A 56942-nucleotide genomic window follows, 5' to 3' on the forward strand; every position below is an offset into this window, starting at 1 on the left:
GCTGGACGTCCTGCTGCTGGCGCTCCTGCTGTGCACGCTGCTGATCGAACTGCCGCTGGCGATCCTGCGCCTGGCGCTGGACGTCCTGCTGCTGGCGCTCCTGCTGTGCACGCTGCTGATCGAACTGTTGGCGGCCCATGGCGTCGCGGCGCTGCTCGTCGAGCTGGCGTTGCTGGTCCTGCGTCATGCGCTGTTGCTCGAACTGCTGGCGACGCTGCGCGTCCTGCGATTGCCGCTGCTGGTCCTGCATCTGGCGCTGCTGATCCTGCGTCTGCCGCTGCAGCGCCTGCTGTTGCTGCCGCTGGTTATCCGTGGACAGCCGCTGCTGATCTTGCATTTGCCGTTGCTGGTCGTGCAACTGGCGCTGCTGATCACGCTGCTGCTCGAACTGCTGGCGCTGGGCATCGGACACCCCGCTGCGCAGCCCATCGGGCCGCTGCCCCGGCCCCCGGCCGGCCTGCGCCGCCTGGCTCATGCGTACGTCCGGCTGCCAGCCTTGACCGGGCTGCGGGCCGCGCCGCGCGTCGTCCCGGCCTGGCTGGCCCTGACGGCGGTTGTCCACGCCGGGCGTTGGCCCGTGCCAGGCCGGCCCGGCGCCACCGGTGCCGCCCTCGCGCGCAAAGCGGCGGGCCAGGTCGTCGACGCCGACGCGCCCGGGCTGATGGGCGGCGATAGCCTGGCGCTCGAATCCCTGTCGCGCCATCGGCGGTACGCCCTGCGGCCGCGCGCCGCCGATCAGGCTTGACTTCACCGGCGCCATGATCGGGCCGCCGCGCGCCTCGCCCACTGGCAGCTGGCGCCATTCCTCGCGATGGCTGCCACGCGGTACGGGGCGGCCTTCTACGAAATTGCGCGACGGCATGCCCGTGATCGCGCCCGGCACATTGCGGTTCACCCAGCGGTCACGGTCGCCGCCGCGCATCCACGTGTTGTTGACCGGGAAATTGTTGATGCGCGTGACATAGCGCGGACTAGCCCGGTACACGGGCCGGTAGACGTCGCGCGGTCCCAGCGGATACCAGGCCACGCCTGGGCCGCCCCCGATGCGGATACTGGTGCCGCCGACAAAGCCGACCACGGCCGGCGCATAGCACGGACGCACCGCCACCGGCCCCGGCACCCAGCCCCAGCGGCTGCCAAAGTAGGCCCAGCGCCCGTAGTGCGACGGCGCAAAGCCCCATGGCGCGTCGTCGATCCAGGTCCAGCCCCACGGCGCCACCCAGGCCCAGTGGCCTGTGCTGTACGGCGCCCAGCCCGACGTTACCTCGCGCGGGAACCACACAGCGCCATAGCCGGGGTCCTGCTGCCAGTCGCCGTAGTCGTCCAGCGCGGTGTAGCCGGTCATATCGGGCGGGACATAGCGCGCGGACGGCGAGGCATCCTCGCGCGCATCGCGGGCCGCGGTCCACTGGTCGAAGCCGTCGGGCGGCGGATAGTTGCCCGGACCTGCGTCGGCCAGGTCGGTGCCCGCGAACCGCATGCGCTGCCCGCGACCCAGTTCGATCGACCGGGTATCGCCATACAGCACGGCACTGCCATGGCGCATCGTCACCAGCGTGGAGGTGCCGTCGGGCGATACATCGATGCGGTAGTCGCCGGGCTCGCGCGGCACGAATGCCAGGTTCGGCGTATCGACTTCCACCTGCTGGTCGGCCGGCAGCGCGCGCACCCGGAGTTGCAGCGTGCCCTGGGTCAGCTTTACCTGGGTGGCGCGGTCGTCAAGGTTCAGGATCGTCGCGGCGGTGCCGCCGCCCAGCCGCACCGCCGTGGCGCCGGCGTGCAGTTCGGCGCGGCCGCCCGGGTCGACCCAGAGTCGGTCGCCGGTCGTGATCGGCCGGTTCAGCCCCACGGCCGCCCATTCGTCGGAGCCGGCTGGCGCGAAACTGAGGCCGCCGGCCATCTCGGTGACGGTGGCGATGCGCGACGACGGGTCCGCTGCCATCGCGGACGGATCGCCCAGCACGTTGGCATCGGCGGGATCCTGCTGGATATAGCCCGGAGGCATGCCTGGGGCGCCCGGGTTGTAGTCCTGTGCCCGGGCGTTCACCTGGACACAAAGGGCGGCGGCCAGACCGATGACGGCTGGCACGCGCGTGAAGCGATGACGGGATAGCATGATCGATTACCTGATTCCGGTGGGCCGTGCCGGCGACCTTGGCGGCATGCACCCGCTGCCACCGTATATCGGATAACGGCGGAGCGAACGGGCTGTGTACCGGACTTTGTAAGCACATATTTCCTGGCCCGCCTACGGGGGCATGCAGGACAAAGGCGGATACAAGTCTTGCAGATGAGGGGAATATGGGCGGCGATCAACGCGCCATGGCGGCATGTTGGCCGCCAATGCCGCAGTGCAGCATTGACAACGCGGCGCCGGGGTTCAGCGGCAGTTTTCGGCCAAAGGTTCCGCCCCGCCGCTCAGCGCGGCTGATTCCGCAGGAAGTCGGTCAGGCGGTCGGCCGGCATCGGCCTGCCGTACAGGTAGCCCTGGGCCTCGATGCACCCGTTGCCCAGCAGGAAGTCGCGCTGCTCAGGTGTCTCCACGCCCTCGGCCACCACGCCGATGCGCAGGCTCTGGCCAACGTTGATCACCGAGCGCACGATGGCGGCGTCCACACTGTCTTGTGTGACGTTGCGGATGAAGGACTGGTCGATCTTGAGCCGGTCCACCGGGAACGACTTCAGGAAGCTCAGCGATGCATAGCCGGTGCCGAAATCGTCGCAGGTCAGCGTCACGCCATCGCGGCGCAACGCCTGGAGCTGGTCTGACACCTCATCGCCCTGCTGCAGCGCGATTGTCTCGGTAATCTCGATCTCCAGCCGGTCCGGCGGCAGCTCCAGCGCGCGCAACACGTGGCGCACCTCGGTCAGCAGCCGGCTTTCGGCCAGTTGGGCGGCAAACAGGTTGATGGCCACGCGCGGCGCGTCGGGAAAGGTCAGCGACCACGCCCGCGCCTGCGCGCAGGCCGTGTGCAGCAGCCACATGCCCACGTCGGCGGCCACGCTGCTGGCGGCCAGGGCGTCGATGAACGCCGCCGGGGTCAGCAGGCCCAGCGTGGGATGGCGCCAGCGCATCAGCGCCTCGGCGCCCACCACGCGGCCGTCGCGCAAATCCACCTGCGGCTGGTAGAGCAATTCAAACTGGCGTTGGGCGTAGGCTTCGCGCAGGGCCTGGACGAGCGACAGGCGCGTCGTCACATCGGTGCGCATCTGCGGCTTGAAGAAGCGGATGGTGCGGCCGCCGTCGTGCTTGGCCCGGGCCAGCGCCAGACTGGCTGCCGCCAGCACGTCGGCCGTGGAGTCGCCACCCGCCGGCATCACGCAGGCGCCCAGGCTGGCCAGCACATGGTGGCGGTTGCCGTTCAGTTCATAGGGGGCCGACAGCATCGACAGGATGGCCGCGCTGACGTGGCGCACCAATGTGGGGTCGGAAATGGAGGTCAGCAGCACGCCGAACTCGTCGCCGCCCACCCGGCCGACCACGGCATCGCGCGGCGAGGCGTCGCGCAGGCGGCGGGCCACGTGCTGAAGGATCGCATCCCCCTCCATGTGGCCATGCATGTCGTTGAACGCGCGGAAATCGTCGACGCCCACCAGCAACAAGGCAAAGCGAGGCGTCGTCTCGCCAAGCAGACGCGCTTCGACCCGCTTCAAGAATGCCTGGCGGACGACCACGCCGGTCAGCGGATCGAGATCCGCCGGCGGCAAGGCGCCAGTCACCTGTGCCTCCGACTTGGCCACCATCCCTGCCCTATCAGTTGTGATGAACATTTTCCCCGCTCAAGCTATCTGGCAAGTGTGACGAAAACTTTGAAAAAAGCAAGGGCTACAAATTGGCGCCGCGGCCGCGCAACGGCGCTGGCTGGCGGGATACCGTCGACCGTTGAATTGGCCCGGACGTTACAGTACCCTACGCCGCAAACGCCTACCACCCGTTCGAGGGATACCCCCTATTCGAGTGTGGGCCCTGGCAGACGGTCCCCGCCAGTCCCGCCGACCGCGTCCGTCCGCCCAACGAGAGACTCTATCGACCGTGAACCACTGGACCATCCGCACGCGCATCCTGGCAAGCTTCACCTTCATCCTGCTGGTCATGACCCTGATGAGCGTGGCAGCCTACAACCGCCTGTCCGCCATCGAGCATGAAACCACGGTCATGCGCACCGATGCGCTGCCCGGCCTGAACTACAGCGCCGGCATGCGCGGTGTCTGGGGCGAGATCTACGTACTGGCCTGGCAGACCGTGACGGCATCCGACCCGGCCCAGCGTGCCAGGCTGCTAGCCCAGACCGAGGACGCCACGCACCGGCTGGACAAGCTGCAGAAACAGTATGCCGACTCGATCCAGCGCGAAGACGATCGCATCCGTTTCAAGGCGTTCCTCGATGTTCGCGCAAGATACGGGCAGGCTGCCCAGCCCTACCTTGACCCCACGCGCTGGCGCGATACCGCCACCGCCGAAGCCGCCCTGCGCAACAGCGCCCATGACCTCTGGGCCGACGGCCGCAAGGCGCTGCAGGATCTGGTGGACGACAACGCCGCCGTCAATGACCGCGCCGCCGCCGGCATCATCGATTCGGTAAGCGCCGCCAAGACCAGCATCGAGGTGGCGCTAGCCATTGCCGTGTTGGCCGCGCTGGTCTGCGGCTTCCTGCTGCTGCGTGCGATCAACGGCCCGATGCGCTCGATCGTGTCGCTGTTGGGTACCATGCGCGGCGGCGACCTGCGCCAGCGCATGACGCTGAACCGCCGCGACGAATTCCACGCCGTGGAGGCGGGCTTCAACCAGATGGCCGGCGAGCTGACCTCGCTGGTCGGACAGGCCCAACGCTCCGCCATCCAGGTCACGACCTCGGTCAACGAGATTGCCGCCACGGCCCGCCAGCAGCAGGCCACCGCCACCGAAACAGCCGCCACCACCACACAGATCGGCGCCACGTCGCGCGAGATCGCAGCCACCTCGCGCGACCTGGTCCGCACCATGAACGAGGTCTCGCACGCGGCCGAACAGACCGCCGGCCTAGCCGGCACTGGCCAGGGAGGACTTTCGCGCATGGAAGCCACGATGCACCATGTGATGGACGCCGCCGGGTCGGTCAACGCCCGGCTGGCCACGCTCAACGAGAAGGCCGGCAATATCAACCAGGTGGTGACCACCATCGCCCGGGTGGCCGACCAGACCAACCTGCTGTCGCTCAACGCCGCGATCGAGGCCGAGAAGGCCGGCGAATATGGCCGGGGCTTCTCGGTGGTGGCCACCGAAATCCGCCGCCTGGCGGACCAGACCGCCGTGGCCACCTACGACATCGAGCAGATCGTGCGCGAGATCCAGTCCGCCGTGTCGGCCGGCGTGATGGGCATGGACAAGTTCTCGGAGGAAGTGCGGCGCGGCATGTCCGAGGTGACGCAGGTGGGCGACCAGCTATCGCAGATCATTGGCCAGGTGCAGTCGCTGGCCCCGCGCGTGCAGATGGTCAACGAAGGCATGCAGGCCCAGGCCGGCGGCGCCGAACAGATTAACCAGGCGCTGATGCAGCTGTCCGAAGCCGCCCAGCAGACCGTGGAGTCGCTGCGCCAGTCGAGCCAGGCCATCGACGAACTGACGCTGGTGGCCAACGAGCTGCGCAGCGGCGTGTCGCGTTTCAAGGTCTGAGCGGCCCCGCCGCGCGTGCCCATGGCGCTCTTCCTGCTGTTTCGCATCGGCTCCGACTACTACGCGCTGGATAGCGCCGAGGTGGCCGAGGTCTTGCCGCTGACGGCCACCAAGCAGATTCCCGGCGCGCCCGCATGGGTCAGCGGACTGATGACGCGGCGCGGGCAGACCGTGCCCGTGATCGACGTCACCGCGCTGGCCACCGGCGTGCAAGCCGGGGGGCGCACCAGCACGCGCACCGTGCTGGTCCATTACCGGCGTCCCGGCGCGGGCGAGGCGGCCACGCACCTGCTGGGGCTGCGGCTGGAATATGCTACCGATATCCTGCGCTGCGCCCCGGAGTCGTTTGTCGACAGCGGCATCGATCCGGGCCCGGCGCGCTATCTGGGCCCCGTGCGCCAAGACGCCCGGGGGCTCGTGCAATGGGTCCACGTGGCCAATCTGCTGCCCGACGCGGTACACAACCTGCTATTTCCGGAGGCAAACCCCGCATGATGGATCTGCCTCATCCTCCTACTCAGATCGAAGCCCTTCTCAAGGAGCGCATCGGGCTGGACGCCGCCGCAATCGGGCCCGCCGTGATTGCGCGCGCGGTCGAGGAGCGCCGCCTGGCAGTGGGCGCCCGGGACCCGGCCGCCTACTGGAACCTGCTGCACGCGGTGCCCGATGAACTGCAGACGCTGATCGAAGCCGTGGTGGTACCCGAGACCTGGTTCTTCCGCCATCGAGAAGCGTTGCTGGCACTGGGACGCTTTGCCGCGCACCGCGCGTTCGGCGAGGGCGAGCGTCTGCTGCGCGTGCTCAGCCTGCCGTGCTCGACTGGCGAGGAACCGTATTCGATCGCCATGGCGCTGTTCGATGCGGGACTGCCGGCCAATCGTTTCCGCGTGGATGCGGTCGATGTCAGCGCCCGGGCACTGGAACGCGCCCGCGCCGGCCTGTACGGCGGCAACGCCTTCCGCGGCGTACCGCTCGATTTCCGCGACCGCTACTTCGCACAGGCCCCCACCGGCTACCAGTTGTCGGAAAAGGTCCGCGCGCAGGTGCGGCTGCTGCAGGGCAACCTGATGTCGCCCGGCCTGCTGGCCAGTGAGCCACCCTATGACTTCGTGTTCTGCCGCAACCTGCTGATCTATTTCGATCCGGCCACGCAGCAGCAGGTGGTGCAGACCCTGCGGCGCCTGACCGCCGGGAACGGGCTGATCTTCGTGGGGCCGGCCGAAGCCAGCCTGCTGACCCGCGAAGGGTTGAACGGTGCCGGGGTACCGCTGGCGTTCGCGTTTCATCCGGCGCAGGCCCGCGTACCGGCGACGACGGCGCCAATGGCGCCCGCATCGTCATCGCCGGCACCGGCATGGCGGCCCACTTCAAGCGCCCCAACCACCATGCACCCCACCCCCGCGCGCCGCACGGCAGCGTCGACCGCCATGCTGGCGCCACGCCCGCTGCGGCCATCGGCCGGCGCTGTGTCCGCCGCTGCGGCGAATACTGAGCTGGCAGCCATTTCGGCCATGGCCGACCGGGGCGAACTCGATGCCGCCACGGCCGCGTGCCAGCATTACCTGACCGGCCATGGATCGTCGCCCGACGGCTGGTGCCTGCTGGGCGTGCTGCACGATGCGGCCGGCCGCATCGCCGACGCCCACGCCGCCTACCGCAAGGCGGTGTACCTTGACCCGGGCCATGAGGAAGCGCTCTATCACCTGGCCGCCCTGCTCGACGGCGAAGGCGATACTTCCGGCGCCCACCGGCTGCGCGAGCGCGCCCAGCGTCATGCCCGACTGAGCCATGGCTGATTCCATCGTCCAACACGCCTCCACCACGTTGCCCGGCCTGACCGCCGGCACCGTCGACGACTGCTGGCGCCGCATCGGCACCGGCGGCGACCGTTCCTGCCCGAAGCTGAAGGATTGCCTGCGCTGCCGCAACTGCCCGGTCTATGCGCAGGCCGCCGTGACGGTGCTCGATTCGCTATCGACCGGCAGCCTGTGGGACAGCACCATCGACAACGCCGCCGGGGATGTGGGCCTTGATCGCGCCGCCGGCCAGTCGCTGCTGATCTTCCGCGTTGGCGACGAATGGCTGGCGCTGCCCACGGCCGCGCTTGGCGAGATCACCGCCCCGGTGCCGGTACATTCGCTGCCGCACCGGCGCCACGCGGCGCTGATCGGCGTGGCCGCGGTACGCGGCGTGCTGCTGACCTGCGTGTCTCTGGCGCTGCTGTTCGGCGCCCCGGAAGGCGCTGGCCAGCAGACCACGCGCTGCCTGATCCTGGGCCAGGGCCGCAATGCCATTGCCCTGCCGGTGGCCGAGGTGGCGGGGGTCGAGCACGTGCCGCACCATGCGCTGCTGCCGCTGCCCGCCACGTTAACGCGAGCGTCGTCCCGATATACACAAGCGCTGTTCGAACACGCCAGCCATAGTGTGGGGCTGCTCGATGCCGACCTGCTGCGTCAGGCACTGTCGCGGAGCCTGGCATGAATCCCGAACAATTGCGCGATGCGTCGATGCTGGAGCTGTTCGCGCTCGAAGCCGACGCGCAGGCCGAGGTACTGAATGCCGGCCTGCTGGCGCTGGAACGAGATCCCACGACCGCCTCCCAGCTTGAGGCCTGCATGCGTGCCGCCCACTCGCTCAAGGGCGCGGCACGAATCGTCGGGCTCGATGGCGGCGTGCGCGTGGCCCATGTCATGGAAGACTGCCTGGTCGCGGCCCAGCGCGGCGGCATCGTGCTGGCGCCCGTCCATATCGATGCCCTGCTGCAAGGCACCGACCTGCTCCAGCGCATCGGTCATCCGCCGGGCGGCAACCTCAACTGGCCCGAACTCGACGGCCGGGCAGAAATCGACGCCTGGATCGCCAGGATGAGTCGGTTGCTTGACGGCGACGATGCGCTGCCGCCCGCCGAGACCGCATTCGCGCCTGCCCCGTTGACGGAGGACCCCACAGTCGAGCGCGACGCCGAGCCGGTTACCGAGCCGAATCGTGCGACACCTCAAGAACCTGCACTCGAACCCGCTTTCGGCGGCGACGCACAGGAGCGCATGCTGCGTGTCAGCGCAGACCGCCTGGATCGCCTGCTGGCGATGGCCGGCGAGGCCATGGTCGAATCGCACTGGCTGCGGCCGTTCGGCGGTGCCATGCAGCAGGCGCGCCGCCAGCAGATGCGCGCGCTGCAGGCCATCGACGGTGTGCAAGCGTTGCTGAACACCCCCGAGGGCTCGGTGCCGCGCATGCGCGCCGCGCTAGCCGAGGTGCGCCAGTTGCTGGAGGACGGCCACGGCCAGTTGTCGCAGCGCGTTGACGAGTTCGACCAGTACGATCATCGCGCCAGCCGCCTGTCGCGCCGGATCTACGACACGGCGCTGTCGTGCCGCATGCGGCCGCTGTCGGATGGCATGACGGGCTTCTCGCGCATGGTGCGCGACCTGGGCCGCGCGCTGGGCAAGCACGTCCATCTGGTGCTGTCGGGCGAGCAGACGCAGGTCGACCGCGACATCCTGGAGCAGCTCGACGCGCCGCTGGCCCACCTGCTGCGCAATGCGGTGGATCACGGCATCGAGCCTCCCGATGTACGCCGCGCCGCCGGCAAGCCCGAGGAAGGCCGCATCACGCTCATGGCGCGGCATAACGCGGGCCGGCTGATGATCGAAATCTTCGACGATGGCGCGGGCGTGGACCTCGATGCATTGCGCGCGGCCATCGTGCGCCGTGGCCTGGCCCAGGCCGAGACCGCCGCGCGGCTGTCGCAAGCCGAGATGCTCGAATTCCTGCTCCTGCCCGGCTTTAGCCTACGCGAGACCGTGTCCGAAGTGTCGGGCCGGGGCGTCGGGCTGGACGCCGTGCAAGATATGGTTCGCGCCGTGCGCGGCAGCCTGAAGCTGTCGCAGCAACAAGGCAGCGGCCTGCACTTCCATCTGGAACTGCCGCTCACGCTCTCCGTTGTGCGTGGGCTGCTGGTGGAGATCTCTGGCGAGGCCTATGCTTTTCCGCTCGGGCTCGTGCATCGCGCCGTGGCCGTGCCCCGCGACGCCATCGAGCAGACGGAGCAGCACCAGCACTTCCGGCACGAGGGCCGCCCGGTGGGGCTGGTCAGCGCCGCCCAGATCCTGCAGCGCCCGGAACAGCCACGCGAAGGCGACACCACGCCCGTGGTGGTGATCGGCGAACAGGAGCGCGTCTACGGCATCGCCGTGGACCGCCTGCTGGGCGAGCGCATGCTGGTGGTGCAGCCGCTGGCGCAGGCGCTGGGCAAGATCAAGGACATCGCCGCCGGCAGCCTGACCGACGACGGCACGCCGGTGCTGATCTTCGATGTCGAGGACATGCTGCGTTCGGTGGAAAAGCTCGTCTCCGAAGGCCGCATCGAACGCGTGCGCCATGGGGGTGCCGAAGTTGCCGCCGTGCGCCGCAAGCGCGTGCTGGTGGTCGACGACTCACTGACCGTGCGGGAGCTGGAGCGCAAGCTGCTGGCCGGGCGCGGCTACGAGGTGAGTGTGGCCGTCGACGGGATGGACGGATGGAACGTACTGCGCGCCGAGGCGTTCGACCTCGTCATTACCGATGTCGACATGCCGCGCCTGGACGGCATCGAATTGGTGACGCGCATCCGCGGTGATGCGCGTCTGACGCAACTGCCGGTGATGATCGTGTCGTACAAGGACCGCGAGCAGGACCGCGAGCGCGGCATGCAGGCCGGCGCGGACTACTATCTGGCCAAGGGCAGTTTCCATGACACCGCACTGCTCGATGCCGTGCGGGACCTGATCGGCGAGGCACGCACATGAAGATCGGCATCGTCAACGACTCGGCACTGGCTGTCGCCGCACTGCGGCGCGCGCTGGCGCTCGACGACTCGCTCGACATCATCTGGGTCGCCGGCGACGGCGAACAGGGCGTACAGATGGCCGCAAGGCAGACGCCCGACCTGATCCTGATGGACCTGCTCATGCCGGTGGTGGACGGCGTGGAGGCCACGCGCCGCATCATGGCCGCCACGCCGTGCGCGATCGTGGTGGTCACGATGGACCTGGGCCGCAACGCCAACCAGGTGTTCGATGCTATGGGGCATGGCGCGATCGACGCCGTCGATACGCCGACGCTGACAGCCTCCGACGCCATGCTGGCTACCGGCCCGCTGCTGCGCAAGATCCGCAATGTCGGCCGGTTGCTGGCAGGCCGCGCACAAGCGCCGCACAAGCTGGCCGCCGCCTCATCGGCGCCTGCCGCGCCACGGCTGGTGGCGATTGGCGCATCGGCCGGCGGCCCCGCTGCGCTGGCCGCACTGCTGGGCGCATTGCCCGCCGATTTCGGCGCGGCAGTGGTGGCCGTGCAGCACGTGGACGAGGCCTTTGCACAGGGCATGGCCGAATGGCTCGACGCGCAAAGCCCGCTGCCGGTGCGCATCGCGTGCGCCGGAGAAACGCCAAAGGCAGGCACCGTGCTGCTGGCCGGCACCAACGATCATCTGCGGCTGCTTGCCGGCACGCGTATGGCCTACACGCCCGAACCGGGCGACTACCTGTACCGTCCATCGATCGACGTGTTCTTCGAAAGCGTGGTGGAGCACTGGCGTGGCGATGCCGTGGGCGTGCTGCTCACGGGCATGGGCCGCGACGGCGCCCAAGGCCTGAAGGCCATGCGCGAGCGTGGGTTCCTGACCATCGCGCAGGACCAGGCCACCAGCGCCGTCTATGGCATGCCAAAGGCCGCCGCCACGCTGGGCGCAGCCAGCGAGATCCTGCCGCTTCCACGTATCGCGCCCCGGCTGGTGCGAGCCTTCGGCGGTCAGGAGACAACAACAAGAAACAAGGGGTAAGTGAAGATGCCTAGACTTGGCAATCCGGCCGATCCGTCGGCCTCCGGGAACGAATACCTGGCGATGGTGCTGCTGGTCGACGACCAGGCCATCATCGGCGAAGCGATCCGCCGCGCGCTGGCTGGCGAGACCGATATCGACTTCCACTATTGCGCCAATCCCGAGGAAGCGGTGGCCGTGGCCGAGCGCACGCAGCCCACCGTGATCCTGCAGGACCTGGTCATGCCCGGCACCGATGGCCTGACCCTGGTGCGCCGCTATCGCGATAACGCCGGCACGCGCGACATTCCGATCATCGTGCTGTCCACCAAGGAAGAGCCCACGATGAAGAGCGCGGCGTTTGCCGCGGGCGCCAACGACTACCTGGTCAAACTGCCCGACACGATCGAGTTGGTGGCCCGCATCCGCTATCACTCGCGCTCGTACCTGAACCTGCTGCAGCGCGACGAGGCCTACCGGGCGCTGCGCCAAAGCCAGCAGCAGTTGCTGGAGACCAATCTGGAGCTGCAGCGCCTGACCAATTCCGACGGACTGACCAGCCTGTCCAACCGGCGCTATTTCGACGAATACCTCGGTGCCGAATGGAAGCGCGCGCAGCGCGAGCAGACGCAACTGGCACTGCTGATGATCGACGTCGATGCCTTCAAGGCCTACAACGACACTTACGGCCATGTGGCCGGCGACGAAGTGCTGCGGCGCGTGGCCACCGTGATCCGAGAGAACTGCGCGCGGCCGGCTGACCTGCCCGCGCGCTTCGGCGGCGAAGAGTTCTCGATGATCCTGCCGGCCACGTCGCCCGGCGGCGCGCGCCTGCTGGCCGAGAAAGTGCGCCGCGCGATCGAGATGCTGCGCATCCCGCACAGCGGATCGCCCACCAGCGGCTTCGTCACTGTCAGCATCGGTGGCGCGGTAATCGTGCCAGGCACCGACGGCAACTTCAGCCGGCTGGTCGAAGCGGCCGATACGGGCCTGTACCAGGCGAAGCGCAACGGCCGCAATCAGGTGGTGATGGTGTAGGCTCCCAGCCCGCCTGCGGGCATGGCACGCATTCTGCGGCACGAACGGCTCCATTTCCGTCATCGTGCGCAAGAGGAGGCCGTCGCCATGCCCAAGCAGTCCCCGCCAAAGTCAAACCCGTCCGCTTCCCATGTGGGCGGCAAGGGTGGACATGCCACCAGCCGGCATTCGGAAAACAACCCCAGCCAGGATCGTGTGTGAGCAGGCCATGGGCACGCTTGTTGCGCCACTGCGGACTCCGATTGCACACACACAGGAGACTGCAATGGCATCCCCCCTCTCATCCACCCAGGGCGCGGGCATCGTCGGCTCTGGCGTCGGCGACGGCCCCGGCCCCGAAGTCATGGCCGCATCGAGCCTCGACGACACGAAGGTCTACGCATCCGACGGCGAACGCGTTGGCGAGATCAAGGAGATCATGATCGACATGCAGAGCGGCCGCGTGGCCTACGCGGTGCTGACCACCGGCGGCTTTCTCGGCATGGGCGACACGCTGCACGCTATCCCATGGGGCGCGTTGGTCATGGACACCGACGCGAAATGCTTCCGCCTGGGCCTGACATCCGACCGCATCAAGAATGCGCCGGGTTTCAACAAGGAAAGCTGGCCGCGCATGGCCGACCCGCAGTGGGCTGCTGCCGTCCATCAGTACTACGGCCGCGATCCGTACTGGACCAACGTTGGCGGTACGACCTAGCTCGCGTGCAACCGCGCAGGGCGTGCCGATTTACCGATACCGGCACGCCTTACAAGCCGGTGATTCAAACCGCAGGTCTGGCAACGTGCGCGCTGGCGGGCACCCCGGATTGCTCGGTCATTAGCCTGTGGGGCAAGTCCACGGGCTTGCTCTCGGGCGTCTGCTTCTGCGATGGCGTCCCGGGTCGCCTTCGCAGCGTATCGCGCACCCGGTCTTCCAACGTTGTCGTCGGTACGGGCTGGACGTCATCATCACCGCCCTCACTGCGCTCCGTTCCGCCTGCAGGAACGCCTGCCTGTGTTACGCGGGCGGCGGCATCGTCCTTGCCTGGCGCGCGGGCCTGCATTTCCACGGGCGGTTCTGCTAGGTCCTTTGGCCACTGCCCCATGAGATAGAAATCGAGAAGCTTCCTCACTATGGGCGCCGCAGCCTCTCCACCCCAACCGCCATTCTCAACGATCAGCGCCAGCGCGATCGTGGGATGATCGGCAGGCGCGAACGCCGTATATAGCGCATGGTCCCGCTTCGCCTCGGCCACGGCATGGCTTACGTACTTCTGGTTGCGTTGTAGCGAAAACGTCTGCGCCGTACCGGTCTTGCCGCCAGATTCGTATTGCGCGCCTGCGAAGACCTTCGCTGCTGTACCGCTATGCGTCACGGCAACCATGGCCCGCTTGACCACATCGATATCGGCCTGGCGCAGCGGGATGCGATAGCTCTGGCCCGATACGACAGCCGTGCGCCGATTCGTGACAGGGTCCTCCATGGCCTTCACCAGATGCGGCTGCATCGCCACGCCATCGTTCGCCAGAATGGCCTCGGCGTTCGCCAGCTGGAGGATCGTGAAGCTGTTGTACCCCTGACCGATACCCAGGGAGATGGTTTCCCCGTCGTACCACTTCTGCAGCGACGCCTTCCGGTATGCGCTGCGCTTCCATGCGGTGGACGGCAGGATTCCCCGGCTTTCGCCGTTGATGTCGATGCCCGTCAACTGGCCAAATCCGAACGGCTTCATGAAATCGTGGATGGCATCGACACCGAGGTCATTGGCCAGCATGTAGTAGTACGTGTCACACGAATGCACGATCGACGCCTGCATGTCGATCCAGCCATGCCCGTTGGGATTGTCGTCACGGAAGGTGTGATTGCCGAGCGTGAAGTGACCCGGGTCCTGGAATCCCCACGACGGCGTACGCTTGTGCAACGCAAGGGCAGCCAGTGCCATGAAAGGCTTGTAGGTCGATCCGGGCGGATAGGTGCCATGCAAGGGACGGTCGAGTAGCGGTTTGTCGGGGGAGTTGTTCAACTCGTCCCACGCAGTCGGGTCGATGCCCTCGACAAAGAGGTTCGGATCGAAGCCTGGTGCTGACACGAACGCGAGAACGTCTCAGTCGACGGTTCGATGGCGACCAGGGCGCCACGATGCCCGGCAAACAGCGCCTCGGCGAGTTCCTGCAGCTGGATATCGAGCGACATGACCAGGTTCTCTCCGCGACTGGCCGGCTTGGTGGCCAGCGTCCGGACCGGCCGTCCGGACGCCGAGACCTCCACCTCCTCGTAGCCGGTCAGGCCGTGCAACGCTGTCTCGTAGCTCTGCTCGACGCCCGTCTTGCCGATGAAATCCGTGCCCTTGTAGTTCGATGCGTCCTTGCGCGGATCATATGGCGAGCTGCCATCACCGTTCTCCGCCGAGATCGCTTCGAGCCTGTCCTCGTCCCGCTTCGACACGCGCCCGATGTATCCGATGGCGTGTGCGGCTACTGCCCCCAACGGATATTTCCGATAGGACCGCGCATGAATCTCCACGCCCGGGAAGCGGTACTGCTGCGCCGAGAAGCGTGCAATTTCCTCGTCCGTCAGGTGGGCACGGATCGGCACGCTTTCGAAACTGCGAGAGTCCTCGAGCAAGTGCGCGAACCGCCTGCGGTCCCGTGGCTCGATATCAACCAGCGCGGAAACGGCTGCAATGGTGTGGTCGAGCGAATCCGTCAGCTTTGAGGGCGTGATTTCGAGCGAGAACGCCGAATAATTTCTGGCGAGAACGACTCCGTTCCGATCGGTGATGACACCGCGCTCGGGAGCGATCGGGACCAGCGAGACGCGATTGTCCTCCGCCTTGGCGAAATACCGGTCGTGGTCATGCCACTGGAGCCACGTAAACCGGGCGAACAGCAATCCAAAACAAAGGCAGACGAATGCGGCGGCGCCGCGGATGCGGGTGTGATATCGGGCAACTTCCTGCTCGACATTGCGAACTTCAGTCATGGGGGACGACGAGGAGGGCAACGCACTCTCGCGTCGCAGCCCCCTCAAACTGCCGGCGTGCAGAGTTGGAACGGGGCTATTGGACCTGCCTCCCGCGCGTTCGTTCAGAAGAATCGCGGCGACATTGGGTCATTTTTACAGGATCGTCTGCAGCGCGGAGGCCGCCGCATTCACTCCGCGCTGCAGGCATCCAGCACCGCCCCCCGTGCTGCGTGGATTGCACGAATTACATGTCTGAAACGTACGCGCACATGGCAGCTTTGCAACGAAATTGTGAGATTTCTCCGACAGTGATTTCAGCGCCCTGCGTCTGCCTGCCCCATTCCCCGATGCCTATCGTTGCAGCAAGGCAAGCGCGAATGACACAAGGCAACAAGGCTGCCAGCCACAAACCGCATCAACGATTGCCGCACGCGGCTGACCCGCCGCGCCCTGATCTTCCAACGACAAGAGGTGAAACATGACGCAATTCAGGAAAAGAATCATTCTGGGACTCGCGCTGGCAACCACTGCGGTGCTCGCGGCCTGCGGCGGCGGCGACGACGGCATCGATGACCGCATCGGCATCAGCAAGCCGTCGGTGCGCGTGATCCATGCGGTCACGGCCGGCCCCAATGTCGACGTACTGCAGAACGGCGCACTGACATCGCTGACGAACATCCCGTACAAGACCGTCTCCGGCTACTTCGACGTATCCACCGGCAACAATCTCTTTGCGTTCAATCTCACGGGCACATCAACGCAGATCGGCTCCACAACGGTGGATGCCCATACCGGCCACAAGTACACCGTGATTGCGTTGCCCGGCACCACCGCTGCGAACGTGGCGCAGATCGATGATCCGTATGGCAAGGGTCTGCTGGATACCTCGGCCCGCGTGCGGACCTTCAATGCGTCCATCAATGCGCAGAGCATTGACGTGTACCTGACCACTCCGGCCGTCGACCTGAACTCGGTGTCACCGAACATGGCTGCAGTGGCGTACAAGGCCGCGGTGCCGGCATCGGGACAGGACTCGCAATATGTGGATGGCGGCACCTACCGCCTGCGCATCACCACAGCGGGCACCAAGAACGTAATCTTCGACTCGGGTGCACTGAGCATCAGCAAGAATGCCGACTGGCTGATCACCACGATTCCGGCCGACGGCTTCGGTGCGGTGGTGCCAAACAAGATCAAGGTGCTGGTGGCACAAAGCAATACCAGCAATGCGACCGCGCAGGAGCTGGTGTCGCAGTAACATCTGGCTTGCGGATCAAGCCCCGATGCCCTTGCGCACGGGGCTTTTCTTTATGCGTGGGACCTGCGGGAAAGCGGCCGCCTCATCCGACCTTGTCTTTCAGCACGTCGAGATGCGAAAGGTAGGCGTCGAGCTCCGCGCGTCCCTGGTCGGTAATCGTGTAGACGCGCCCATTGCCCTCCACCAGTTCGGCGGTGATGGCACGCGCCATCATCAGGCTGCGCAGGATCGGGCGCAGCGCCCGGATGTTCTTGTCGATGCCACGGTCGCGCAGGCGCTCCATCAGGCTGAACACCGTCGATGGGCTGGCCTGTACCAGCTTGAGGATGTACAGCCGCGAAACGATCCGGTCGAGCGAAGGCGTTTTCATAGGCGCAGGTGACGCAGCCAAAGGTGCGGTAAGTCTAATCATCTTGCGCAGCCCGAGACTGCTGTTGCAGCCAGGCCCTCATCGTCATGTATGGCTAAAAAAACGGGGTGCACGCAATGGCACCCCGGAAGCTTGCTAGTTTCGCGCCGCCGGGGCGGCGCGGTGGTTCAGGAACGCCACGGAGCGTTATTCTTCCTGGAACGCTTCTTCGCGCTTCGCCTTGATCGACGGCAGCGCCACCACTGCCACCAGCGCGGCTGCGGCAATCAGCAGGCCCAGCGACAGCGGACGGGTGAAGAACACCGTGAACTCGCCACGCGACAGCAGCAGCGTACGGCGGAAGTTCTCTTCCATCATCGGTCCCAGCACGAAGCCCAGCAGCAGCGGTGCGGGTTCGCACTTGAGCTTCAGGAACAGGTAGCCGATCACACCGAAGGCAGCCGCCATGAACACGTCGAACGTCTGATTGTTGACCGAGTACACGCCGATGCAGCAGAACGTCAGGATGGCCGGGTACAGGAAGCGGTACGGCACGGTCAGCAGCTTCACCCAGATGCCAATCATCGGCAGGTTCAGGATGATGAGCATCAGGTTGCCGATCCACATCGAGGCGATCAGGCCCCAGAACAGCGACGGGTTGCTGGTCATCACCTGCGGGCCCGGCTGGATGTTGTGGATCGTCATCGCGCCCACCATCAGCGCCATCACGGCGTTGGGCGGAATACCCAGCGTCAGCAGCGGGATGAAAGAGGTCTGTGCCGCGGCGTTGTTCGCCGATTCCGGACCTGCCACGCCTTCGATGGCGCCCTTGCCGAACTCATGTGCGTACTTCGAGGTCTTCTTTTCCAGCGAGTAGGCTGCAAACGAAGCCAGCGCAGCGCCACCGCCCGGCAGGATACCCAGTGCCGAACCCAGCATCGTGCCGCGCAGCACGGCAGGTGCCATGCGCTTGAAGTCTTCCTTGGTCGGGAACAGGTTCGTCACCTTGTTCGTGAACGTCTCACGGGCTTCCTTCTGTTCCAGGTTCGCGATGATTTCCGCGAAACCGAACATACCCATGGCCAGTGCCACGAAGTCAATGCCGTCGGTCAGCTCAGGCACGTCGAACGAGAAACGTGCGGCGCCCGAGTTCACGTCGGTACCGATCAGGCCCATTAGCAGGCCCAGCACGATCATTGCCACGGCCTTGGGCAGCGAGCCCGAAGCCAGCACCACGGCACCGATCAGACCCAGCACCATCAGCGAGAAGTACTCGGCAGGGCCGAACTTGAACGCCAGTTCCGACAGCGGCGTTGCGAAGGCCGCCAGGATCAGCGTGGCCACGCAACCGGCGAAGAACGAACCCAGGCCAGCGGTAGCCAGTGCCACACCGGCTCGGCCCCGACGTGCCATCTGGTAGCCGTCGATGGTCGTAACCACAGACGACGATTCGCCAGGCAGGTTCACCAGGATGGCGGTGGTGGAACCACCGTACTGGGCGCCGTAGTAGATACCGGCCAGCATGATCAGCGCGGCCACCGGGGGCAGCGTGTAGGTCACGGGCAGCAGCATCGCGATGGTCGCCAGCGGGCCCAGGCCCGGCAGCACGCCGATCAGCGTACCGAGCACGCAGCCAAGGAACGCATACGCCAGGTTCTGCAGGGTCAGTGCCGTGGAGAAGCCCAAGGCAAGGTGTTCAAACAATTCCATTTGGGGCGACTCCTTAACCGGTGATGAAGGCAGGCCACACCGGCATCTGCAGGTTGATGCCGTACACGAACGCGCCCATGCTGATCAGCACGAGCACGACGCTGTTGAGCAGCGCGCCCTTCCAGCTGAACTCGTGGCTGGCCATCGACGAGATGATCACCAGCACAAACACCGACAGCACCATGCCGAGCGGCTTGAGCAGCAGGCCGAACAGCACCACCGAACCCAGGATCCACAACAGGATCTTCAGGTCCCAGCGGGCCAGCTGGTCTTGCTCGCCCTTGGACGACAGGGCGCCGATCGTCACGACCGCGCCCAGCAGTGCAAGCACGAGGCCGAGCAGGAACGGAAAATATCCGGGACCCATCTTGGCGGCTGTTCCCATGGAATAGCCGCGCGCGACGAAGGAAAAGCTCAGGCCGACCAGAACGAACATCAGGCCGGAGGCAAAGTCCTTTTGGCTGCGTATGCGCAAAACGATTCTCCTCAAAGTTGTGAAAGCGGTGCGCGTGGATCGCCGGCTCTGGCACCCCACGCTACGAACGCGCGAATGCAAGCACGTTCGACGCGATGGGACGAACGATAAAAATGGGAACTTTCAGCCGCCTTTCATTTGTCTGGGGTTTAGGGTATTCACCGATCCCCTCGTCAGCAGCCAACTTATTGCATTACATCACGACATGATGTATTTGCCTTGCATCGTGGACAGCGATGCAAGGCAAATGAAAGGCGTGGCAGTAAGAAGAATGAAAGGAATGATTGCTTGCTGAGGCGGCTACGCGGCGCATGGGGCGTCGCGCAGCTTTCGACTTGCTTACAGCCAGGCTGGGAGCCGAAGTGCAGAGATCATATGTGTTGTCATGCAGACCGCTTGATGTATGTGTGCATGGGTCTTTTTGTTCAGCGAACTGCTTCCGCACCCGCATCGACGTCCTCGCACGGGCATCCCATGCTGGTATCGGGTGCTTGACCCACCGCTTCCGGGTGAGGCGCGGCGGGCAGGATATGGCTGCGTTTCCAGTTGCCGAAGCGGTAATACAGGAAGGCCAGCACCACCGACACCACGGACCCCAGCGGAAAGCTCCACCAGATCGATTCGGCGCCGATGCGGTCGCTGAGCCCCCATGCGAACGGCAGGCGGATCACCCACATCGAGATGAACAGGATGACCAGCGGCGCCATCACCGCGCCGGTTGCCCGCACCGTGCCAAACACCACGATCGTGAAGCCGAACAGAATGAATGACCAGAGCACGATGCTGTTGATGTGCTGGGCGATCTCGATTGCCACGCCATCAGTGCCAAGGAAGAGGCCAAGCGAATGGCGATTGAACACGTAGACCAGGGCCACGAGCGCCCCGGTCATCAGCACGTTGAATAGCAGGCCCACCTGGGTGATGCGCGACACACGCGCCCACAGCCCGGCCCCGACGTTCTGCGCCACCATCGACGACACGCTTGCGCCCACGGCCAGCGCCGGCATCTGCACGTAGGTCCACAGTTGCGACGCCACGCCATAGGCGGCTGTCGTCTGCGAGCCGTAGCCATTGACCATCGACATCATCACGATGGCCGACGACGAGATCACCACCATTTGCAGCCCCATCGGCAGGCCCTTGGCGACCAGTGCCCGCATGATGCCCATGTCGGGCTTCAGCAGGGCCAACTGGGTCCGGTGCAGCAGCAGGAAGTGTCGGCGCCGGTAGAGCAGCACGATCATCGCCAACAGACTGGTCAGCTGCGCGATCAGTGTGGCCAGGGCCGAGCCGGCGATGCCCAGCGCAGGCAGCGGCCCCACGCCGAAGATCAGCACCGGATTCAGGACGACGTCGAGGACGGCCGACAACAGCATGAAATAGAACGGCGTGCGCGAATCGCCGGCGCCGCGCAGCGTCATCATCACGAAGTTGTAGAAGTACATGAACGGCAGCGCGACAAAGATGATGCGCAGGTAAATGATGGCCAGCGGCGCGGCATCGTGTGGCGTCTGCATCGCCGCCAGGATCTGCGGCGTGAAAGCGAAACCGAACGCCGAAGCCAGCACCGAGAGTCCCACGAAGAACGTGGTGCTGGTGCCCACCACTCGGCGCGCCTCGTCGATGTCGCGCGCGCCGATGGCCTGCCCGATCATGATCGTGTTGGCCATGCTGATGCCGAACACCACCCCCAGCAGGAAGAACAGGATGATGTTGGCGTTCGATGTGGCAGTCAGAGCCGCCTCGCCCAGGTAGCGGCCCACCCAGACCGAGTTGATCGAGGCATTGAGCGACTGCAGGATGTTGCTGCCCAGCACGGGCAGCGAGAACATCAGCAGCGTGCGGCCGATCGGGCCGGTGGTCAGTCTGGCATCGGGCTTCATAGGGAAATCTGTTTTGCCGCACTGCAGCATGAATTTGCCAGGCGCGACGGATTGGACGAGTCAGTCTAGATCGCGGCCCGGCACCGAGCCACCGGTGCCCCGCTGACATACAAGGGGCGATTATCGACCAACAATGATCTCTGTGCGCGTTCCGTCGCGACGCGTTAAGCTTGCGTTTTTCCGACCGATCGTTCGCGGCCGCCGGCCGGCGCGCCGTCCCAACCTGCTCAGGAGACACGCATGGTGTACCAGGATCTCGCCCTCTACATCGATGGAGAATTCGTCAAGGGAGGCGACCGGCGCGAGCAGGACGTCATCAACCCGGCCACCCAGGAATTGCTCGGCAAGCTGCCGCATGCCAGCAAGGCCGACCTGGACCGCGCGCTGGCCGCCGCACAGCGCGCTTTCGAAACGTGGAAGAAGACCTCGCCGTTGGAGCGCTCGGCCATCCTGCGCCGCGTAGCAGAACTGACCCGCACGCGCGCGAAGGAAATCGGCCGCGATATCACGCTGGACCAGGGCAAGCCGCTGGCCGAAGCCGTGGCGGAAGTCACGATCTGCGCCGAGCACGCCGAATGGCACGCCGAGGAATGTCGCCGGATCTACGGCCGGGTCATCCCCCCGCGCAACCCCAACGTGCGCCAGATCGTGGTGCGCGAGCCGATTGGCGTCTGTGCCGCGTTCACGCCCTGGAATTTCCCGTTCAACCAGGCCATCCGCAAGATCGTGGCGGCTATCGGCGCCGGTTGCACGCTGATCCTGAAGGGACCCGAGGATTCGCCCAGTGCCGTGGTGGCGCTGGCACGCCTGTTCCACGATGCAGGCCTGCCCCCGGGCGTGCTGAACATCGTCTGGGGCGTTCCGAGCGAGGTGTCCACTTACCTGATCGAATCGCCGATCGTTCGCAAGATCTCGTTCACGGGTTCGGTGCCGGTGGGCAAGCAGCTGGCCGCGATGGCCGGCGCCCATATGAAGCGCGTGACGATGGAACTGGGCGGCCATTCGCCGGTACTGGTGTTCGATGACGCCGACATCGAGCCGGCCGCCGAGATGCTGGCCCGCTTCAAGCTGCGCAACGCCGGCCAGGTGTGCGTGTCGCCGACGCGCTTCTACGTCCAGGAAAAGGCGTACGACCGCTTCCTGGCGCGCTTCACCGAGGTGATCGGCTCAATCAAGGTCGGCAACGGCCTGGACGACGGTACGCAGATGGGCCCGCTGGCCCACGAGCGCCGCATCGCATCGATGGAACAGTTCCTGGACGACGCCAACCATCGCGGCGGCAAGATCGTGGCCGGTGGCTCGCGCATCGGTGACAAGGGCTTCTTCTTTGCCCCGACCGTGGTGACCGACCTGCCCGACGACGCCAAGCTGATGGTCGACGAGCCGTTTGGGCCGGTGGCGCCGGTGACGCGCTTCAAGGACACCGAGGAAGTGCTGCGCCGCGCCAACAGCCTGCCGTTCGGCCTGGCCTCGTACGTGTTCACGAACTCGCTGAAGACGGCCCACCAAGTCTCGAACGGCCTGGAAGCCGGCATGGTCAATATCAACCATTTCGGCATGGCGCTGTCCGAAACGCCGTTCGGCGGCATCAAGGACTCCGGCATCGGCAGTGAAGGCGGCCAGGAAACCTTCGACGGCTACCTGGTGACCAAGTTTATTACGCAGGTCTAAGCGTTGCTTGCCGCCCCTTTCCCGCCTGCTGGGAGAGGGGCTCCCCCCTCCCGCCTTGTCGTTCTGCAGCCCTGCCGCTCAGCCGCGCTTCCGGCCATCTATTTCCCGCCCTTCGCCTTCCTGTAGTCCTCCGCATAGGTCTTCCACTGCGCCAGCGAGACATCGCGCCCATGCCGGGCCAGCCGTAGCGCCATCGACTGCCAGCGCCCGCCCGCCGCGTAGTCCTGCAGTTTCTCGATTCGGTCCGCTGCTTGATGGCCGCAGCCTCGCAGATGTGCCCAGGCAGCCGCACGCGCCATGGTGGCCAGCACATCGAGCAACGCCGCCTTGTTACGGCAATGCACCAGGTCCACGCGATCGGTGGTCGGCTGCAGGCTCTTGACGACAAACGACTCGCGCCTGCCCAGCGAGACATATGACAGCAGCGCCGGCGAGGCCGCCTGCATGATCTGCTGGGTCGTGACCACGCGCTGGGCGTCGCTGCTCCAGTGCGGCTGATGCCGCTGCAAATCCAGCCAGGCGCTGGGTGCCGCGCGCTTGATGTCGACCAGCCGTCGCGATGTGGGCAATTGCATGTCGTGGGCCAGCACCACGTAGCGCTCCAGCCCAAGACTGCCCACGCCGGCCACCCGGCGCGCGGCATCTTCACCGACAAAGCGATGGCCGTGATGCTCCTGCTGCGAGTAGATGGCCAGGATATGCGCGGCGCGCTCGCGCTCATCGCCATCGGCACGCAGCGCCTTCCGGTCAAGGTTAAGTCGCCGGCGTCCGCCGCGCAGCGTGGTGCGCGCCGCCAGCAGCGCCCCGCGCCGGCGGCGCTTCACCTGCCGCAGCAGCGTGGCCACCAGCCCGGTTGCGGTCGCGCGTTCAATCCAGCGCGGCTTGCCGTGGCGCAGGGTGTTTGTGTATTCGCCCAGCATGTTGGCGCAGGCCACGCGGGCGTCCGCTTCGGACAGCTTGTATTGATGCGCGGCCACCAGCACGCTCGACAACATGCGCACGGCGTCCACGGTGAATGGCGCCACCAGCGCATCGTCGAAATCGTTCAGATCGAAATACACCAGCCCGTTGTCGCCCTTGAACGACCCGAAATTCTCTACGTGCAGGTCGCCGCAGACATAGGTGTGGGGCGCATCGAGCCCGATCTCACCCCGCAGCGACGCCGCGTAGAGATGGTTGGTACCCCGAAAGAAAGCGAACGGTTCGGCCGCGATGGCGGCAAGCTTGAGGGTCAGCCGGTCTGGATCACGGCCATGGTTGTAGAGCAGGATGCTTTCGGTGACGGCGTGCATAAGCGAGGTCCGTGGTGGAAACGTCGCGGCGTCCGCCGCCAGCCTGGGGACGCTAACGGAAGAACACGCCGCGGGTCAGGAAAGTGTAATCCGCTTCCGCCGCCATGAGCCATACCAGCACCAGCAGGCACAGCGGCGGCAGCAGGATCGCACAGATCAGGGCCATCCGTTCCCATGCCATGTGCATGAACACGGCAATGATCAGCCCGGCCTTGAGCACCATGAACAGCAGAAGGAGGAACCAGCGCAGGTACCCCGACAGGTTGAAGTAGTCCACCATGTACGACATTGTGGACAGCACGAACAGTAGCAGCCACACCTTCAGGTACAGCTTGATCGAGTGCGACTGCCCGCCGTGCTCCTGGGCCGGCTCGCCGTGCGGTGCCGCTTGGGTTGGTGTCGATGCCATGATGCGCCTCACCACAGGTAGAACAGCGCGAAGATGAAGACCCAGACCAGATCCACGAAGTGCCAGTACAGGCCGGCGATCTCCACGGGCTGGTAGTTGCCGCTGACGTCGTAATGGCCACGTAGCACCTTGCTGGCGATCACAAGCAGGTAGATCACGCCACACGTCACGTGAAAGCCGTGGAATCCCGTAATCATGAAGAACACGGAGCCGAATTGCGCAGCGCCATGCGGGTTGCCCCATGGCCGTACCCCTTCCAGAACGATGAGCTTGGTCCATTCAAACGCCTGCATGCAGACAAAGACCTCGCCCAGCCACGCCGTCACGAACATCAGCTTGGCGCAGTTCATGCGGTCGCGCCGATAAGCGCAGTTCACCGCCATGGCCATCGTGCCGCTGCTGGTGATCAGCGTAAACGTCATGATCGCGATCAGCAGCATGGGCACTTGGCGGCCGCCAATGTTCATGCCGAAGAGTTCGGCCACGTTCGGCCAGGGCACCGTGGTGGCGATCCGCACGGTCATGTAGCCGGTCAGGAAACAGCTGAAGACGAAGGTGTCGGACAGCAGGAAGATCCACATCATCGCCTTGCCCCACGACACCTTGAACGCACGCTGGTCCGAAGACCAGTCGGCGACCAGGCCGCGCAGCCCACCCGGTGGATGATCGTGCGGCGACGCCGCCGGCGTGGAGAGTTGCGAACTCATCGGTGTACCTCCCTCATCCCCGGCCGCAAATGTAGTTGACAAGCTCGGGTGTCAACCACGCCAGCGCGGCCAGCAGCACAACCCATACCGCCAGTAGAAAGTGCCAGTAGCGGGCGCAAAGTCCAATGCGAAGCTGCGTGCGCGTGCCGCTGCCACGGTCGAACGCCACGAACGCAAAGCCCACGAGCCCGCCGATCATGTGAAGCCCGTGCATCGCCGTGAGCAGGTAGAAGAAGCTGCCGGCCGGATTGCCGGCTGGCACCACATGCGCGGCGTACAGCGCCGACCACGCCCACAACTGCGAACCCACGAACGCAGCCGCGCCAAGTCCGCCCAGGCGCAACGCTCCCCGTGCCTGGGCCATCCTGCCGGCGCTGGCAGCCCGAGACGCCACCGCCATTGCTACGCAGGCCGCCGCCAGAAAGACCGTCGACAGCCAGACCTGCCACGGCAGGGCAATCCGGTGCCAGTCCGGACTGTCCATGCGCATGATGTACGCGGCAAGGAACAGCGTGAACAGCGCCGTCACCACGCCCATGAAGACCCACAGGCCCGTGCTGCCCGGTGCGCTCTGGCCATGGCCGTGCATGGCATCGCCACCCGCGCCGCTGCCCGGCGAATCGGGGGACACACGAAACACGCCGGCACGCGCGTCGGCGGCAATCGGATCGGCATTCATGCAACGGCTCCCCGGCTTGGATGGGGTTCGGGTTCGCTCCCGCCGGCGTCGGGCGGCGCGTTCTGGGCGACGAAGTCTTCGCTGGCGCCCGGCACACTGTACGCATAGGCCCAGCGGTACACCACGGGCAGCGTCGGCCCCCAGTTGCCATGTGCGGGCGGCGTCTGCGGCGTCTGCCATTCCAACGACGCAGCACGCCATGGATTCGGACCAGACGCCCGTCCGCGCCACAGACTCCAGAACAGGTTGAAGACGAACAGCAATTGGGCCGCCGCCACCACGAAGGCCGCGATGGAGATGTACATGTTCATCGTGTGGGCCGACTCGGGGATGAAGCTGTAGTTGTCCCAGGCGTAGTAGCGGCGCGGCATGCCCATGATGCCCAGATAGTGCATCGGGAAGAAGATGGCATAGGTGCCCACGAACGTCACCCAGAAGTGGATGCGGCCCATAGTGTCGTTGAGCATACGTCCCGTCACCTTCGGATACCAGTGGTAGAGGCCACCGAACACCACCAGGATCGGCGACACGCCCATCACCATGTGAAAGTGCGCCACCACGAAATAGGTGTTGGAAAGCGGTATGTCGACGCTGACGTTGCCAAGGAACAGCCCGGTCAGGCCGCCAATCACGAAAGTGCTGATGAATGCGATGGCAAACAGCATCGGCACCGAGAAATGGATGTCGCCACGCCACAGCGTGATGACCCAGTTGTATACCTTGATGGCCGTGGGCACGGCGATGATCAGCGTGGTCGTGGCAAAGAAGAAGCCGAAGTACGGATTCATGCCGCTCACGAACATGTGGTGCGCCCAGACCACCACGGACAGCAGGCCGATCGCCAGGATGGCCCAGACCATCGTCCGGTAGCCGAAGATGCTCTTGCGCGAATGCACGCTGACCAGATCCGAGACGATGCCGAAGGCCGGCAGCGCCACGATGTACACCTCGGGATGGCCGAAGAACCAGAACAGGTGCTGGAACAGCAACGGGCTGCCGCCCTTGTAGTTGAGCTGCTGGCCCATCGACACCATGGCGGGCATGAAGAAGCTGGTGCCCAGCGTCTTGTCGAGCAGCATCATCACCCCCGACACGAACAGCGCGGGGAACGCCAGCAGGGCAAGAATGGTGGCCATGAAGATGCCCCACACGGCCAGCGGCATGCGCAGCATCGTCATGCCTTCGGTTCGCGCCTGCAGCACCGTGGTCACGTAGTTCAGCCCACCCATGGTGGCGGCGACGATGAAGATCAGCAGCGAGACCAGCATCAGGATGATGCCCCAGTCATGCCCCGGCGTGCCCGGCAGGATCGCCTGTGGCGGATACAGCGTCCATCCTGCACCTGTAGGCCCACCGGGCACGAAGAAGCTGGTCAGCAGTACGATCACCGACAGGAAGTAGACCCAGAAACTGAGCATGTTCAGGAACGGGAACACCATGTCTCGCGCGCCCACCATCAGCGGGATCAGGAAGTTGCCAAAGCCGCCCAGGAACAGCGCCGTCAGCAGGTAGATCACCATGATCATGCCGTGCATGGTGACGAACTGGTAATAGCGGTTGGCGTCGATGAACTCGAACTTGCCCGGAAACCCCAGCTGCATGCGCATCAGGTTCGATAGCGCCACCCCGACCAGCCCCACGAAAATGGCCACCAGCGTGTATTGCACCGCAATCACCTTGTGGTCCTGGCTCCAGATGTAGCGCGTCCAGAAGCTCTGCGGGCCGTGATGCGCGGCATCGTCGGCATAGGCCATCGTGTCCCTCCTTGCCTACTTCCCGGCCTGGGGCGCCGCACCGGCGCCGGAGCCCAGCGAATGGATATAGGCGGACAGCGCCGCCACTTCCGCGTCGGTCACGGGCAGCTTCGGCATGACCGGGCCAAAGCCCTTGACCACGCGCGCCTGCGGATCCTCGATTTCCTTCTTCAGGAAAGCGTCGTCGACGGTGGCGCTGCTGCCATCGGCAAACGTCTGCGTGCTGCCGTACAGCCCCTTCCACGACGGGCCCACGCCCTGCGTACCGTCGACGCTGTGACATGCCACGCAGCCCTTGCTCTGCGCCAGCGCCCTGCCCTGCTCGACGTTGCCGCTGGCACCCGCACCCGCGACGACGCCAGTACCGGGCAATGCGGCTGGCTGCGCGGCCTTGGCCTGGGTCATCGCAAAGGTCTGCTGCTTCGCCAGCCAGGCCTCGAATGCCGCGGGTTCCTCCACCACAACCTGTCCGCGCATGTTGTAGTGCCCCACGCCGCAAAGCTGCGCGCACAGGATGTCGAACTTGCCCACCTTCGTGGGCGTGAACCAGAACGACGTGACCATGCCGGGCACCATGTTCATGCGCGCCCGGAACGGCGGCACGTAGAAATCGTGCAGCACGTCCTTCGATCTCAGCAGCACCTTGACCGGGCGATTCAGCGGCAAGTGTACTTCCGGGCCCAGCACGACCACGTCGTCCTGGCTGTTCGGGTCGTCCGGGTTGAGGCCCATCGGATTGGTGGCGCTGGTAAAGCGCGGATCGCTCGTACCGAGTGCGCCACCCCGACCGGGAAAGCGGAACGCCCATTGCCATTGCTGGCCCACCACTTCCATCTCCATAGCTTCGCGAGGCGGCCGGACATAGTCGGCGTAGACGATCAGGCCGGGCGCCAGCAGCGCCATGATGCCGACCGCGCTTAGGCCGATCAGCCAGTGCTCCAGCCGGCGGTTCTCGGGTTCATAGGCGGCGCGGTGACCTTCGCGATGCCGGAAGCGCCAGACAATGTAGCCCAGCAGCACATTGATGCCGACAAAGAACAGGCCGGTGATGACGAGGGTAATGATGAGCGTGTCGTCCATCTGCTTCCAGTTGGACGCTAGCGGTGTCAGCCACCAGGGGCTCAGAAAATGAAAGAGCACCGAAGCGGCAACCATGATGACGAGCACGATCGCGATCGCCATGTCCCCCTCCTCTTACGCACGCCAGGGAACGGGCCGAAAGGCAGGGGCAGGCGGGTGCGCCCGTTCACGCACGTGGAATAAGACTAGTGCATCGGTTCAGGCCACTGCAAGGCGACATGCGCTGCGCCACGTTCGGAGACGCTCGCCGCGCCGTTCGCCCCGAGTCTCGCGTGCGGCACAACAAAAAATGGCAGTGGGGATTCATCGGTCCCGACTGCCATCCGTGGCGCTCGCGGGCCGTGGCATGCGGCCAGAGCGTGCGCGCAACACGTTGTATCACATAACGATGTATCTAATGCACGACATCGCGTGATTCCAGCTTCCAGTAGCACAGCGCAATGCACATGCCGAAGATCAGATGACCCACCACCGTATGCCAGCCGCGCGCATCCACAAACCACGGAAACGCGGCCGTCATCACATAGAAGTTGAACAGGTAGACCACCAGCCCGAACGCGGCGCCCACCAGCATCGACATGCCAACGCTGGAATCCAGCTGGAACGGGGCAATCAGGGCGCAGAGCGCGCAGCCCAGCACAATGCCGATCACGAAGTGGATAATCAGCGCCACGGCCACCGTGCTGACGCTGAACATCGACGTCTGCAGCACTTCGCGCCCCATCACGATGGCGGCAATCAGGCGCGTGGTGCCCCACGGATGCACGCCGGCCACCATGCTCGACCAGAACATCTCCACGACGATCAGCAACGCCCCAGCGGCCAGACCCGATACCGCGGCGGCAGACCAGTCGGGCAGGCGGCGCACGTATTGGTGCGAATGCAAGTGAAGTTCCATAGCTTCCTCCATTGGTGGCCGATGATAGCCATCATGCGTTCAGCATAGGACACCGGCCGCGGCAGGTGCGGACGGCCAGACCACCCGGCACGTTGTGCAGCGCGGCGTAGCACACGTACTGCCTGCCAGAAGCTCCTTGTGCCATGCATGCGCGGCGCGAAAGAAATTCTGCAAGTGTTTCAAACATCGCGGGACAACCCTGACGCTTCCGGCCTTGTATTCGCCACCCACGGCCTATACTGGAATCAGAAAGAAACAAGACAGGAGACCGCCATGATTCACCTACAGGCGCACGATCTTGTGTTTTTGATCCCCATGGCACTCGTCGGGCTGCTGGCGATGGGTGCGATCCCGGTGGCCGCCAAGGCGCTGCGTATCAGTTGCCGATGCGCTGGAGCAATCATCGGGGTGCTACTGGGGGTGCTCGTGCTGGAAGCGCTGCCGCTGCTGATATAGCGGCCCGGCAGCTTGAAGTGGAGCGCCTTTGAGAGAGAAGGAGGCGCGATGTCGTTGACACTGCTCGCTGCCGTGATGGCGGCGCTGCTGGTCTTGACCGTGGCGTCCGCGCTATGGCGATGCAGCCATCCCTTCCGGATGCGCTACACGCGATGCGCGCGCCGGCGCACGCGCGCCGGCCTGTGCAGGGAGTTGCCGCAAAGGCACTCCCACATGCCCTGAATTTCCGCCCGGATTCAGATCTCGATCATCGAGAAATCGCCCTTGTTGACGTCGCACTCGGGGCAACGCCAGTCTTCGGGGATGTCTTCCCAGCGCGTGCCGGGTGCAATGCCGTCCTCGGGCCAGCCCTGTTCCTCGTCGTACACCCACCCGCAAATCAGGCAAACCCAGGTCTTGTAGGCAATCGCTTCCTGCTCCAACACTCGCTCCTTTTGATCGTCAATCTGTCAGTCCGGGGCGAATGATACGCGGTTTCGTGTTGCGGCCATCCGGCGCGGCGCCTAAAGCTTTCGTTTAAACGCCGCAGCCGGCGGCTTGCCTGGCAACGGCTATTGCCGGATCGAGAAGTCGACGCGGTTCGGCGTGCCCTTGTCCTTGATGCCTTCCGCTGTCAGTTTCGGCGCCGTCAGGAACAGCTTTGCGTCGGGCACCTTGCCGTCGCGCTCCAGCGACTGCTTGACCGCCAGCGCACGCTGGTCTGCCAGCGCGCGCAGTTCGGCGTCGGTGACGGGCGCGTTCTCCAGCAGCAGTTTCTCCATCTCGTGCGGCGGCAGCGACTTGTTCAGGCCGATGAAATTCTTCGGCTTCTTGAACGACTCGCGCTTGTACACCGCCTCCAGGTACTTCGGATACTCCTGCTTCGACACAGTCACCTTGGCACCCTGGTCGCCACCCTCGCCCTCTTCTGCCTGGGCGCCTGCCTGGGCCGAACGACGCAGGTCGCGCTGCTTGGCCTCGGCCACGCGCTGGTCCAGCCAGACACGGCGCGCGCCATCGGCATCGGTGGCGGGGTCGATGCGCCCGCTGATTTCCAGCCGCAGCGACGGACGGTCGTTCAGCGCCTTGCCCACCGTCTCGATCTTCTTGCGCGCGTCATCGGTCAGCGTCGACGATCCCGGCGCGAACTCGATATAGCCAAGCTCCTCTCCGCTGCCGCCGAACGCCGAGGCGATCAGCGCGAACGGTGATGTGATCGCCTTGGTCAGCAGGTTCACGATCACGCGCATGATCACGCCCCCAATGCTGAATTCAGGGTCTGACAGCGATCCCGACACCGGCAGGTTGATGTCGATCACGCCGTTGCGGTCCTTGAGCAGCGACACGGCCAGCAGCACCGGCAGCTTCACGGCGTCGGGGCTGTCCACCTTGTCGCCGAAGGTGAGCTGGTCCAGGTACAGGTGATTCCTCGCGTCCAGCTTGCCGTTCTCGATCTTGTACGCCACATCGACCGTGAGCTTGCCCTTGGTGATCGGGTAGCCCGCGTATTTGGCCGCATACGGCGTCAGGCGAGTCAGCTCCACACCAGCGGCCTTGGCCGCGATGTCCAGATAGAGCTGTTCGCCCAGCGGATTGAGCTTGCCGCTGATGCTGACCGGCGCGTCATCGTCGAGCCGGCCATCGAGCACCAGGTCAGCCGGCGTGGGATCGGCCGACGACACCTTCGACACCGAGCCCTTCATGTCGGTCAGGTTGGCCGAGTAGTTCGGCTTGACGAAGAAGTCCGAGAAGTTGATGTTGCCCTTGTTGATCGTCACGCCGCCCAGGCGTATCTGGGGTTTCGGTCCCGCCGCTTCCTTGGCGGGTACCGCCTGCGGTGCTGGCCTGGCCTCCGGCGCCGATGCCGGGCTGGCCTGCGTCAGGCTCGTGGACGGCGCGGCCTGGCCCTTCTCGGCGCCGCCGGCCATCACGTCCTGCAGGTTCAGCCGGCCGTTGGCATTGAGGATCACGCGCGCATAGAAGTCGTTCAGCGCCACGTTGCTGACGCCCACCTGCATCGGGCCCTTGGCATCGTCCATGCTGAAGTCGATGCCATTGACGGCCAGCGCACGCCAGCGCAGGAAGTCATCCCCGGTAATGCGGTCGACCGTACGCACGTTGCCGGCAAAGGCGTTGCCGTTGAAGCGCACGACGATCGGCTTGCCGGCCGGCGCGTCGTAGGCCACCTTGCCCTTGAGCGTCATCGTGCCGCTGCGCAGCGCGGCGTTGAAGCGATCGGCCATATACGGCTGCAGCGGCGCCATGTCGAGATCGCGCAGGTCCAGCTGCAGTTGCGCGGCGGGGCCGGTCGGCACGACCTGGCCGTCGACGTTCATCACGCCCTTGCGGCCGCTTTCGGCGTGCAGTTTCATCGGCAACGCCCCGGGCGACAGCGGCCACGTGATGGTGCCGGTGCTCAGTCCGATATTGCGAAACTGGTGGATCACCGGACGGCCGCGATTGACTTCGGCCGGCGCGTAATCCGCCAGCCGCGCCTCGCCGCCATCCACGGCCACCTTGCCGACGCGCACCTTCCAGCCCGGCGCGGCCGCACGGCCATTGGTCTGCGGTGCGGGCCTCGCCGCCTTCTGGTCTGCCGCTTTCTGTTCGGCAGATTCGGTCGCCCAGATCTGCGCCGATTCCAGCAACTGGCCGCGACGGTCGCGCGTGGCGGCAATGCGCGGCTTCACCAGCGCCACCTGCCCGGCCTCGAACGTCTGCTTGGCCAGGTCGAGCTGGATGTCGTCCAAGATCAGCTTGTCGGCATTGATCAGCGGCAGGTTGGCGCCCTCGGTATCCGCCACGCGCGCCGTGCGGACGCTACGCGCTGCCCGGGCACCGCGCCTGGCCGGCGCGGACTTGGCATCGTCGTCGCTGTCATTGGGGGCGGTCGATGCGCCCGACGCAACGGGCATCTTGACCGGATCGCGTGTGGCCACATAGACCGGCGAAAGCTCGACGCGCGATTTCTGCAGCGTGAACTGGAACACCGGCTGCGTCCATGCCATCGTGTAGTGCAGTTCGGCATTGACGGCCGTCTCACCAAACTGGCTGTGCAGCGCGCGCGGCCACCACGCCGAAAAACCCTGCGGGCGCAGGCCCGCTGTTTCCAGCGTACCCGTCAGCGTGCCCTGCTTCAGGCCCAGTTCGCCGGTGTGCTTGATGGTCTGCCCGTTGGCGATCGTGATATTGGCGTCAAGCTTCGCAGGCTTGTCGCCGGTGCTGGCCAGGTTGACGATGTCGACGTTGACCGGACCAACATCGAGCTTGCCCGGGCCGGACGGCGCCAGTTCGTCGACCAACCCGAGCTTCGCCTCCTTGACGGTCACGCGGTCAACGGCATACGACCACGGCAGCTCTTCGGCCTTGGGCGGCGGCTGCACGCCTGTGGCTGCCGGTGCGGACGCCGATACGGCCGAAGCGGCAGATGGGGCCGATGGTGGCGCCGCGGCCTTGGCCGGCGCCTGCACAGCGGCCTTCGACGCCGGCGCGGTTGCCGGCAGGAAGGCGGTCGCCAGGTTAAGTGTACCGTCCTGGCGGCGCAGCGCCTGCAGGTCGAAGCCCTCCAGCTCGATGCTCTTCACATGGGCGGAATGCGCCAGCGGTTCCACGCGGTCCAGATCGACGGCCAGGCGGCCGGCCTTGACGATCGGCGCCCCGGCGTGGGTCTGCACGTCGGCATCGCGCAGCGCGATCGTGCCGGACACATACAGGTCCTGCTTGTCCTTTTCCTGCCGAAAACCGACCTTCAGCCGGGTATCGACGAGACCGCCCTTGACCTGCGCATCCTTGAGCTTTGGCGCGAACGCCATGTACTTCGCCACCTCCAGGCCGTCCAGATTGACGTTGAGGTCGGTCTGGTGGCTGTCCGCAAACGGTTGCGACGTACCGTCCAGCGCCAGCGGCGTGCCGTTGATCTTGGCAAACAGCGACGGCCGGGTATTGATCGCCACATCGTGCGGCAGGTTCGACAGGAAGGGCAGCGTCAGCGTGAAGTTCTCCACGCGCTGCACGGTATCGAGGGCCTTGTCCTCATAGACGAAGCTGCTGTTGGACACGGCGATATTGCTCACCGAGAACCGTGCCGGCTTGCTGTCGGCCGGCTTGGGCGGCAGCGCGGCAAAACGCTCCTGAATATCGGCGAAGCTCATGCGGCCGTCGGCATTGCGCACCACATGCACGCTGAGCCGATCCACATGCAGAAAATCGACCACCGGCGCCAGATGCCAGATCGACGCGGCCGAGGTATTGGCCTCGACCTCGCCCAGCGTCAGCATGGGCGTCTTGCCGTCGGGCTCGAAAATGGTCAGGTCGTTCAGCGTCGCGGCCAGCTCGAAAGGTCGCACTTGCGCGGCGCCCAGCGTGACCTTACGGCCCAGTGCCTCGGTCGCGTTCTTTTCTACCAGATACTTGATGAGCGGCGGCCCGCCAAAATAGCCGGCCAGTCCGAAAACTGCCAGCGCGGCCACCACTCCGCCCGCGACGCGCACTGCCACGCGCCGGCGCGGCGTTGCCATGGCCGCCCCTGTTGCAGCCTGGATGGAATCCTTGAAAGCCATGTCACCCCAGAAAATATGACCCCGCGCATTTCGCGCTTTGTGCCCCGGATTTCACTTGCTTTTGCATTATGGAGACGGATTATGGCAGCGCAAAGGACGATTTAGTATTCAATCTGATGAAAATCGGAGTTGAAACACGTCGATCTGGTATCTTTACGCCTTTGCGAAGCGTCCCGTCGTGCCCGCCTGCTTACCCGCCGGCCCCGGTTCGCCAAGTTCGTGTCGTCATCCTTCGGCCGTCTCCCTCCACGTCATCCGTGTTGCGCGCTTCGCATGTGAATGTATCCATGCGAGTCTTTTCATGTCCACCTCCAGCAGTACTGCCGGGGCACTGGGCGCGCAAGGCGGCCACGCCGCCCGCCCCCTGACCGGCCAGGATTACAAGACGCTTGCCCTCGCTGCACTGGGCGGCGCGCTTGAGTTCTACGATTTTATTATTTTTGTCTTTTTCGCCAAGGTTATTGGCCAGCTGTTCTTCCCGGCTTCGGTGCCGGACTGGCTGCGGCTGCTGCAAACCTTCGGCATTTTCGCGGCCGGATATCTGGCGCGCCCGCTGGGCGGCATCATCATGGCGCACTTCGGCGACCTGCTGGGCCGCAAGAAGATGTTCACGCTGTCGATCTTGCTGATGTCGGTGCCGACGCTGCTGATGGGCCTGCTGCCCACCTACGCGACCATCGGCCTGCTGGCCCCGATGCTGCTGCTGGTGCTGCGCATCCTGCAAGGCGCCGCTGTCGGCGGCGAAGTGCCAGGTGCCTGGGTATTCGTGTCCGAACACGTGCCCAAGCGTCACATCGGCTATGCCTGCGGCACGCTCACGGCGGGCCTGACGGCCGGCATCCTGCTGGGGTCCCTGGTGGCCACCAGCATCAACGCGATCTTCGACCCGCAGGAACTGCTGGCCCATGGCTGGCGCGTACCGTTCGTGTTGGGCGGCATCTTCGGCGTGGGTTCGATGTACCTGCGCCGCTGGCTGCACGAAACGCCGGTGTTCGCCGAACTGCAGCAGCGCAAGGCGCTGGCCGCCGAAATGCCGCTGAAGGCCGTGGTGCGCGATCATCGCGGCGCCGTGCTGATCTCGGTGCTGCTGACGTGGATGCTGTCGGCCGGCATCGTGGTCGTGATCCTGCTGACGCCCACCTACCTGCAGACGCTGTTCGGCTTCGACGCCCGCACGGCGCTGGTCGCCAACAGCGCGGCCACGCTGTGCCTGTCGATCGGCTGCGTGGTGGCTGGCGTGCTGGCCGACCGCATTGGCGCCCGCCTGACGCTGACCGTCGGCGGGGCGCTGCTGGCGGCCACGGCCTACCTGCTGTACACCACCATCGGCACGCGCCCTGACCTGCTGCTGCCGCTGTACGCGCTGGCTGGCTTCTTCGTCGGCACGATCGGCGCCGTGCCGTATGTGCTGGTGCATGCCTTCCCGGCGCAGGTGCGTTTCTCGGGCCTGTCCTTCTCGTACAACGTGTCGTACGCGATTTTCGGCGGCCTGACGCCGGTCATCGTCTCGCTGATGCTGAAGACTGACAAGCTGGCCCCGGCGCATTACGTGGTCGGTGTCTGCGTCATCGGCACCATTACCGCGCTGTTCGTGCGCAAGCGCGAAGCCTGATCCGTCGCTCATCGGCGCGTCCGGACAAAAAAGGGGAAGGCCAGAGAAGCCTTCCCCTTTTTTATTTCGGCGACAGCCGCATCATGCCGCGCGGCGATGCTGCCGGAAAAACTGCCACATCATCCAGCTTGCGTCAGGCCCGATGTCGCTGTGGTACTGCACGCTGGCGTCGCCACCGCTCCAGGCGTGGTCCAGGCCAGCCACTTCCACCAACCGTACTACGTCGCGATTCCAGCGGCCAAAGCGGGCTTCCCGATAGTCGCCCGCTTCCAGCGGCGGTGCGTCGTTAGCGCAGTCGAGACGCTCGCCGGTGCGTTCGCTCAGCCCGTTGTAGGTCAGGAACTGGCGGGCCAGCAGGCGGCCGTTGACCGGATTCACGGCGTCATCAGTCATGCCATGCACGACGATGGCGGGCATCTCCGGGCCGCCCTGTGTCACACCTGCTGCATCAAGCAGCAGTGCCGGCGCCAGCTCGGTGCCATGACGCATCGCCTTCAGGCCAGCCCCCGGATTGCCGGCCGCGCCGATCACCACACCTGAGTGCAAACCCACCGCCGCGACTTTTTCGGGATAACGCAAGGCCACCACGGCCGCCATGGCCGCCCCGGCGGACAAGCCCGCCAGATAGACCTCGCCGGTGCGCACATCGGGCCGGGCGGACAGTTCGTCGATCAGCATGGCCACGGCCTGCGCCTCGCGCCCGCCCACGCCGTCGCCCAGATCGAACCACTGCCAGCAGCGGTGTACCGAACGACGCAGCGGCTGCTGCGGATAGGCCACCATGAAACCCTCGCGCTCCGCCAGGGCGTTCATGCGCGTGCCGGCGGCCAGGTCTTCGGGCGTCTGCTGGCAGCCGTGCAGCATGACTACCAGCGGCAACGCACCCTTGGCACCAGACGGGATATAGAGGCGATAGGACAACTGCGGCACCAGCTCGCCTGGCAGCGGTGCCAGGCCTAGCTTGTGGGATTGCCACGCGCCAGGCAGTTCGGCTGGGGCAGGCTCACCCGCCGCGGGGTATCGCAGGCGCCGTGCGGCCGGTTGCGCCGGATCAAGGCGCCCCAGCCAGGAACGAATTTGCTTCGCGGTCTGGTAGTGCGAGCGACCGAATTGTCGCCACTGTGCATCCCAGGCCGGAGACAGGCTTTTGGCCATATGAAGACTCCTGCTCATCTAGGAACGGGTCTCCTCCTGTATTTGTGCGACGCAGCATAACACAGCTGACGTGACGGATTGCCGCCAATGTCTGCAAGATGCAACATGAATTTTGGAAACAAAGAATTCCTTGCGAGACAGCCTTCACGCAATCGGAGGCGTCAAATCGAAAAAACTTACGTCATGCCATCGAAAGAATGCAGAACGGCGACAAATACGAGTGATTTAGGGACATTTATACTTGTCTGCACAAGACTCCAATGGACCAGAACCGCGCGGCGATGTCCCTCGACCGACCCGGCGAAAGCGCCCCATCCTGCATGTTGTGCCCGTTTCGCCAGGCGTGTCGCCATGCCTGCGGCGATAGCGCATTGCCGCTGGCGCCTGGCCGGTTGCGGTTGCGTGCCGGCGATGTGCTCTACACGCAGGGTCGCCCTGCACTGGCGGTCTATCCGGTACGAACTGGCGGGCTCAAGCAGGTCTACGAATCCCGCCTGGGATGGCGTCAGGTAAGCGGCTTCTACCAATGCGGCGATGTGTGTGGCCTCGAAGCAAACGAACCCGCCACCCACAACGCCAGCGCCGTCGCGCTGCAGGACACAGAATGCTGCGCGATCCCCATCGAAGCCTTGCATGGCAGCCTTGCCGATCCGGGCTTGCGCACCGCCATCCTGGCCAATCTGCGACGGCAGGCCAACCGGCAGGCCGAACTGCTGGTGGCCATCGGCTCGATGAAGGCCTCACAGCGCCTGGCCATGTTGCTCTTGGATCTGGCGGCCGAACAGGTGCGCCGCGGCATTACCGACGGCGGATTGACGCTGGCGATGACTCGCAATGACATCGCCAGCTACCTTGGCCTGACACTCGAAACGGTGTCGCGACTGCTGTCGCGCTTCCGCTCGGTTGGATTGATCACGGTGCGGCACCGCAAGCTGCGGATCGTCGATCCCGATGGGCTTGCCGACGTTCACGCGGACCCGGACCGCGTCGCCCTGCGCGAATCGGTCGAGTGAAAATCACCCCATCGCTCCCGGCCGCTCGGACCAAGCCCAACGGCTATTGCTTTGCCACAGGCTCCCAGCCCTCTGGCGTGAAGGTCCGGATGGCGCCGGCGCGCGACACCGTGCCCTTGCCCAAGTCGCGCTCATAGAAGCGGCGCTCGCTATCCAGCATGAACGAATGCACGCCCGAGTCCCCATAGCGCGCGGGCCACGCTATGAACGCAAACCTTGCATTGCTGCCCTTCGGCGGCGCGATCACGCCGTAGCGATAGCCGAAGAAGGCTTCGTCGGGCGGCGTCTCCGGGCCCATGGCCAGAGCGTCCGGACCCAGCGGACTGTCGTTTTCCTTCGATGCCGACGGCCAGTACAGGCCATTGGTCTTGCCCGGCGTGCTGACCAACTGGCCGGCAAATCCACCCTTGCCAACCTGCTCGGCGTAGCGTTGCTGCGCATCGGCCAGTTGCAGCAGCGTGTCCATGGCCACGATCTCGTTGCGGCCGATCCGGCTAACCCGGACTTCGCGCTCGCCCGCGGTCAGGTCGAACTGCCATCCCGCCTTGCGCTTCACGATCGGCACCGGAAACGTCCAGCCGCTGCCGCCAACTTCCACGCTGGCGGCGTTCTCGCCGTCCTTGCGGATGGCATGGTGATTGGCCCATGCCCCAAGGAAGTCGTAAATGTCCTGCTGATCCAGATGCGGCGGCACGATCCGGCGATACTGCGCGCCCAATACGCACTGGAGCGCATCGGTATCGCTGCGTGCCACGCCATCGCCCAACGCGTCCATGGCCGCTTCAGGCGACGGGAAGACCTGCTGTGCCACGGCGGTCGCCGGCGCAGCCATCGATGCGACGGTCGACGCGACCATCAGCACGGCAATGGCCAACGCGCGCAACGACTTCCAATCGCCTGTCCATGACCGACGGGAATGCCACCAGCGACTGCACGCTCGGATCCCACGGCTCGCTGGTCACGGCCTTGGTGGCGGCATCGCCCGACAGGTTCGGATTCGACTTCGACCACTGCGCGGCGGCGGCCACATCGGCGGGATATGTCGACGCCATCAGCACCTGCGACAGCAGCGCATCGGGATAGAGCGCCACGGGCGCCAGCAGCTGGTCGAGATGCGGCTTGTCGAGCTTGGCCTGGGCCAACGCGCTACCGGCCGTGACCAGCAGGGTCAGCCCGAGCAGCCAGACCAGGATTTGTCGCACGCGCAACATGATCACTCCCTCAATGACGAAAAAGGACCGCTACACCTGCTTGCCAAAGCTGGTCAGGGCCGTTACCCGACCGGATGACTTACTTGCGGGCCTGGGCGCACTCCTGCCGGTAGGCCTCTTCGAGGCGCTTGCGTTCCGGTGCGCGTTCGAGCGTGGAATAGCTGCGCCCGTCCGCGGTGGTAACGTTCGACTGCCCCTGCGACCACTGCGACCCGGCGGGCAATGCATTGATCTTGTCGAGCAGCTGGCGACAATGCTCCCGCTGCGTTGTGCCGGACGAGGCACCCGGATCATCCACGGTGGATGTGGCGGGATCAAGCATGCGTGGCGGCGGAGGGGCGATCATCGGCGTGGAAGGGTCCGTTGACGGCGCCGCCTGGCCATGGGCAACGAACGGGACCACGCATACAGCTGCAGCAATGGCTGCCAAAACCTTTCTCACCAGTAAAACTCCAGAAATCAACGGCAACGGGATCGTTGCCTTGCGACGGCCTCCGGCTTGCGAGTGACACCACGATGTCATGCATCGGCCTTGCCAGTCCCCCGCCTGCCGGTACGGTTGCGCAGCAGCTCCAGTTGCAGCAGCGCATCCGCAAGCATACTCTTCAGACGCACATTCTCTTCCTCGAGCTGGCGCATGCGCCGGGCATCGGTGGCATCGCCATGCCGCTGCGGGCCATACCTTGCACGCCAGCCATAGAACGAGGCATCGCTGAAGCCGTAGCGCGCGCACAGTTCCCGCACAGGCACGCCGTTAGCAGCCTCGGCGAGGTACATGAGGATCTGCTCCTCCGAATAGCGTCTGTTCACCGATGCCTCCGCTCGTGGCCTCCCCCCGCGCGGCGGGCGCAGTGGCCTGCCGTTCATGCCGGTAAGGTAGCCCACCCCTTGCGCAAAAGGAATTCAGTGTCTTCGCCGCACGAGTTAAGCAAATTGAATGGGAGCATCGGCGGGGTCAGCAACGCTGGCGGCAGCAGCCCCACGCGGACTCACCCCCCATATGGGGCACGCATTGCCAGAGTCATCAAATTTTGCTTTTCCAACTTGGAATATTACGATTCCGAATTCACGCTCGAACATCCGGTTGACACATTTTTCCGGTGCCGCACGCAATAGCGCGTCATGAATGCGAGGGCGCGCAGATCGCCCTACTTCGCCGGTGCGGTGCGGTTTTTCGTCTTGTATTGATGTGCGAACAAAGTGCCTTTGCGCGTGCGATGACAAACATGACATCAAACGCCGTTCTAGTAGTTTCCAAAATGTTGTATTAAGATTTCTTCGCATCAACTAAATTTCAAACGCCTGCAAGGCACGCCTCCCCGGCGGTTGCAGACAGGCGTCCGGCAGCCCCTTCACCGTCATGGTGCTGATGGCGATTGCCGGGTCCGGGCCTGAGGAAGAGGAGCCACTGCCGTACCGCACATGCCTTCGACGCACGGTCGAAGAAGCGCGGCAATCGTGGATGTGCCCGCGTGCAAAGACGCGGGTGGCATTGCCCGGGCGTACAAGTTTTCGTTCCCGCCCCTTGTCGTTTCATGCTGTATTGGTCGCAGGCGTTGCGTGGTTTCACGACCAGCAACGACAGGTCTCGCAGTCACGAAGTTGCAACGCTTCGCCAAAAAAAGAAAAAACAGAAGTCTCGGATCGGGAGAAGTCAGTATGCGGCACGTCAGTACCAAGCTATTGCATGTGTTCGTCCTGCTCATGGAGTACCGCGACCTCGGCGCGGTAGCGGCTTGCACGCAGGGACGCATTCCAACCGTGGCCTACAGCCTGGCCCGCCTGCGAGAGATCACCGGCGATGCGCTGTTCGTCAAGCGCAATGGCGCGCTGGAGCCAACGCCCCACGCGCTGCGGCTCGAACAGACGGCCCGGCAGATCCTTGCGCGCTGGAATCAGCTGGTGCAACCACAGGACCCGGCGGCCCAGGCGACCGGCAATGGCCGGCGCATTTCGATCGGGTTCTCGTCGTCGATCGGCGATCCGGTCATCACGGAAATCCTGACCACGCTGTGCGAGCGCTATCCGCATGACAGCTTCGTCACGCGCCCGGTCATTGCCGATGCCTCGCTGGGCGACAGTCTCGACGCCGGCGATCTCGATTGCGCGTTCGTGGTGGATGGCGCCAACGTGCCCGACGGCGTGCTGCCGCATAGTATCCTGGCCACGCCGCGGCGACTGGTGAGCGCCACGCGCGGCGGCACGAACGACGAAGCCGAAACCGACTGGATCCTGCTGCAGGAAGACTGCGAAAGCGGCAGTCCGCTGCATGCGTTCCTGGCGCGACGGGCCAATACCCCGGGGCATCGCGAGACCGTGGTGCCGTCCTGGCATACGCAGATCACGCTGCTGCATTCCGCTGGTGGCATCTGCCCAGTCCTGGACTTCAACGTGCCGCTAGTCACCCGCGACCGCAAGACCCGCCTGCTTGCACCGCCGGCCACGTTTCCCGCCTGGGCGGCGCTGCATTTCTGGACGCCCCAGCGGACACAGGACCGCGCAGCACTCCAGGACATCATGGACGTAGGCGCCTCGATCCTGCGCGATCCGCTGAAGGCCATCGACGGGCGCCGCCACGCGCAACACCACACCCCGGCGCTGGCAGCGATTGCCTGAGCCTGGCGCATAACCGACGGCGGGCATCACACGGACCTTGCCGCCTGTCACGGCCCCGCGATGGCGACATCGCGGGGCCGTCTACATTTCCCCTGCACAATCGCACGACTCTTTCGTGCATGTTGCGAATCTTCTTACTCCCATCCGCGCCTGCGGGCATTAACCTCGCCGGGCATCGCGTTGTTGCGGATTGACTCCCGTTCAATCCACGACGCCGCGTGCGCGCGGTACATGCTTGTTTGCGCCGCACGCCACTCCCGCGTGCGGCGCATTTTTTGACGCCAGCGCGAAGCCGGACGCTGAAGAGACATGTGTACAGGACAGGAGTCAATGGATGACGTTGAGGATTTTGCTGGCCGACGACCACCCCGTCAGCCTCTACCTGACCGGGCGCTCGGTGACCGAGATTGCCGCCACGCTGTGCCGCAGCGTCAAGACGATCGGCCGGCAGAAGAACTGCGCGATGCACAAGCTCGGGGTCAGCAACGACCGCGAGCTTGTGCATCGCGCTCAAGGGCATGGTCCTGCCCCAAGGCGCATGACCATGGATACCGCCCGCTATAATCGGCCACGCTGCCCGGCCCTGCCGAATTCCCTGCCCCGCGGCGGCTTGCCCGCCGCGCCCTCTACGCTCATGTTGCCGCCATCCTCATCACCACCTCCCGCCGTTCGCCCCGCACGTGCCGCGCCCGCCTTGATGATCGCCGCGCCGGCGTCAGGCCAGGGCAAGACCACCGTCACTGCAGCACTGGCGCGGCTGCACGCACGCCAGGGCCTGCACGTGCGCGTCTTCAAGACCGGGCCCGATTTCCTGGACCCGACGCTGCTGGCTGCGGCCAGCGGCGCGCCGGTACAGTCGATCGATCTCTGGATGACGGGCGAGGCCGACGCCAGGGCACGCCTGGCCGAAGCCGCCGCCGAGGCAGACCTGATCCTGGTGGAAGGCGTGATGGGCCTGCACGACGGCACGCCAAGCAGCGCCGATGTGGCACGCCTGTTCGGCCTGCCGGTGCTGGCGGTAATCCAGGCAGGCGCGATGGCGCAGACGTTCGGCGCGCTGGCCTACGGGCTGGCGCACTATGGCGAACCGTTCCGGGCGATGCATGTGCTGGCCAACGGTGTTGGCACGGCGCGCCATGCGGAGATGCTGCGCGAGAGCGTGCCACCCGGCATCGCGTGGGCCGGCGCACTGGCCCGTGACGCGTCAGCCAGCCTGCCCGAGCGGCATCTTGGATTGTTCAGTGCCGACGAACTGCCGGATCTCATGACGCGGCTCGATACCCTTGCCGACGCACTGGCTGCACTACCGCTGTCGCACCTGCCAGAACCCGTGACGTTTGCCCCGGTCGACACCCCAGCGCCACCCCGGCTGCTGGCAGGCAAGCGCGTGGCCATTGCGCGCGATGACGCCTTTCGCTTCGTCTACCCGGCCAACCTCGATACGCTGATTGCGCTGGGCGCCCATATCGCGTGGTTTTCACCGCTGCGCGACCACGCTTTGCCGCCATGCGACGCCGTGTGGCTGCCTGGCGGATATCCCGAGTTGCATGGCGCCGCGCTGGCGGCCAATACGTCGATGCATGAGGCCCTGCGCGACGCACATGCGCGTCGCGTGCCGATACTGGCCGAATGTGGCGGGATGATGGCGCTGTTCGAGCACCTCGTCGACAGGGAAGGCGTCAGCCATGCCATGGCCGGCCTGCTGCCCGGAACGGCGACGATGCAACGCAGGCTCGCCGCGATCGGCCACCAGGCGGTCACGCTGGCCGAAAGCGGCGCCGTATTACGCGGCCATACGTTCCACTATTCGAGCGCGGCCACGCCGTTGAAGCCCGTGGTCAGGGCCGTGTCGCCACGCGATGGCAGCACGGGCGAGGCGGTGTATCAGGCCGGCAGCCTCACCGCGTCGTACGTCCACTTCTATTTTCCGTCGAATCCCGCCGCGATTGCGGCGGTGCTGGGCGGCGGCTGACGGGAGTGCGACAGCCAGCGCGCCGGGCTGGTCAGGCCGCGTCGCGCTCGGTGCGTGCCACCGCGTCGGCGATGCCGGCTTCCAGCTGGGCCAGTCCCTTCGACAGATTGTGCATCGTCGTTTCCGACACGTCTGCGAGGACATCCTGAAGGAAGACCGAGCGGCGTGGCATGGCCTGGTCCACGATGTCGCGGCCCAGGGGGGTCAGCGTCACGTTGGTCATGCGGTTGTCGCGCTCGCTGGTGGAGCGCTCGATCCAGCCCAGCTCCTGCAGGGCCTTGAGTTGCCGCGTGAGGGCGCCCGGGTCCATGCCCACACGGTCGGCCAGCGGCTTCTGCGCGATCGGGCCTTCGTGCCCGTACAAGGCAAAAAGAATGCGCCAGCGCGGCAAGGGATGCCCGATGCGCTGCTCGAACGCTGCGGCGTATGCGCGGTAAGTGCGTCCGAACTGTTGCAGCACGGCCAGGCTTTGTCGCTCCAGTTCCAAAATCCAGTCTCCAGTAGGCAGATATCAGTCCGCAGCCATCGCGGGTTCATGCACCCGCGCCAGCCTGATCGGCGGTACGCGGCGCACGCGCCATATGCCGATCAGCGCCGCGACGGCCGCCAGCAGCAGGCCCAGATGGATGGCGCTCACCAGCGACACCCGTGCCTGCTCCAGCAGCAGGGCTCCATTGTGCCCTGCCTTTTGCAGATGGGTCAGCAATTCTGCCTGCGCGGCCTTGTCGATCAGGATCTGCGGATCGGTCAATTTGGACGCCCAGTCCGAAGCATTGGCCGACGCCAGCGACGCCGTGACCCCTGCGGTATAGCTGCGCGTCACCAGCGTGCCCACGAGCGCAGTACCGACCATGCCCCCTACCATGCGCAGAGACTGCAGCATGGCGGTGGCAATCCCCAGGTGGGAGCGTCCCGCTGTCTGCTGGGCGAACACGGTCAGGTTGGGCAGGACAAAGCCAAGTCCCAGGCCGGCACACAGCATGATGGCCAGCAGCACATTGTGATGCATGCTCCGCGTAGCTTGCGACAGGCCCAGCAGGGCCAGCGCCAGCATGGCAAACCCGGCGTAAAGCATGCTGTTGGGTTGCGGAATGCGCGTAATGATACGGCCATTGACGATGCTGCCGACCGTGATACAGACCACCAGCGGCGTGACCAGCAGGCCCGCTTCCTTCGGCGAGTAGCCAAACCCGCCCTGGAACAGCAGCGGCGCGTACAGCAGCAGTGCGAACATCGCAAAGCCGCCGAGCACGCCCAGCAGGAACAGCGGCGCCAGCGCCGGATTGCGGAACATGTCGAGCGGCAGGATCGGTGCCTCGCAGCGGCGCGACCATTGCCATAGCGCGACAAACGATGCGCATGACAACACCATCAGACCGATGGTCACGATGTCGAAGCCGCGATCCGGCAACCATTCCACCGACAACTGCAGGCTGCCAAGCCCGGCGGCGATCAGCAGCGCCCCCAGCCAGTCGATGCGAACCGGTCCCTCGTGCCGCGGCTGGCGAAGATGCGGCAGGTAGCGCCAGGCAATCAGCAGCCCCAGCAAGCCCACGGGCACATTGATATAGAACACCGCGCGCCAGCCATACCACTCGGTCAGCACGCCACCCAGCGACGGGCCCAGTGCGTTGGCCAGCCCGAACGCCGTGCTCAGGATGACCTGCCAGCGCAACCGCACATGCGAATCGGGAAAGAGGTCGGGAACGCAGGCGAAGGCCGTACCCACCAGCATGCCGCCGCCGATCCCCTGCAGCGCACGCGCCGCCACCAGGTATGGCATGCTCGACGCCATGCCGCACAGCACCGAAGCGATCAGAAATACGACGATCGACGCCAGCACGAACGGCTTGCGCCCGTAGTAGTCACCGAGCCTGCCGAAGATGGGCACCGTGACCACCGATGTCAGCAGGTACGCCGTGGCGACCCAGGCGTAGAACTCGAACCCCTGCAACTCCGCCACCACCGTTGGCAGCGCCGTGGCCACCACGGTCTGGTCCAGTGCCACAAGCATCACGACAAAGGCAATACCAAGCATCGCCAGCAGCGACTCACGGAATGGCAAGACCTGCCCTTTGCTGCCCGACTGCGCCTCACCCTGCACGTGACCCGAATCCGATGCCATTTCTATTGCCCGATCAATAATTGTGCGATCAATGATCTTCAGATTATAGGGCGACGCAATTTGTTCCGCAGAAGATTTTTGGCGTTCCTACGATGCGGTTTTGGATCGGTGCGATGATGGGTGCCCGCAAGTTCGTCATACCGGCCACAGGTGCATCACAGGAGACACGCGATGACCGCTTCCCCCAACCTGTTCCTCTCGCTGTTCCGTTTCAAGGCCTGGAGCCAGGCCGAACTCTATACGCTGCTGGGTCAGGAGCTGTCCCGGCTACCGGATGATGCGCAACGGGAAATCATGCGGCTGCTATGCCACATCCATGTCGTCGACCGGATCTTTCAGAGTCACCTGACCGGCACCGCGCATGGTTTCGCGGCGCCCAACTTTCCGGAGATCCCGCCGCTCGACCAACTGCGCCCCAAGGTGGCGGAACTGGACCAGTGGTACGTCGACTATGTCGACCAGTTACCAGCCGATCGTCTGACCGAGCGGATTGCGTTCGTCTTCACCGACGCGCAGCGCGGCAACATGTCGCGCGAGGAAATCCTGATGCATGTGTTGCAGCATGGCGGCTACCACCGGGGCAGCATCGGGCGGATGCTGGTTGAACACGGCATCGCGCCGCCACGCGAAACATTTACCCAATTCCTGCACGAACGGGAACCACAACGGCGCACGCAGGCCTGAAGCGGAAGCACCATCGCGCGACATCCAGCCATCGGGAGATTGCATGAAGCCAGTCACATTGATAGGCGCGCCCACCGACGTGGGCGCGAGCATTCGCGGTGCTTCGATGGGCCCGGACGCGCTACGCGTGGCCGACATCGCCGGCGCCCTGGCACGCAACGGGCTGCAGGTCACTGACCTGGGTAACCTGAACGGGCCAGGCAATCCGTGGCAGGCGCCAGTGGACGGCATGCGGCATCTGCAGGAGGTGCTGACGTGGAACGAGCAGGTCTTCGAGACCGCCTATGCCACGCTGGCCGCCGGCCACATGCCGCTGCTGATGGGGGGCGATCATTGCCTGGCCATCGGGTCGGTCAGTGCGGCCGCGCGCCATTGCCGCGAACAGGGCAAGCGCCTGATGGTGCTGTGGCTCGACGCCCACGCCGACGCCAATACCGGCAGCACCAGCCCCACCGGCAATATTCATGGCATGCCCGTGGCCTGCCTGTGCGGCGACGGGCCGGCGCCGCTAACCGCGCTCAGCGGTGTCACGCCAGCCGTATCGGCGCAGCAGATTCGCCAGATCGGCATCCGCAGCGTCGATGCCGAAGAGAAGATGCGGCTGCGGGAACTGGGCCTGACGGTCTACGACATGCGCTATATCGACGAGAACGGCATGCGTCAGACGATGGAGCACGTACTGGCCGGCATCGACGGCAATACGCACCTGCATGTCAGCTTCGACGTCGACTTTCTCGACAGCCAGATCGCGCCCGGCGTGGGCACACCCGTGCGCGGCGGCCCCACCTACCGCGAGGCCCATCTGGCCCTGGAAATGATCGAGGATACCGGCGCCCTCGGCTCGCTGGACGTGCTCGAACTGAATCCCGCCCGCGACGTGCACAACCAGACGGCCGAACTGGTGGTGGAACTGCTCGAAAGCCTGTTCGGCAAGTCCACGCTGTAGGCGGCGGCTACGGCGCCATACCCGCCGCGGACGGCGCGTGGTAGCGGAACGCATCGTCCCACGTGTGGTTGGTCGAATGGCAGCCCCTGTCGCGGTCGTAGACACACTCGCCGGCCACGTATGTGGCGCGCACCACCCGGTCGTCGCCCAGCGTCATCAGCACGAACAGCAGTTCGACGAGGTCGTTGCAGTAGCCGCTGCGGAATGCCACCAACGGCGTGGCCCTGCGGTCCAGCACGACCAGGTCGGCGTCGAAGCCGGGCGCGATCGTACCGATCGTATCGGCCAGGCACAGCGCCTCTGCACCGCCGCGCGTGGCCAAGTAGTACGCCTGAATGGCATGCAGCCGGGTGCCGTTCATCGCCGCCACCTTGTAGGCCTCGTTCAACGTCTGCAGCTGGCAGAAGCTGGTGCCGGCACCGATATCGGTACCCAGGCCCACGCGCACCGGCCGCGCCGACTGCTTCGCATCGAACAGCCGGAACAGCCCGCTACCCAGGAACAGATTCGACGTAGGACAGTGCGCCAGCGCCGCACGGGTCTGGTGGCACAGACAGAAGTCCTGCTCGGTCAGATGGATGCCGTGGCCGAACACCGACCGGTCTCCCACGATGCCGGCGTGCGCATAGATGTCGAGGTAGCTCTGACGATCGGGAAACAGCGACATGGCCCAGTCGATCTCGGCCAGGTTTTCGCACAGATGCGTCTGTACATAGGTATCGGGATACTCCTGCCGCAGCGTGCCGCACACGGCCAGCTGGGCATCGGTACTGGTCGGCGCAAAGCGCGGCGTGATGCAGTAGTGCTGGCGCCCCTGCCCGTGCCATTTTCCGATCAGCGCGGCGCTGTCGCGGTAGGCGGCTTCGGCGGTGTCCAGCAGGGCGGGCGGCGCGTTGCGGTCCATCAGCACCTTGCCGGCAATCATGCGCGTATTGAACCGGCTGGATTCCTCGAAAAACGCATCCACCGATTGCGGATGCACGGTGCAATAGACGACGGCCGTGGTCGTGCCCGCACGCAGCAGTTCGCGCAGGAACACGCGGGCCACGTGCCGTGCATGCTCGATCTCCACGAACTGCTGCTCGGCCACGAAGGTGTACTTGTTCAGCCAGTCCAGCAGTTGCTCGCCATACGCGGCCACCATCTGCGTCTGGGGATAGTGAACATGGGTGTCGATGAACCCCGCGCTGACGATCGCATCGGGATAGCGGGCCACCGGTGTGTCTGCCGGTAGCCGACTGACGCACGGCGCTGGCCGGCCCGAAGTCGATGACCAGACCGGCATCGATCACGATCATGGCATCGGGCTCGTACACCAGGCACGTCGCAAGGTCCTGCAGGAATGGGTCGCCGCAAAACGTGACCGCCGCGGCGTGGATGGCGGATAGGGCCATGGCGTGCTCCTCGCTTCATGCTGACCATTGCGCATCGTCGAATGTCAGCATATGCGCGGCGGCGGCAAATCCAAAACGGAAACTGGCAGCGAGAATCGCTACCGCGCCCAGGCGACTCGGCGTGCCCCTTGCCCCTTGCCCGGGTATGGCGGAAACAAAAAAAGAGGCAGCCCGGAAGCTGCCTCTTTCATGACTGCGGACGCTGCCGCAGGCGGGCTCAGGACGCCGATTTGCTGGCGTTGGACGTGCTGCCCGTGGTGGTGCCGGCATCGGGCGCCGGCGCACCGGTGGCCTCGTTCAGTCCGCCGCCGAGCGCCTTGTACAGGTTGACCTCGCTGGTCAGCTGGTTCAGGCGGGCCTCGATCAGCGCCTGGCGCGCCGTGAACAGCTGGCGCTGCGCGTCGAGCACGGTCAGGTAGCTATCGACGCCGGTACGGTAGCGCCCTTCCGCAAGCCGGTAGTAGTCCGAGCTGGCCTCGACCAGCCGCACCTGCGCCGCCACCTGATCGGTGAACGTGCCGCGCGCGGCCAGGCCATCGGCCACCTCGCGGAACGCGGACTGCACGGTGCGTTCGTACGTGGCGACGTTGATGTCCTTCTGGATCTTGGCGTAATCCAGGCTCGCGCGCAGGCTGCCGGCCGTGAAGATCGGCAACGTGATCTGCGGCGAAAACAGCCAGGTACCCGAGCCCGCAGCGAACAGGCCGGAGAGCTGGTTGCTGGCCGTGCCACCCGAGGCCGTCAGCGCGATACGCGGGAAGAACGCCGCGCGCGCCGCGCCGATATCGGCATTGGCCGATTTCAGGCGATGTTCGGCCGCCAGGATATCCGGACGGTACTGCAGCAGGTCAGACGGCATGCCGGCCGGCACTTCCGCCACGAGCTTCTGGTCAAGCGGCAGGCCTGCGGGCAGGTCGGTCGGGATGCCGGCGCCAAGCAGCAGTTGCAGCGCGTTGACATCCTGCGCAACCAGACGCGTATAGCGCGACAGCTGCGCACGCGCGTTCTCGACCTGCGTCTGCGACTGGCGCAGGTCCAGGCGCGATGCAATGCCTTCCTCGAAGCTGCGCCGCGTGAGGTTGTACGTGCGTTCGAACGCGCCCAGTGTGTCGCGCGTGACCTGCAGGTTCGCTTCGTCCGCAAGCTGCGTCAGATAGGCGTTGGCCACGCTGGACACCAGTGCGATCTGCGTGCTGCGGCGCGCCTCCTCGCTGGCGAAGTACTGTTCCAGCGCCGCTTCGCTGAGACTGCGCAGGCGGCCGAACAGGTCGAGCTCCCACGCCGTGGTGCCCAGCGATACACCGTACTGACTGCTGATCACACTCCGGCCGGTGGTCGACAGGTCGGCCGGCACGCGCTGGCGCGTGCCCTGGCCGGTCGCCCCCACCTCGGGGAACAGGTCGGCGCGCTGGATGCGGTACTGCGCGCGATACGCGTCGACGTTGAGCGCGGCCACGCGCAGGTCGCGGTTGTTGTCCAGCGCAACCGCGATCAGCCGGTGCAGGCGCGGATCGGCAAAGTAGTCGCGCCAGCCCAGTTCCGCCGCGGCGGCCACCTGCGCATCGCCGCCAGCGGTGACGTAGGCGTCGCCCTGCGGATAGGCCGCGTCAACCGGCGCGGCCGGCCGTTCATACGACGGGATCAGGCTGCAGCCGGCCAGGGCCGCCACGGCGGCCATGCAAAGTAGCGTCTTTCTCATGCTTGGGCTCCCGTTTCCTGGGAGGACGGTCCGGATTTGCGGCGCCGCTCCTTGATGGACGTCACCACGACGAAGAACAGCGGCACCCAGAAGATGGCAAGCACCGTGGCAGTGATCATGCCGCCGATCACACCGGTACCGATGGCGTGCTGGCTGCCCGCGCCTGCGCCTTGCGACACCGCCAGCGGGAACACGCCAAGCATGAACGCCAGCGACGTCATGATGATCGGACGCAGACGCATGCGGCAGGCCTCGACCGCCGCCTCGACCACGCCCTTGCCGTGGTCATGCAGGTCCTTGGCGAATTCGACGATCAGGATCGCGTTTTTCGCCGACAGGCCCACCGTGGTGAGCAGACCCACCTGGAAGAACACGTCGTTCGACAGTCCGCGCGCCAGCGTCGCCATCAGCGCGCCGATCACGCCCAGCGGCACCACCAGCATCACCGAGAACGGAATCGCCCAGCTTTCATACAGCGCGGCCAGACACAGGAACACCACGAGCAGCGACAGCGCGTAGAGCGCCGGTGCCTGCGCACCGGACAGGCGCTCTTCGTACGACAGGCCGGTCCACGAGTACGCAATGCCCTGCGGCATCTGCTTCATGATTTCCTCGACCGCGGCCATGGCCTCGCCCGAGCTCTTGCCGGCAGCCGGCTCGCCCAGGATTTCCACGGCCGGTACGCCGTTGTAGCGCTGCAGCTTCGGCGAGCCATACCCCCACTTGCCGGTGGCGAACGCCGAGAACGGCACCATGTCGCCCTTGTCGTTGCGCACGAACCACTTGTTCAGGTCCTCGGGGTTCATCCGCGCGTTGGGACGACCCTGCAGGTACACGCGCTTGACGCGGCCACGGTCGATGAAGTCGTTCACGTAGCTGGAGCCCCACGCGATCGACACCGTGCTGTTGATGTCGGACAGCGAGACGCCCAGCGCCCGGGCGCGTTCGTCATCGATGTCCAGCACGTACTGCGGCTCGTCGTTCAACCCGTTCGGACGCACGCGTTGCAGGGCCGGGTTCTTGGCGGCCAGCGCCAGGAACTTGTTGCGCGCTTCCATCAGCGCCTCGTGGCCCAGGCCAGCCTGGTCCTGCATGTAGAAGTCGAAGCCCGTGGCATTGCCCAGCTCCTGCACCGCGGGCGGCGCGAAGGCAAAGGCCAGCGAGTCGCGGAACGTGCTGAACTTGGCTTGCGCGCGCTTGGTCAGGTCGAACACGCTCGTGGCATCGCCTTCGCGATCCTTGAACGGCTTGAGCAGGATGAACGCAAGACCCGAACTCTGGCCACGACCGGCAAAGTTGAAGCCGTTCACCGTGAACAGCGACTCCACGATCTTGCCTTCGTCATTGAGCAGGTAGTTACGCATCTGGTCCAGCACGGTCTGCGTCCGCTCGGCCGACGAACCCGGCGGCGTCTGCACCTGGGCATACAGCACGCCCTGGTCTTCTTCCGGCAGGAACGACGTCGGAATCCGCGTGAACATGAAGCCCATCGCCAGCAGGATCAGCACGTAGACCAGCAGGAACGGCGAGCGCCGCTTGAGGATGCCCACCACGCCACGCTCGTACTTCTGCGTGGACCGGATGAAGCTGCGGTTGAACCAGCCGAAGAAGCCACCCTTGTGTTCGCCGTGATCCCCCTTTTCGATCGGCTTGAGCATCGTCGCGCACAGGGCCGGCGTCAGGATCAGCGCCACCAGTACCGACAACACCATCGCGGAGACGATCGTGATCGAGAACTGGCGATAGATCACGCCGGTGGAACCGCCAAAGAACGCCATCGGCAGGAACACGGCGGACAGCACCAGCGCGATACCCACCAGGGCACCCTGGATCTGGCCCATCGATTTCCGGGCGGCCTCCTTCGGCCCCAGCCCCTCCTCGGACATCACCCGCTCGACGTTCTCCACCACCACGATGGCATCGTCCACCAGCAGACCGATGGCCAGCACCATCCCGAACATCGTCAGGGTGTTGATCGTGTAGCCAAATGCGGCCAGCACGCCGAACGTGCCCAGCAGCACCACCGGCACCGCGATCGTCGGGATCAGCGTGGCGCGGAAGTTCTGCAGGAACAGGTACATCACCAGGAACACCAGCACGATGGCTTCGAGCAGCGTCTTGACCACTTCCTGGATGGAGTCGGCAATCACCGGTGTGGTGTCATACGGGAACACCGCCTTGATGCCCGGCGGGAACGAAGGCTCCAGCTGGTTCAGCGTGTTGTGGATGTTCTTGACCGTTTCCAGCGCGTTGGCGCCCGATGCCAGACGAATGGCGATACCCGATGCGGGCTTGCCGTTGTACTGCGCATTGATCGAGTAATCCTGGCCGCCCAGACCCACTTCAGCCACGTCGCGCAGGCGCACCTGCGAGCCATCGGGGTTCACCTTCAGCAGGATGTCGCCGAACTGCTCGGCGGTCTGCAGACGGGTCTTGCCGATCACCGTCGCGTTCAGCTGCTGCCCGCGCACCGCCGGCAGGCCACCGAGCTGACCCGAGGCCACCTGGACGTTCTGCGCCTTGATGGCGTTGCTGACATCCAGCGGCGCCAGCTGGAAGCTGTTGAGCTTGGCCGGGTCGAGCCAGATCCGCATGGCGTACTGCGAGCCGAACACCTGGAAGTCACCCACGCCGGAAGTCCGCGAGATCGGATCCTGCAGGTTCGAGACGATGTAGTTCGACAGGTCTTCCCGCGTGGTGGCCGGATCGGTCGAGATCAGGCCGACGATGATCAGGAAGTTACGCACCGACTTGGTCACGCGGATACCCTGTTGCTGCACTTCCTGCGGCAACAGTGGCTGCGCCAGGGCCAGCTTGTTCTGGACCTGCACCTGCGCGATATCCGGGTTGGTGCCTTGCTCGAACGTGGCCGTGATGGTCATGCTGCCGTCGGAGTTCGATTCCGACGAGATGTAGCGCAACCGGTCCAGGCCGTTCAGCTGCTGCTCGATCACCTGCACCACCGTGTCCTGCACGGTTTGCGCCGAGGCGCCCGGGTAGTTGACGGCGATGGCGATGGTGGGCGGCGCGATGGCAGGGTACTGCGTAACCGGCAGCGATCGTATCGACAGCACGCCGGCCAGCATGATCACGAGCGCGATCACCCAAGCAAAGATCGGCCGCTCGATAAAGAAATTAGACATGGCAAATCCTTATGCGTCGGTCCCGATCAGGACTTGGCGGCCGGCGCCGAAGCAGCAGCCGGAGCAGAGGCCGGAGCCGCGCCCGCTTGTGCCGAAGTGGCCTCGGTAGCCTTCACCTTGGCGCCGGGGCGCACGAACTGCAGGCCTTCGACGATGACACGGTCGCCTGCCTTGAGCCCATCGGTCACAAGCCAGCTGGTGCCGATCGTGCGGTCGGTCTTGAGCACGCGCAGTTCCACTTCGTTGTTGGCGTTGACCACCAGCGACGTCGGCTGCCCCTTCAGGTCACGCGTCACGCCACGTTGCGGCGCCAGGATGGCAGATTGCCTCACGCCTTCAGCCAGGCGGGCGTGCACGAACATGCCGGGCAGCAGTTCGTTGCGCGGGTTCGGGAACACGGCGCGCAGCGTCACGGATCCAGTGCTCTGGTCCACCGCCACTTCCGAGAACTCCAGCCGGCCGGCTTCGGCGTAGGTGCTGCCATCCTCGAGTTGCAGCAACACCTTGGCGGCGTTGGCACCGGCGCCCTGCAGTTGGCCATTGGCAAGTTCCTTGCGCAGGCGCAGGATCGAAGCCGACGGCTGGGTCACATCCACATAGATGGGGTCGAGCTGCTGGATCGTGGCCAGCGCGTTGGCTTGCCCGTTGGTAACCAGCGCACCCTCGGTCACCAGTGATCGGCTGATGCGGCCCGAGATCGGCGCCAGCACGCGGGTGTAGCGCAGGTTGATGTGCGCCTGATCCACGGTCGCCTTGGACTGCAGATACGATGCCTGGGCTTCGGCGTACTGCTGCTTGCTGACCGCTTCGTCACCGACCAGGCGGCCGTAGCGTTCAGCCAGCAGCTTCGACGACGCAAGCGTCGCCTCGGCGCTCTTCGCGGTGGCTTCGTATGTGGACGGATCGATCTGATAGAGCTGCTGGCCCTGCTTGACGTCGGTACCTTCGACAAACAGACGCTTCTGAATGATGCCGTTGACCTGCGGGCGAACTTCGGCGATCCGGTACGGCAGGGTGCGACCGGGCAGGGACGTATCCAGCGTGACGGTTTCGTCCTTCAGCGTGACAACTTTCACTTCAGGCGTCTGGGCCGCGGGGGCTTCGTTCTTCTTGCCGCAGGCGGTCAGAGCCGTCACGGCAAGAGCCAGCATGCCTGGAATCAAAGCACGCCTGGCGCGCATTGCTTGCATAGCGATTTCCTCGAGGATGAAACGAATTTGGTTCTTCTTGGTGCCGGCCAAAGCCAGGCGGGCGCCACGGCGCGCGTGGACGCAATTGGCGTGCCTGGATCAGGCACGTATCGGATAACGGCTCAACGGATAGTCGCCATGGGCCCCTGCTTTCGCCGGCTTCGCCGGCCTGGAGGAAAAACTGAACACCGGCCACGCCGCGCGCGCGTCCGGCACAGGGCCGCCCGATGGACAACCCTGCTCCCCGTACTCTCAAATGTCCTGCCCGATCTTCGATTATCGGGACTACTGTTGCGCGCGTAAGGCCGTGCACCGATCTATGCGGGCATCGTCTTGTCGATCGACAACAATAATCGTTTTCACCAACATCTGCAGACGCTCAATTCTATTGTGGCGTCTTTTACACAATCCAGCGTCCGTAGGAACGCTCCGGCGTCGGCCGCTCCCTCCTCCAAGGTGAGCCGCCAATTTACCGCAATGCAGCATTTGAGCCGCTTGCCTGGCAAACAGTTCAATAAGCATGCTGCCTATTTCTGCCGCCGGCCATTATGCTACCAGTTCGGAGATAAATCAGGATGACAGAAAATTGGCTGTAATGAAGCGAAATACTTCATCTGAGCGGGGGAATCCGAAACGATTGCGTGGAAATGGAAGGGTAAGCGGGCGACGTGGCTCGCTGGCGGGACAGTGTTTTGCGTGGTTGGAACAGTGATTCTGGCGGCGCGACGTGGTATCGCTTCAATAAAAATCCCCGCCGACGGCGGGGATTGCTGTTTCGGCGGCCGGCAAAAGTCGCCGCGTCATGCGCCATCGAGGAAACGATTGCGGGGACCCAGTCGGCTGCCCAGCATCGGACCGTTCCAACGCATGTCACCGCGATACGCGGAGGCACCGACACGGTCCGGCTCCATGCCGGCGGTTGGCGCAGGTTGATACGACGGGGCCGGTGATTGGTAGGTCTGCTGTTGCGGCGCAAGATCCTGCCTGGTTGAACGGTCCGCACCCTGCGTGTAGGGGTCGAACTTGTCGCCGGCGCGGGCGCCGCTCGTATTCGGATTGGTCGGACCGTATGTGCTGCTGGGGGTGGCAGCTCCTTGAGTGTACGGATCGCGCGGACCCGGCGTCATTTGCGCGAAAGCCGAGATCGAGAACACAGCGAGTGCCCCGGCTGCAATCACATTTCGCGGTCGAATCATTGGCATGGTCATCTCCGGAAAGCAGTAGGACAGCAGGTGTGCCGTCCCCGTAGCCACTACGGAGCGAAAGGCGTGCCGGATACATTTGGGCCTATTTCGGCACAATGCAGCAAGAATATGAGGGAATCGGCCGGATCTGGCCTTGAGCTTTTACAAGGCGCCGGTAAGGGCTGCATCGAAACTCGATGGTGGGGCCCCAAGGGCATTTGGCGCCCGCCGGCATTTGCACCGGCTTGCAAGGGCGATATCGTTTCGCGCGCCGCAAAAGCAAAACCCCCAAGCTTTTAGGGCTTGGGGGTTCTGGGTATAAGAGCCTGGCGCTGACCTACTTTCACACGGGTATCCGCACTATCATCGGCGCAAAGTCGTTTCACGGTCCTGTTCGGGATGGGAAG

The 56942-nt window shown here is 65.2% G+C and carries 42 protein-coding genes, 1 rRNA gene and 3 pseudogenes; 17 read left to right on the plus strand and 29 right to left on the minus strand.

The window, feature by feature from the left end:
- Together CYJ10_RS34490 and CYJ10_RS31105 are read right to left on the minus strand one after the other, a co-directional pair.
- A partial coding sequence (locus CYJ10_RS34490; RefSeq protein ID WP_101685332.1) for a DUF6600 domain-containing protein occupies positions 1–2116 on the minus strand: 2116 nt, incomplete at its 3' end.
- A gap of 302 nt (positions 2117–2418) precedes the next feature.
- A complete protein-coding gene (locus CYJ10_RS31105; protein WP_101685294.1) occupies positions 2419–3744 on the minus strand; it encodes a putative bifunctional diguanylate cyclase/phosphodiesterase in 1326 nt (441 codons plus the stop codon).
- Positions 3745–4033: 289 nt separating this feature from the next.
- Here CYJ10_RS31105 and CYJ10_RS31110 point away from each other — a divergent pair, with 289 nt between their 5' ends.
- The 8 genes from CYJ10_RS31110 (at position 4034) to CYJ10_RS31145 (ending at position 13185) form a co-directional block, all read left to right on the plus strand.
- A complete protein-coding gene (locus tag CYJ10_RS31110; protein ID WP_101685295.1) occupies positions 4034–5653 on the plus strand; it encodes a methyl-accepting chemotaxis protein in 1620 nt (539 codons plus the stop codon).
- A 21-nt stretch (positions 5654–5674) separates the two neighbouring features.
- Positions 5675–6148 carry a chemotaxis protein CheW gene (locus tag CYJ10_RS31115; protein ID WP_101685296.1) on the plus strand — a complete coding sequence of 158 codons (474 nt, stop codon included), beginning with the start codon at positions 5675–5677 and terminating at the stop codon, positions 6146–6148.
- On the plus strand, positions 6145–7449 hold the full coding sequence (locus CYJ10_RS31120) for a CheR family methyltransferase (protein ID WP_101685297.1): 1305 nt from the start codon (positions 6145–6147) through the stop codon (positions 7447–7449). Before CYJ10_RS31115 ends, CYJ10_RS31120 begins: the two co-directional genes overlap by 4 nt.
- Entirely contained in the window at positions 7442–8134 is a 693-nt protein-coding gene (locus CYJ10_RS31125; protein ID WP_101685298.1) for a chemotaxis protein CheW, read from the plus strand. The genes CYJ10_RS31120 and CYJ10_RS31125 overlap by 8 nt, the downstream gene beginning before the upstream one ends.
- On the plus strand, positions 8131–10440 hold the full coding sequence (locus CYJ10_RS31130) for a hybrid sensor histidine kinase/response regulator (RefSeq protein ID WP_101685299.1): 2310 nt from the start codon (positions 8131–8133) through the stop codon (positions 10438–10440). Before CYJ10_RS31125 ends, CYJ10_RS31130 begins: the two co-directional genes overlap by 4 nt.
- Positions 10437–11471: a chemotaxis response regulator protein-glutamate methylesterase gene (locus CYJ10_RS31135; protein ID WP_101685300.1), complete on the plus strand. Its 1035-nt coding sequence runs from the start codon at positions 10437–10439 to the stop codon at positions 11469–11471. The genes CYJ10_RS31130 and CYJ10_RS31135 overlap by 4 nt, the downstream gene beginning before the upstream one ends.
- A gap of 6 nt (positions 11472–11477) precedes the next feature.
- Positions 11478–12488 carry a response regulator gene (locus CYJ10_RS31140; protein ID WP_101685333.1) on the plus strand — a complete coding sequence of 337 codons (1011 nt, stop codon included), beginning with the start codon at positions 11478–11480 and terminating at the stop codon, positions 12486–12488.
- 265 nt (positions 12489–12753) lie between these two features.
- Entirely contained in the window at positions 12754–13185 is a 432-nt protein-coding gene (locus tag CYJ10_RS31145) for a PRC-barrel domain-containing protein (RefSeq protein WP_101685301.1), read from the plus strand.
- A gap of 64 nt (positions 13186–13249) precedes the next feature.
- On the opposite strand, the pseudogene mrdA reads toward CYJ10_RS31145, so the two are convergent.
- Positions 13250–15450 (minus strand): annotated as a pseudogene (gene mrdA / locus CYJ10_RS31150) (penicillin-binding protein 2).
- A gap of 460 nt (positions 15451–15910) precedes the next feature.
- Here mrdA and CYJ10_RS31155 point away from each other — a divergent pair.
- Complete coding sequence (locus CYJ10_RS31155; protein ID WP_101685302.1) at positions 15911–16690, plus strand: DUF4397 domain-containing protein; 780 nt, start codon at positions 15911–15913, stop codon at positions 16688–16690.
- Positions 16691–16772: 82 nt separating this feature from the next.
- Here CYJ10_RS31155 and CYJ10_RS31160 read toward each other — a convergent pair whose 3' ends face one another.
- The 4 genes from CYJ10_RS31160 to CYJ10_RS31175 all read right to left on the minus strand — a co-directional run bounded on the left by CYJ10_RS31160 (position 16773) and on the right by CYJ10_RS31175 (position 21107).
- The gene (locus CYJ10_RS31160; RefSeq protein ID WP_101685303.1) at positions 16773–17060 is read right to left on the minus strand and encodes a helix-turn-helix transcriptional regulator; all 288 of its coding nucleotides are present in this window, start codon (positions 17058–17060) and stop codon (positions 16773–16775) included.
- A 186-nt stretch (positions 17061–17246) separates the two neighbouring features.
- Positions 17247–18749: a tripartite tricarboxylate transporter permease gene (locus CYJ10_RS31165; RefSeq protein ID WP_101685304.1), complete on the minus strand. Its 1503-nt coding sequence runs from the start codon at positions 18747–18749 to the stop codon at positions 17247–17249.
- A 13-nt stretch (positions 18750–18762) separates the two neighbouring features.
- On the minus strand, positions 18763–19224 hold the full coding sequence (locus CYJ10_RS31170) for a tripartite tricarboxylate transporter TctB family protein (RefSeq protein WP_101685305.1): 462 nt from the start codon (positions 19222–19224) through the stop codon (positions 18763–18765).
- A gap of 425 nt (positions 19225–19649) precedes the next feature.
- Complete coding sequence (locus tag CYJ10_RS31175; RefSeq protein ID WP_101685306.1) at positions 19650–21107, minus strand: MATE family efflux transporter; 1458 nt, start codon at positions 21105–21107, stop codon at positions 19650–19652.
- 243 nt (positions 21108–21350) lie between these two features.
- On the opposite strand from CYJ10_RS31175, the gene CYJ10_RS31180 reads away from it, so the two are divergent.
- Positions 21351–22778, plus strand: a complete 1428-nt coding sequence (locus CYJ10_RS31180; RefSeq protein WP_101685334.1) for an NAD-dependent succinate-semialdehyde dehydrogenase — start codon at positions 21351–21353, stop codon at positions 22776–22778.
- A 98-nt stretch (positions 22779–22876) separates the two neighbouring features.
- On the opposite strand, the gene CYJ10_RS31185 is transcribed toward CYJ10_RS31180, so the two are convergent.
- The 7 genes from CYJ10_RS31185 to CYJ10_RS31215 form a co-directional block, all read right to left on the minus strand.
- Positions 22877–24070, minus strand: coding sequence for a DUF2252 family protein (locus CYJ10_RS31185; RefSeq protein ID WP_101685307.1), 1194 nt, complete (start codon positions 24068–24070; stop codon positions 22877–22879).
- A 52-nt stretch (positions 24071–24122) separates the two neighbouring features.
- Positions 24123–24479 (minus strand): cytochrome C oxidase subunit IV family protein, encoded by a 357-nt coding sequence (locus CYJ10_RS31190; protein ID WP_101685308.1) that lies wholly within the window; start codon positions 24477–24479, stop codon positions 24123–24125.
- A gap of 8 nt (positions 24480–24487) precedes the next feature.
- On the minus strand, positions 24488–25186 hold the full coding sequence (locus CYJ10_RS31195) for a heme-copper oxidase subunit III family protein (RefSeq protein ID WP_101685309.1): 699 nt from the start codon (positions 25184–25186) through the stop codon (positions 24488–24490).
- Between the two features lie 13 nt (positions 25187–25199).
- The gene (locus tag CYJ10_RS31200) at positions 25200–25865 is read right to left on the minus strand and encodes a cytochrome c oxidase subunit 3 (protein WP_101685310.1); all 666 of its coding nucleotides are present in this window, start codon (positions 25863–25865) and stop codon (positions 25200–25202) included.
- Complete coding sequence (gene ctaD / locus CYJ10_RS31205; protein ID WP_101685311.1) at positions 25862–27619, minus strand: cytochrome c oxidase subunit I; 1758 nt, start codon at positions 27617–27619, stop codon at positions 25862–25864. Before ctaD ends, CYJ10_RS31200 begins: the two co-directional genes overlap by 4 nt.
- Before the next feature lie 15 nt (positions 27620–27634).
- On the minus strand, positions 27635–28801 hold the full coding sequence (locus CYJ10_RS31210; RefSeq protein ID WP_101685312.1) for a cytochrome c oxidase subunit II: 1167 nt from the start codon (positions 28799–28801) through the stop codon (positions 27635–27637).
- Between the two features lie 292 nt (positions 28802–29093).
- Entirely contained in the window at positions 29094–29597 is a 504-nt protein-coding gene (locus CYJ10_RS31215; RefSeq protein WP_101685313.1) for a hypothetical protein, read from the minus strand.
- Positions 29598–29870: 273 nt separating this feature from the next.
- Here CYJ10_RS31215 and CYJ10_RS31220 point away from each other — a divergent pair, with 273 nt between their 5' ends.
- Positions 29871–30053 carry a hypothetical protein gene (locus CYJ10_RS31220; protein WP_066736414.1) on the plus strand — a complete coding sequence of 61 codons (183 nt, stop codon included), beginning with the start codon at positions 29871–29873 and terminating at the stop codon, positions 30051–30053.
- Positions 30054–30289: 236 nt separating this feature from the next.
- Here the strand turns inward: CYJ10_RS31220 and CYJ10_RS31225 are convergent, their stop codons facing one another.
- Both CYJ10_RS31225 and CYJ10_RS31230 read right to left on the minus strand, forming a co-directional pair.
- On the minus strand, positions 30290–30475 hold the full coding sequence (locus tag CYJ10_RS31225) for a rubredoxin (protein ID WP_101685314.1): 186 nt from the start codon (positions 30473–30475) through the stop codon (positions 30290–30292).
- Between the two features lie 129 nt (positions 30476–30604).
- Positions 30605–34591, minus strand: coding sequence for a DUF748 domain-containing protein (locus tag CYJ10_RS31230; protein ID WP_101685315.1), 3987 nt, complete (start codon positions 34589–34591; stop codon positions 30605–30607).
- Positions 34592–34892: 301 nt separating this feature from the next.
- Between CYJ10_RS31230 and CYJ10_RS31235 the strand changes: the two genes are divergently transcribed.
- Positions 34893–36203, plus strand: a complete 1311-nt coding sequence (locus tag CYJ10_RS31235; RefSeq protein ID WP_101685316.1) for an MFS transporter — start codon at positions 34893–34895, stop codon at positions 36201–36203.
- Positions 36204–36284: 81 nt separating this feature from the next.
- On the opposite strand, the gene CYJ10_RS31240 is transcribed toward CYJ10_RS31235, so the two are convergent.
- On the minus strand, positions 36285–37358 hold the full coding sequence (locus CYJ10_RS31240; protein WP_101685317.1) for an extracellular catalytic domain type 1 short-chain-length polyhydroxyalkanoate depolymerase: 1074 nt from the start codon (positions 37356–37358) through the stop codon (positions 36285–36287).
- A 320-nt stretch (positions 37359–37678) separates the two neighbouring features.
- On the opposite strand from CYJ10_RS31240, the gene CYJ10_RS31245 reads away from it, so the two are divergent.
- Positions 37679–38371, plus strand: coding sequence for a Crp/Fnr family transcriptional regulator (locus CYJ10_RS31245; RefSeq protein ID WP_101685318.1), 693 nt, complete (start codon positions 37679–37681; stop codon positions 38369–38371).
- Between the two features lie 43 nt (positions 38372–38414).
- Here the strand turns inward: CYJ10_RS31245 and CYJ10_RS31250 are convergent, their stop codons facing one another.
- The 4 genes and pseudogenes from CYJ10_RS31250 to CYJ10_RS31265 form a co-directional block, all read right to left on the minus strand.
- A complete protein-coding gene (locus CYJ10_RS31250; RefSeq protein WP_101685319.1) occupies positions 38415–39227 on the minus strand; it encodes a DUF2950 family protein in 813 nt (270 codons plus the stop codon).
- 43 nt (positions 39228–39270) lie between these two features.
- A pseudogene (locus CYJ10_RS31255) lies at positions 39271–39582 on the minus strand (DUF3300 domain-containing protein); the annotation flags it as partial.
- Between the two features lie 79 nt (positions 39583–39661).
- Positions 39662–39904: a hypothetical protein gene (locus CYJ10_RS31260; protein WP_308303028.1), complete on the minus strand. Its 243-nt coding sequence runs from the start codon at positions 39902–39904 to the stop codon at positions 39662–39664.
- Positions 39905–40101: 197 nt separating this feature from the next.
- Positions 40102–40392 carry a transposase gene (locus tag CYJ10_RS31265; RefSeq protein WP_180863126.1) on the minus strand — a complete coding sequence of 97 codons (291 nt, stop codon included), beginning with the start codon at positions 40390–40392 and terminating at the stop codon, positions 40102–40104.
- Between the two features lie 849 nt (positions 40393–41241).
- Here CYJ10_RS31265 and CYJ10_RS31270 point away from each other — a divergent pair.
- Positions 41242–42198, plus strand: a complete 957-nt coding sequence (locus CYJ10_RS31270) for a LysR family transcriptional regulator (protein ID WP_101685322.1) — start codon at positions 41242–41244, stop codon at positions 42196–42198.
- Between the two features lie 634 nt (positions 42199–42832).
- On the plus strand, positions 42833–44170 hold the full coding sequence (locus CYJ10_RS31275) for a cobyrinate a,c-diamide synthase (protein ID WP_219621566.1): 1338 nt from the start codon (positions 42833–42835) through the stop codon (positions 44168–44170).
- Between the two features lie 31 nt (positions 44171–44201).
- Here CYJ10_RS31275 and CYJ10_RS31280 read toward each other — a convergent pair whose 3' ends face one another.
- The gene (locus tag CYJ10_RS31280) at positions 44202–44657 is read right to left on the minus strand and encodes a MarR family winged helix-turn-helix transcriptional regulator (RefSeq protein WP_101685323.1); all 456 of its coding nucleotides are present in this window, start codon (positions 44655–44657) and stop codon (positions 44202–44204) included.
- A gap of 24 nt (positions 44658–44681) precedes the next feature.
- Positions 44682–46295, minus strand: a complete 1614-nt coding sequence (locus tag CYJ10_RS31285) for an MFS transporter (RefSeq protein WP_257993612.1) — start codon at positions 46293–46295, stop codon at positions 44682–44684.
- A gap of 171 nt (positions 46296–46466) precedes the next feature.
- Here CYJ10_RS31285 and CYJ10_RS31290 point away from each other — a divergent pair, with 171 nt between their 5' ends.
- Complete coding sequence (locus tag CYJ10_RS31290; protein WP_101685324.1) at positions 46467–46979, plus strand: DinB family protein; 513 nt, start codon at positions 46467–46469, stop codon at positions 46977–46979.
- Between the two features lie 43 nt (positions 46980–47022).
- Complete coding sequence (rocF, locus tag CYJ10_RS31295) at positions 47023–47925, plus strand: arginase (RefSeq protein ID WP_101685325.1); 903 nt, start codon at positions 47023–47025, stop codon at positions 47923–47925.
- A 7-nt stretch (positions 47926–47932) separates the two neighbouring features.
- Here the strand turns inward: rocF and guaD are convergent.
- The 6 genes and pseudogenes from guaD to rrf all read right to left on the minus strand — a co-directional run.
- Positions 47933–49319: pseudogene (guaD, locus tag CYJ10_RS31300) on the minus strand (guanine deaminase).
- Positions 49320–49536: 217 nt separating this feature from the next.
- Positions 49537–51018 (minus strand): AdeC/AdeK/OprM family multidrug efflux complex outer membrane factor, encoded by a 1482-nt coding sequence (gene adeC / locus CYJ10_RS31305; RefSeq protein WP_101685326.1) that lies wholly within the window; start codon positions 51016–51018, stop codon positions 49537–49539.
- Positions 51015–54161, minus strand: coding sequence for an efflux RND transporter permease subunit (locus tag CYJ10_RS31310; protein ID WP_101685327.1), 3147 nt, complete (start codon positions 54159–54161; stop codon positions 51015–51017). The genes adeC and CYJ10_RS31310 overlap by 4 nt, the downstream gene beginning before the upstream one ends.
- A 26-nt stretch (positions 54162–54187) precedes the next feature.
- Positions 54188–55351: an efflux RND transporter periplasmic adaptor subunit gene (locus tag CYJ10_RS31315; protein ID WP_101685337.1), complete on the minus strand. Its 1164-nt coding sequence runs from the start codon at positions 55349–55351 to the stop codon at positions 54188–54190.
- Positions 55352–56151: 800 nt separating this feature from the next.
- Positions 56152–56553: an endonuclease gene (locus tag CYJ10_RS31320; RefSeq protein ID WP_101685328.1), complete on the minus strand. Its 402-nt coding sequence runs from the start codon at positions 56551–56553 to the stop codon at positions 56152–56154.
- 306 nt (positions 56554–56859) lie between these two features.
- A 5S ribosomal RNA gene (gene rrf, locus CYJ10_RS35365) occupies positions 56860–56942 on the minus strand; the annotation flags it as partial.

The organism is Cupriavidus pauculus, assembly GCF_002858765.1.
GTDB lineage: Bacteria > Pseudomonadota > Gammaproteobacteria > Burkholderiales > Burkholderiaceae > Cupriavidus > Cupriavidus pauculus_B.

Bases quoted from the DNA above. Each gene is read 5' to 3' on its own strand.
- CYJ10_RS31175 (WP_101685306.1), bottom strand. From the start codon at position 21,107: ATGAAGCCCGATGCCAGACTGACCACCGGCCCGATCGGCCGCACGCTG.
- CYJ10_RS31315 (WP_101685337.1), bottom strand. From the start codon at position 55,351: ATGCAAGCAATGCGCGCCAGGCGTGCTTTGATTCCAGGCATGCTGGCT.
- CYJ10_RS31200 (WP_101685310.1), bottom strand. From the start codon at position 25,865: ATGAATGCCGATCCGATTGCCGCCGACGCGCGTGCCGGCGTGTTTCGT.
- CYJ10_RS31165 (WP_101685304.1), bottom strand. From the start codon at position 18,749: ATGGAATTGTTTGAACACCTTGCCTTGGGCTTCTCCACGGCACTGACC.
- CYJ10_RS31275 (WP_219621566.1), top strand. From the start codon at position 42,833: ATGTTGCCGCCATCCTCATCACCACCTCCCGCCGTTCGCCCCGCACGT.
- CYJ10_RS31240 (WP_101685317.1), bottom strand. From the start codon at position 37,358: ATGGCCAAAAGCCTGTCTCCGGCCTGGGATGCACAGTGGCGACAATTC.
- CYJ10_RS31155 (WP_101685302.1), top strand. From the start codon at position 15,911: ATGACGCAATTCAGGAAAAGAATCATTCTGGGACTCGCGCTGGCAACC.
- CYJ10_RS31210 (WP_101685312.1), bottom strand. From the start codon at position 28,801: ATGGCGATCGCGATCGTGCTCGTCATCATGGTTGCCGCTTCGGTGCTC.
- CYJ10_RS31290 (WP_101685324.1), top strand. From the start codon at position 46,467: ATGACCGCTTCCCCCAACCTGTTCCTCTCGCTGTTCCGTTTCAAGGCC.
- CYJ10_RS31220 (WP_066736414.1), top strand. From the start codon at position 29,871: ATGATTCACCTACAGGCGCACGATCTTGTGTTTTTGATCCCCATGGCA.
- CYJ10_RS31125 (WP_101685298.1), top strand. From the start codon at position 7,442: ATGGCTGATTCCATCGTCCAACACGCCTCCACCACGTTGCCCGGCCTG.
- CYJ10_RS31135 (WP_101685300.1), top strand. From the start codon at position 10,437: ATGAAGATCGGCATCGTCAACGACTCGGCACTGGCTGTCGCCGCACTG.
- adeC (WP_101685326.1), bottom strand. From the start codon at position 51,018: ATGAGAAAGACGCTACTTTGCATGGCCGCCGTGGCGGCCCTGGCCGGC.
- rocF (WP_101685325.1), top strand. From the start codon at position 47,023: ATGAAGCCAGTCACATTGATAGGCGCGCCCACCGACGTGGGCGCGAGC.
- CYJ10_RS31130 (WP_101685299.1), top strand. From the start codon at position 8,131: ATGAATCCCGAACAATTGCGCGATGCGTCGATGCTGGAGCTGTTCGCG.
- CYJ10_RS31195 (WP_101685309.1), bottom strand. From the start codon at position 25,186: ATGAGTTCGCAACTCTCCACGCCGGCGGCGTCGCCGCACGATCATCCA.
- ctaD (WP_101685311.1), bottom strand. From the start codon at position 27,619: ATGGCCTATGCCGACGATGCCGCGCATCACGGCCCGCAGAGCTTCTGG.
- CYJ10_RS31270 (WP_101685322.1), top strand. From the start codon at position 41,242: ATGCGGCACGTCAGTACCAAGCTATTGCATGTGTTCGTCCTGCTCATG.
- CYJ10_RS31245 (WP_101685318.1), top strand. From the start codon at position 37,679: ATGTTGTGCCCGTTTCGCCAGGCGTGTCGCCATGCCTGCGGCGATAGC.
- CYJ10_RS31185 (WP_101685307.1), bottom strand. From the start codon at position 24,070: ATGCACGCCGTCACCGAAAGCATCCTGCTCTACAACCATGGCCGTGAT.
- CYJ10_RS31285 (WP_257993612.1), bottom strand. From the start codon at position 46,295: ATGGCATCGGATTCGGGTCACGTGCAGGGTGAGGCGCAGTCGGGCAGC.
- CYJ10_RS31140 (WP_101685333.1), top strand. From the start codon at position 11,478: ATGCCTAGACTTGGCAATCCGGCCGATCCGTCGGCCTCCGGGAACGAA.
- CYJ10_RS31115 (WP_101685296.1), top strand. From the start codon at position 5,675: ATGGCGCTCTTCCTGCTGTTTCGCATCGGCTCCGACTACTACGCGCTG.
- CYJ10_RS31250 (WP_101685319.1), bottom strand. From the start codon at position 39,227: ATGGTCGCGTCGACCGTCGCATCGATGGCTGCGCCGGCGACCGCCGTG.
- CYJ10_RS31190 (WP_101685308.1), bottom strand. From the start codon at position 24,479: ATGGCATCGACACCAACCCAAGCGGCACCGCACGGCGAGCCGGCCCAG.
- CYJ10_RS31230 (WP_101685315.1), bottom strand. From the start codon at position 34,591: ATGGCTTTCAAGGATTCCATCCAGGCTGCAACAGGGGCGGCCATGGCA.
- CYJ10_RS31215 (WP_101685313.1), bottom strand. From the start codon at position 29,597: ATGGAACTTCACTTGCATTCGCACCAATACGTGCGCCGCCTGCCCGAC.
- CYJ10_RS31105 (WP_101685294.1), bottom strand. From the start codon at position 3,744: ATGGTGGCCAAGTCGGAGGCACAGGTGACTGGCGCCTTGCCGCCGGCG.
- CYJ10_RS31260 (WP_308303028.1), bottom strand. From the start codon at position 39,904: ATGCTTGATCCCGCCACATCCACCGTGGATGATCCGGGTGCCTCGTCC.
- CYJ10_RS31320 (WP_101685328.1), bottom strand. From the start codon at position 56,553: ATGCCAATGATTCGACCGCGAAATGTGATTGCAGCCGGGGCACTCGCT.
- CYJ10_RS31120 (WP_101685297.1), top strand. From the start codon at position 6,145: ATGATGGATCTGCCTCATCCTCCTACTCAGATCGAAGCCCTTCTCAAG.
- CYJ10_RS31235 (WP_101685316.1), top strand. From the start codon at position 34,893: ATGTCCACCTCCAGCAGTACTGCCGGGGCACTGGGCGCGCAAGGCGGC.
- CYJ10_RS31310 (WP_101685327.1), bottom strand. From the start codon at position 54,161: ATGTCTAATTTCTTTATCGAGCGGCCGATCTTTGCTTGGGTGATCGCG.
- CYJ10_RS31145 (WP_101685301.1), top strand. From the start codon at position 12,754: ATGGCATCCCCCCTCTCATCCACCCAGGGCGCGGGCATCGTCGGCTCT.
- CYJ10_RS31160 (WP_101685303.1), bottom strand. From the start codon at position 17,060: ATGAAAACGCCTTCGCTCGACCGGATCGTTTCGCGGCTGTACATCCTC.